This window comes from Thioalkalivibrio versutus (genome assembly GCF_001999325.1).
Taxonomy (GTDB): domain Bacteria; phylum Pseudomonadota; class Gammaproteobacteria; order Ectothiorhodospirales; family Ectothiorhodospiraceae; genus Thioalkalivibrio; species Thioalkalivibrio versutus.
Genome location: NZ_MVAR01000019.1, coordinates 54519 through 95932, shown reverse-complemented (window position 1 = coordinate 95932; position 41414 = coordinate 54519). Strand labels below are relative to the sequence as shown.

General features: G+C 66.0%; 42 protein-coding genes (1 of these 42 only partly in view). 23 read left to right on the top strand and 19 right to left on the bottom strand.

What is annotated here, in order from left to right; all coding sequences use genetic code 11:
• Positions 1 to 81: 81 nt before the first annotated feature.
• The 10 genes from B0684_RS07860 to dnaA form a co-directional block, all read right to left on the bottom strand.
• On the bottom strand, positions 82 to 1110 hold the full coding sequence (locus B0684_RS07860) for a CDP-6-deoxy-delta-3,4-glucoseen reductase (RefSeq protein ID WP_018168808.1): 1029 nt from the start codon (positions 1108 to 1110) through the stop codon (positions 82 to 84).
• A gap of 90 nt (positions 1111 to 1200) precedes the next feature.
• Entirely contained in the window at positions 1201 to 2187 is a 987-nt protein-coding gene (locus B0684_RS07855; protein WP_018168807.1) for an alpha/beta fold hydrolase, read from the bottom strand.
• Positions 2188 to 2190: 3 nt separating this feature from the next.
• Positions 2191 to 3654, bottom strand: a complete 1464-nt coding sequence (gene ubiD, locus B0684_RS07850; protein WP_018175928.1) for a 4-hydroxy-3-polyprenylbenzoate decarboxylase — start codon at positions 3652 to 3654, stop codon at positions 2191 to 2193.
• A gap of 45 nt (positions 3655 to 3699) precedes the next feature.
• Entirely contained in the window at positions 3700 to 4467 is a 768-nt protein-coding gene (gene xth / locus B0684_RS07845) for an exodeoxyribonuclease III (protein ID WP_018168805.1), read from the bottom strand.
• Positions 4464 to 6515 carry a M3 family metallopeptidase gene (locus tag B0684_RS07840; RefSeq protein WP_018175927.1) on the bottom strand — a complete coding sequence of 684 codons (2052 nt, stop codon included), beginning with the start codon at positions 6513 to 6515 and terminating at the stop codon, positions 4464 to 4466. The genes xth and B0684_RS07840 overlap by 4 nt, the downstream gene beginning before the upstream one ends.
• Before the next feature lie 93 nt (positions 6516 to 6608).
• Positions 6609 to 7127 (bottom strand): hypothetical protein, encoded by a 519-nt coding sequence (locus tag B0684_RS07835; protein ID WP_018168803.1) that lies wholly within the window; start codon positions 7125 to 7127, stop codon positions 6609 to 6611.
• Positions 7128 to 7166: 39 nt separating this feature from the next.
• Positions 7167 to 9596, bottom strand: coding sequence for a DNA topoisomerase (ATP-hydrolyzing) subunit B (gene gyrB, locus B0684_RS07830; RefSeq protein WP_018168802.1), 2430 nt, complete (start codon positions 9594 to 9596; stop codon positions 7167 to 7169).
• 115 nt (positions 9597 to 9711) lie between these two features.
• A complete protein-coding gene (recF, locus tag B0684_RS07825) occupies positions 9712 to 10794 on the bottom strand; it encodes a DNA replication/repair protein RecF (RefSeq protein ID WP_026312995.1) in 1083 nt (360 codons plus the stop codon).
• A 13-nt stretch (positions 10795 to 10807) separates the two neighbouring features.
• Positions 10808 to 11911 carry a DNA polymerase III subunit beta gene (dnaN, locus tag B0684_RS07820; protein ID WP_018175925.1) on the bottom strand — a complete coding sequence of 368 codons (1104 nt, stop codon included), beginning with the start codon at positions 11909 to 11911 and terminating at the stop codon, positions 10808 to 10810.
• A gap of 242 nt (positions 11912 to 12153) precedes the next feature.
• Positions 12154 to 13527: a chromosomal replication initiator protein DnaA gene (dnaA, locus tag B0684_RS07815; protein ID WP_018168799.1), complete on the bottom strand. Its 1374-nt coding sequence runs from the start codon at positions 13525 to 13527 to the stop codon at positions 12154 to 12156.
• A 155-nt stretch (positions 13528 to 13682) separates the two neighbouring features.
• Here dnaA and rpmH point away from each other — a divergent pair, with 155 nt between their 5' ends.
• From rpmH to B0684_RS07710, 21 genes are all read left to right on the top strand, one after another.
• Positions 13683 to 13817: a 50S ribosomal protein L34 gene (rpmH, locus tag B0684_RS07810; RefSeq protein WP_018141118.1), complete on the top strand. Its 135-nt coding sequence runs from the start codon at positions 13683 to 13685 to the stop codon at positions 13815 to 13817.
• 22 nt (positions 13818 to 13839) lie between these two features.
• Positions 13840 to 14193 (top strand): ribonuclease P protein component, encoded by a 354-nt coding sequence (gene rnpA / locus B0684_RS07805; RefSeq protein WP_026312994.1) that lies wholly within the window; start codon positions 13840 to 13842, stop codon positions 14191 to 14193.
• Complete coding sequence (yidD, locus tag B0684_RS07800) at positions 14190 to 14447, top strand: membrane protein insertion efficiency factor YidD (protein WP_047251849.1); 258 nt, start codon at positions 14190 to 14192, stop codon at positions 14445 to 14447. Before rnpA ends, yidD begins: the two co-directional genes overlap by 4 nt.
• Before the next feature lie 8 nt (positions 14448 to 14455).
• A complete protein-coding gene (gene yidC, locus B0684_RS07795; RefSeq protein ID WP_038084433.1) occupies positions 14456 to 16156 on the top strand; it encodes a membrane protein insertase YidC in 1701 nt (566 codons plus the stop codon).
• A gap of 6 nt (positions 16157 to 16162) precedes the next feature.
• The gene (gene mnmE / locus B0684_RS07790; RefSeq protein WP_018175923.1) at positions 16163 to 17479 is read left to right on the top strand and encodes a tRNA uridine-5-carboxymethylaminomethyl(34) synthesis GTPase MnmE; all 1317 of its coding nucleotides are present in this window, start codon (positions 16163 to 16165) and stop codon (positions 17477 to 17479) included.
• Positions 17480 to 17786: 307 nt separating this feature from the next.
• Positions 17787 to 19661, top strand: a complete 1875-nt coding sequence (gene mnmG, locus B0684_RS07785) for a tRNA uridine-5-carboxymethylaminomethyl(34) synthesis enzyme MnmG (protein WP_018175922.1) — start codon at positions 17787 to 17789, stop codon at positions 19659 to 19661.
• Positions 19651 to 20280, top strand: a complete 630-nt coding sequence (gene rsmG, locus B0684_RS07780) for a 16S rRNA (guanine(527)-N(7))-methyltransferase RsmG (protein WP_018175921.1) — start codon at positions 19651 to 19653, stop codon at positions 20278 to 20280. The genes mnmG and rsmG overlap by 11 nt, the downstream gene beginning before the upstream one ends.
• The gene (locus B0684_RS07775) at positions 20277 to 21032 is read left to right on the top strand and encodes a ParA family protein (RefSeq protein ID WP_018168793.1); all 756 of its coding nucleotides are present in this window, start codon (positions 20277 to 20279) and stop codon (positions 21030 to 21032) included. The genes rsmG and B0684_RS07775 overlap by 4 nt, the downstream gene beginning before the upstream one ends.
• Before the next feature lie 47 nt (positions 21033 to 21079).
• Positions 21080 to 21922 (top strand): ParB/RepB/Spo0J family partition protein, encoded by an 843-nt coding sequence (locus tag B0684_RS07770; RefSeq protein WP_018168792.1) that lies wholly within the window; start codon positions 21080 to 21082, stop codon positions 21920 to 21922.
• Positions 21923 to 22031: 109 nt separating this feature from the next.
• Positions 22032 to 22418, top strand: a complete 387-nt coding sequence (locus B0684_RS07765; RefSeq protein WP_018144955.1) for an ATP synthase subunit I — start codon at positions 22032 to 22034, stop codon at positions 22416 to 22418.
• A 31-nt stretch (positions 22419 to 22449) separates the two neighbouring features.
• A complete protein-coding gene (atpB, locus tag B0684_RS07760; RefSeq protein ID WP_026287973.1) occupies positions 22450 to 23292 on the top strand; it encodes a F0F1 ATP synthase subunit A in 843 nt (280 codons plus the stop codon).
• A 53-nt stretch (positions 23293 to 23345) separates the two neighbouring features.
• A complete protein-coding gene (gene atpE / locus B0684_RS07755) occupies positions 23346 to 23582 on the top strand; it encodes a F0F1 ATP synthase subunit C (protein WP_012983953.1) in 237 nt (78 codons plus the stop codon).
• A gap of 54 nt (positions 23583 to 23636) precedes the next feature.
• Complete coding sequence (locus B0684_RS07750; RefSeq protein WP_018144953.1) at positions 23637 to 24107, top strand: F0F1 ATP synthase subunit B; 471 nt, start codon at positions 23637 to 23639, stop codon at positions 24105 to 24107.
• A 9-nt stretch (positions 24108 to 24116) separates the two neighbouring features.
• Complete coding sequence (locus tag B0684_RS07745; RefSeq protein ID WP_077277005.1) at positions 24117 to 24653, top strand: F0F1 ATP synthase subunit delta; 537 nt, start codon at positions 24117 to 24119, stop codon at positions 24651 to 24653.
• A gap of 13 nt (positions 24654 to 24666) precedes the next feature.
• Complete coding sequence (gene atpA, locus B0684_RS07740) at positions 24667 to 26208, top strand: F0F1 ATP synthase subunit alpha (RefSeq protein ID WP_018168790.1); 1542 nt, start codon at positions 24667 to 24669, stop codon at positions 26206 to 26208.
• A 12-nt stretch (positions 26209 to 26220) separates the two neighbouring features.
• Positions 26221 to 27081, top strand: a complete 861-nt coding sequence (atpG, locus tag B0684_RS07735) for a F0F1 ATP synthase subunit gamma (protein ID WP_018168789.1) — start codon at positions 26221 to 26223, stop codon at positions 27079 to 27081.
• A 58-nt stretch (positions 27082 to 27139) separates the two neighbouring features.
• A complete protein-coding gene (atpD, locus tag B0684_RS07730) occupies positions 27140 to 28516 on the top strand; it encodes a F0F1 ATP synthase subunit beta (protein WP_018144949.1) in 1377 nt (458 codons plus the stop codon).
• A gap of 13 nt (positions 28517 to 28529) precedes the next feature.
• The gene (locus B0684_RS07725) at positions 28530 to 28949 is read left to right on the top strand and encodes a F0F1 ATP synthase subunit epsilon (protein ID WP_018144948.1); all 420 of its coding nucleotides are present in this window, start codon (positions 28530 to 28532) and stop codon (positions 28947 to 28949) included.
• Positions 28950 to 29076: 127 nt separating this feature from the next.
• Positions 29077 to 30411 (top strand): bifunctional UDP-N-acetylglucosamine diphosphorylase/glucosamine-1-phosphate N-acetyltransferase GlmU, encoded by a 1335-nt coding sequence (glmU, locus tag B0684_RS07720; protein WP_018175920.1) that lies wholly within the window; start codon positions 29077 to 29079, stop codon positions 30409 to 30411.
• A gap of 3 nt (positions 30412 to 30414) precedes the next feature.
• Positions 30415 to 32265: a glutamine--fructose-6-phosphate transaminase (isomerizing) gene (glmS, locus tag B0684_RS07715; RefSeq protein ID WP_018168787.1), complete on the top strand. Its 1851-nt coding sequence runs from the start codon at positions 30415 to 30417 to the stop codon at positions 32263 to 32265.
• A gap of 103 nt (positions 32266 to 32368) precedes the next feature.
• Positions 32369 to 32665, top strand: a complete 297-nt coding sequence (locus B0684_RS07710; protein WP_018144945.1) for a hypothetical protein — start codon at positions 32369 to 32371, stop codon at positions 32663 to 32665.
• A gap of 306 nt (positions 32666 to 32971) precedes the next feature.
• Here B0684_RS07710 and dtd read toward each other — a convergent pair whose 3' ends face one another.
• The 3 genes from dtd to B0684_RS07695 all read right to left on the bottom strand — a co-directional run bounded on the left by dtd (position 32972) and on the right by B0684_RS07695 (position 34798).
• Complete coding sequence (dtd, locus tag B0684_RS07705) at positions 32972 to 33418, bottom strand: D-aminoacyl-tRNA deacylase (RefSeq protein ID WP_018144944.1); 447 nt, start codon at positions 33416 to 33418, stop codon at positions 32972 to 32974.
• Positions 33415 to 34401, bottom strand: a complete 987-nt coding sequence (gene pip, locus B0684_RS07700; protein WP_018175919.1) for a prolyl aminopeptidase — start codon at positions 34399 to 34401, stop codon at positions 33415 to 33417. The genes dtd and pip overlap by 4 nt, the downstream gene beginning before the upstream one ends.
• A gap of 88 nt (positions 34402 to 34489) precedes the next feature.
• A complete protein-coding gene (locus B0684_RS07695) occupies positions 34490 to 34798 on the bottom strand; it encodes a hypothetical protein (RefSeq protein ID WP_018175918.1) in 309 nt (102 codons plus the stop codon).
• 229 nt (positions 34799 to 35027) lie between these two features.
• On the opposite strand from B0684_RS07695, the gene B0684_RS07690 reads away from it, so the two are divergent.
• Together B0684_RS07690 and B0684_RS07685 are read left to right on the top strand one after the other, a co-directional pair.
• Positions 35028 to 35840: a tRNA 2-thiocytidine(32) synthetase TtcA gene (locus tag B0684_RS07690; protein WP_018175917.1), complete on the top strand. Its 813-nt coding sequence runs from the start codon at positions 35028 to 35030 to the stop codon at positions 35838 to 35840.
• Complete coding sequence (locus B0684_RS07685; protein ID WP_018175916.1) at positions 35815 to 36726, top strand: lysophospholipid acyltransferase family protein; 912 nt, start codon at positions 35815 to 35817, stop codon at positions 36724 to 36726. Before B0684_RS07690 ends, B0684_RS07685 begins: the two co-directional genes overlap by 26 nt.
• A gap of 51 nt (positions 36727 to 36777) precedes the next feature.
• On the opposite strand, the gene hslU is transcribed toward B0684_RS07685, so the two are convergent.
• The 6 genes from hslU to B0684_RS07655 all read right to left on the bottom strand — a co-directional run.
• Positions 36778 to 38112, bottom strand: a complete 1335-nt coding sequence (gene hslU, locus B0684_RS07680; RefSeq protein ID WP_018168782.1) for an ATP-dependent protease ATPase subunit HslU — start codon at positions 38110 to 38112, stop codon at positions 36778 to 36780.
• A gap of 41 nt (positions 38113 to 38153) precedes the next feature.
• Positions 38154 to 38696, bottom strand: a complete 543-nt coding sequence (gene hslV, locus B0684_RS07675; protein ID WP_018168781.1) for an ATP-dependent protease subunit HslV — start codon at positions 38694 to 38696, stop codon at positions 38154 to 38156.
• A gap of 93 nt (positions 38697 to 38789) precedes the next feature.
• The gene (gene xerC, locus B0684_RS07670) at positions 38790 to 39713 is read right to left on the bottom strand and encodes a tyrosine recombinase XerC (protein WP_018168780.1); all 924 of its coding nucleotides are present in this window, start codon (positions 39711 to 39713) and stop codon (positions 38790 to 38792) included.
• A complete protein-coding gene (locus B0684_RS07665) occupies positions 39685 to 40422 on the bottom strand; it encodes a DUF484 family protein (protein ID WP_018144936.1) in 738 nt (245 codons plus the stop codon). The genes xerC and B0684_RS07665 overlap by 29 nt, the downstream gene beginning before the upstream one ends.
• On the bottom strand, positions 40419 to 41255 hold the full coding sequence (gene dapF / locus B0684_RS07660; protein ID WP_018175914.1) for a diaminopimelate epimerase: 837 nt from the start codon (positions 41253 to 41255) through the stop codon (positions 40419 to 40421). Before dapF ends, B0684_RS07665 begins: the two co-directional genes overlap by 4 nt.
• On the bottom strand, positions 41255 to 41414 hold the 3' portion of the coding sequence (locus B0684_RS07655; RefSeq protein ID WP_018168778.1) for a class I SAM-dependent methyltransferase. It continues 515 nt past the right edge of the window; 160 of the gene's 675 nt are visible here — the last part of the coding sequence; its start codon lies beyond the right edge, outside the window; the stop codon is at positions 41255 to 41257. Before B0684_RS07655 ends, dapF begins: the two co-directional genes overlap by 1 nt.

The following is a 41414-nucleotide window of genomic DNA, read 5'->3' as shown; positions in this document are numbered from 1 at the left end:
GTGTCCTCCGTGCCCTCTGTGGTGCAATCCGCCCTACTTCGTGCGCTTCGCGGTGAACAAACAACGTGGGCGCCGGCGCTGTTACTCGGCCGGGGTGGCCGGTTCGAAGCTGTCGTAGTACAGCTGCTCCGGCGGCAGACCGGCCGCTTGGAAGGCCTCGCGCGCGGCGTGGATCATCGCCGGTGGCCCGGCCATGTAGACATCAAAGCCGGACAGGTCCGGGTACTCCGACAGCACCGCATCGTGAGGCCAGCCGCTGACGGCCGCAAAGCCGGCGGCGGTCTCGGCCGGCGTATCCGACAGCACCGGCGTGAAACGGAACTGTCCGGCGTGCTCGGCGGTCATCTGCTGCAGCCAGTCCGGGGCATAGATGCCATCGGCGCCGCGGGCGCCCCAGAACAGGTGGTGCGGTCGATCCAGTCCCTCGGCGGCCAGATGGTCCAGCATGCCTTTCAACGGACCAAAACCGGTGCCCCCTCCAACGAACAGGCGCGGGCGCGGGGATTCCTCGTCGACGAAAAAGCTGCCCAGCGGCCCCTCGATACGCAGCAGCGCCTTGGGCTTGAGCTCCTCGAACACCATGGTGGAGAAACGCCCGCCCGGCATGTGCCGAACATGCAGGGACAGCTGGGCATCGTCGTGCGGTGCGTTGGCCAAGGAGTAGCTGCGGCGCTCACCCCCCTTGAGCAGGATGTCCAGATACTGCCCGGCGAGAAACTGGAGGCGCTCGGCGGCCGGGAGCTGCAGACGCAGCTCCATCACGTCGTCGGCCAGGCGGTTCAGGGCCGCCACGCGACACGGCAGGGTCTTGACCACGATGTCCCTGGCCGCGCCGATCTCTTTCACCTCGATCTCGAGGTCGTCCACCGGGACCGCCTGGCAGAACAAGGCCATGCCGTCGGCCAGTTCCGCCTCGCTGATGCCCGGTGGCTTGTTTGGCCCGTGATCGACCTCGCCCTGCAGCACCCGCCCCTTGCAGGAGCCACAGGCGCCATTGCGGCAGCCGTAGGGAAAGGCGAAGCCCTGGCGCAGGCCGGCTTCGAGGACGGTCTCGTCGTCTTCGACCTCGAATACATGGCCACTGGGCTGAATGGTGACATCGAACGCCATCGGAAACCCTCGGTCGCGGAAAGGCCGTTATTCTCGCCGCTGCCGCCCCGAACGCAAGCAACCGCAGTCCGACCGGGTCGGCGGCCTCGGCTACGGGTCGTGGCGGGGGTTGGGAGCCAATACCGCAGGCGAGCCCGCCGGATCGGTCGTAACCCGCTGCATCCAGTCGACTAGGCGGGTGGCCGTGGTCTGCCAGTCGGGGGCGTGCAGAATGAGATGCGGCCAGTCAGCGTCGGTCCAGACCTCGGCCTGGCCCTGTGGATGGGCACGGGCGGCCATGTAGACCGACTCGCGCTGGATCGTCCCGTCCTGCTCGCCCCACAGGTACACCACCGGGGCTGTGACGTGGCCGATATGATCCGTAGCGTACTGGGCCAGCCAGACCACGCCGGCATAGGTATCCATGCGCACGCGGCGAATGATGCGCGGATCCGTGGAGAAGCGTTCGACCGCGGCGGGCGCGAGGCTGTCGGAGTAGTCGGGGTCGATGGTCAGCGTGAGCCCGCCGGCGAGGACCTCGCTGGTACGCACGGCGGCATCCCAGAAACCCCGAGCGGGGATCCCGCCACGCAGGCCCGGGGCAATGGCCATAACCCCGGCGACCTCCAGTTCCGGATGAGTGGCGAGGCTCGCTAGCGCGGCGGATCCGCCCATACTCTCGCCCAGCAGGAAAACCGGTCGCCCGGGGTACTCCGCTTGCACCGCGCGGACCATTGTAGCCACGTCGCTGATCAGGGGTTCGGCACCCGGCCAGCGGCCGTGCGGCTCGCTCGTGCCATGGCCGCGCTGATCCAGCGCCTGGACACTGTAGCCGCGATCGGCCAGCCAGGGGCCCAGGGCTTCATAGGCACCGGCGTGATCGCGGAAGCTGTGCAGGGCGATCACCACGGCGACGGGTTCTGCGGCCGACCAGCGGCGGACGCGATCGGGGGCAATCGCTGCGTGCGCAGGGGCTTCCTTCACTGGGGTCCCCGCCGCGCGCACGGTTTCACGCTCCGGGGCGGCCGCACAGGCGGTCAAGGCCAGCAGCAGTACAGCCAGGAGCCCGACCGCGCCCGGGATTCGGCGGCGCGTCACGCCTCATATCCCCAGTTCATCCCAGATCTCGTCCACGCGGCGCTTGACCGCCTCGTCCATGGCGATCGGCCGGCCCCACTCGCGATCGGTCTCGCCCGGCCATTTGGAGGTCGCGTCCATGCCCATCTTCGAGCCCAGTCCGGAGACTGGGGAAGCGAAATCGAGATAGTCGATCGGGGTGTTTTCCACCAGGGTGGTGTCGCGGGCCGGGTCCATGCGGGTGGTGATGGCCCAGATCACGTCTTTCCAGTCGCGGGTATCCACGTCGTCGTCGACCACGATCACGAACTTGGTATACATGAACTGACGCAGGAAGGACCACACCCCCATCATCACGCGCTTGGCGTGCCCCGGATACTGCTTGCGCATGGAGACGACGGCCAGACGGTAGGAACAACCCTCGGGCGGCAGGTAGAAGTCCACGATCTCCGGGAACTGCTTCTGCAGGATGGGAATGAACACCTCGTTCAGGGCCACCCCGAGCACGGCGGGCTCGTCCGGCGGGCGCCCGGTGTAGGTGGAATGGTAGATCGGCTGATCGCGATGGGTGATGCGGTCGATGGTGAAGACCGGGAAGTCGTCCACCTCGTTGTAGTAACCCGTGTGGTCCCCGAACGGGCCTTCCGGCGCAGTATCCCCCGGGTGGATGTGCCCCTCGAGCACGAACTCGGCGGAGGCCGGGACCTCCAGGCCGGAACCGATGCAGCGGGTGACCTCGGTTCGACTGCCACGCAGCAGCCCGGCGAAGGCATATTCGGACAGGGTGTCCGGCACCGGGGTCACTGCGCCGAGGATGGTGGCCGGATCGGCACCCAGGGCGACCGCGATGGGAAACGGCTCGCCGGGGTGGGCCTGGCACCAGTCGCGAAAATCGAGGGCCCCGCCGCGATGGGACAGCCAGCGCATGATCACGCGATTGCGCCCAATCACCTGCTGGCGATAGATCCCGAGGTTCTGACGCGACTTCTCCGGGCCACGGGTGACCACCAGGCCCCAGGTAATCAGGGGGCCGGCGTCTTCCGGCCAGCAGGTCTGGACCGGGAGTTGGTCGAGATCAACCGCATCGCCTTCTATTACATGGCGCTGACAGGGCGCCCCGCGGATCTTCTTGGGCGCCATGTCCAGCACCTTGCGAAAGATCGGCAGCTGTTCCCAGGCCGCCTTGAGCCCCTTGGGCGGATCCGGCTGCTTCAGGAAGGCAAGCAGGCGCCCGACCTCGCGCAGGGCTTCGACAGAGTCCTCGCCCATGCCCATGGCCACCCGCTCCGGAGTACCAAACAGGTTGGCGAGCACCGGGATGTCGGAGCCGGTAGGGTTTTCGAACAACAGGGCCGGGCCGCCGGCGCGCAGGACGCGGTCGGCGATCTCGGTCATCTCCAGGTTCGGGTCCACCTCGCGGGTGATGCGGCGCAGCTCGCCGCGCTGTTCGAGGCCATCAATGAAATCGCGCAGATCCTTGTACTTCACGGGGTCTCCCTCGGGAATTGCCGGTTGGTGCGACCCGGGCCACGGTTAGGCGGAGAATTCCGCCCAGACCGGGGCATGGTCGGACGGACGCTCCCAGGCACGCGGTTCGCGGTCGATGCCCGCGGCCTGCAGACGGGCCTGCAAGGGAGCGCTGGCGAGGACCAGGTCGATGCGCAGACCCCGATTGCGACGGAAGGACGCAGCTCGATAATCGAACCAGGAATACTCCTCCGCGGGCTGCTCGAAGGCGCGGAAGGTATCCGTGAGGCCGAGATCGGTAAGCGCGGCCAGGGCCTCGCGTTCCGGCGTGGAGCAAAGGATGCGCTCGTGCCAGGCCTCGGGGTCGTGCACGTCGCGATCATCCGGGGCGATGTTGAAGTCACCGAGGACCACGAGATTCGGGTGCTGCGCAATCTCGTCGGCCAGCCAGGCGTGCAGCCGCGCCAGCCAGTCCAGCTTGTAGGCGTATTTCTCGGTACCGACGTTCTCGCCGTTCACTACATACAGGTTGACCACGCGAACCTCGCCGATGGTGGCGGCGAGGATACGGCGCTGGGCGTCCTCGAGCCCGGCCGGGTCGGTGACCACGTCGGTGGCCTCGGTGCGGGAGATGATGGCCACGCCGTTGTAGGTCTTCTGCCCGGAGAACACGACCTGATAGCCCGCATCACGGATGGCCGCGGCCGGAAAGTTCTCGTCGGTCAGCTTGGTCTCCTGCAGGGCCAGGACGTCGGTCCGCGAGCTCCCCAGCCAATCGAGGACCTGCGGCAGACGCACCTTGAGCGAATTGACGTTCCAGCTGGCGATCTTCACGCGGCTTTCTCCTCCAGGCCGCTATGACGCAACAGGGCGTCGATCTGCGGATCGCGCCCGCGGAAGGCACGGAAGGAATCCGCGGCCGGGCGCGAGGCTCCGGCCTCGAGAATCTCGCGCAGGTAGGCCGCCCCCACTTCGGACGAAAACAGACCTTCCTCTTCGAAGCGCCCGAATGCGTCAGCCGACAGGACCTCGGCCCACTTGTAGCTGTAGTACCCCGCGGCATAGCCGCCAGCGAAGATGTGGCCGAAGCCGTGGGCGAAGCGATTGAACGCCGGCGGATGGACCACCGCGATCTCCTGACGCACGGTCTCCAGGAGCCGCTGGATGTCCGCGGCCTGCGCAGGGGCGGGCCCGGCATGCAAGCGCATGTCGAAGAGGGAGAACTCGACCTGGCGCAATAGCTGTAACGCCGCGTGGAAATGGCGCGTCCCCTGCAGGCGCTGGAACAGGTCCTCGGGCATCGCCTCGCCGGTCTCGTGGTGGCGCGCGAACAGATCCAGCGCCTCGCGTTCCCAGCACCAGTTCTCCATGAACTGGCTGGGCAGTTCGACCGCATCCCATTCCACGCCGTTGATGCCGGCGATGTCGGGTTCGTCCACCCGGGTCAGCATGTGATGCAGGCCGTGACCGAACTCATGGAACAGCGTAATCACTTCGTCATGAGTGAAAAGGGCCGCCTTGCCGTCCACCGGCGGGGTGGAGTTGCAGGTCATGTAGGCGACCGGCAGCTGGGCGCGGTCCTCGGAGATGAAACGGTTGCGGCAGACATCCATCCAGGCGCCGCCGCGCTTGTTCTTGCGGGCGTAGAGATCGAAGTAAAAGCCAGCGCGTTCGGTGCCATTCGCGTCAAAGATGCGATAAAACCGGACGTCGTCGTGCCAGGTCTCGATGCTGTCGTCGGGCTCGAAGCGGACCTGGAACAGACGCTGGACCAGGCCGAACAAGCCGCTGACCGCGCGGTCAGCGGGGAAGTAGGGCTTCAACATCTCCTGGCTGAGACCCAGGCGCCGCTCGCGCATCTTCTCGGCCGCGAAGGCCATGTCCCAGGCCTCCAGGGTTCCGAGGTCGAGCTCGTCGCGGGCAAAGGCGCGCAACTCGTCCAGGTCGCGCTGGGCCTGGGGGCGCGCGCGGTGCGCCAGATCCTGGAGGAAGCCTTCGACCTGCTCGGCGCTATCGGCCATCTTGGTCGCGAGCGAGCGCTCGGCGTAGTGGCGAAAGCCCGTTAGATGCGCCTTCTCCTCCCGCAACTGGAGGATCTCGACCATGATCTCGCTGTTGTCGTGATTGCCGGCGCCGGGCCCGAGGTCAGACGCACGCGTCGTGAAGGCCTCGTAGACACGGTAACGCAGGTCGCGATCCTCGGCGTGGGTCATGACTGCGAGGTAACTGGGGATATCCAGGGTCACGACAAAGCCCGTCTGGTCGTGATCGCGAGCGTTCTGCGCGAGCATGGCCCGATCGGACTCGGAGATGCCGGCGAGCGCGGCCGCATCATCGGTCTGCCAGGTCCAGGCCTGAGTGGCGTCCAGCACGTTCTCTTCGAAACGTGCAGTCAGCTCCGAAAGGCGGGCGTTGATGGCGCGCAGGCGTTCGCGCTCGGCCTCGGGGAGATTGACGCCGCTCAGATGGAAATCACGCAGCATGTCATCCAGCACCTTGCGCCGCTGGGGCGAAAGCTGCGCGTACTCTTCACTGTCTGCCAGGCGACGGACCGCCCGGTACAGGCCCTGATGCTGCGAGACCCAACTGCCGTAATCCGACAACAGGGGAAGGCTGGCGTTGTATGCCTCGCGAATCTCGGGACCGTTCATGACCGCATTGAGGTGACCCACCGGAGACCAGACGGCATCCAGGCGCGTGTCCAGCGCCTGCAACGGCTGGATCAGCGTGGCCCAGGTTGGTTGATCCCCGGCGGCCGCGACCAGCCGATCAATCTCCGCGCGATTCTCCACCAGGACGGTTTCCACCGCGGGCAGGACATGTTGGGGCTCGATGGCACGAAAGGCGGGCAGCCGGTCGGTCTGCAGCAAGGGGTTGGACACGGTATCTCCAGGGGTCGGGCCAGCAGTGGATTATGCCATTCGGACAGAAAGCCCGGCAGGGTGTTCCCGGCAACGGGGTCGTCGGGGCGAAGCTTACGGGCTCGGCGGGCGAACGGGGTGAAAGACGGCATGGCCAGCGAGGCGGGCGAGGAGTCCGTAGGCCCACTGGCAGCGCAGCCCGGCATAGGCATCCACAGCAGCATTGTAGCGGCCGAGGGCCTCCGTAATTGCTTGGTCCAGTGCCGCTACGCGAGGGGGCAGTCGATCGGGCGAAACCGACAAATTGTTATATTTATCAAGGATTTGTGTTCGTATATGGTCCCATTCGGCGCGGATGGCGCGTTCGCCCCGGGCCAGACCAGGAAGATCACCGCAGCGTCGCGCTCGCTCCTGTTCCTGGACCAGCTGTTGGAGCGCCCGCAGGTCCAGGGGCGGATCAGCCCGGGTCGCGGAACAAGCCCGCTCCAGCAGGCCATTGCGCTGGGTGAGCAGGGTATCGAGTCGATCCCAGGCCGCGACGACGCGGCGTTCATGGACCGCAAGATGGGTGTACAGGCGAAACGCGACCAGCGCCAGAATCACCAGGACCAGGAGTGCGGCCAGGACCTGCATGGTGCCGGCGGGATTCGTCGTACCGTGGCAGCGAGTACGTCAGATATCGACGTTCTCGGCACTGAGGGCTCGCGACTCGATAAATTCGCGACGCGGCTCGACCTGATCGCCCATCAGGGTGGTGAAGATTTCGTCGGCACGGATGGCATCTTCGACCCGGACCTGGAGCAGGCGGCGGGATTCGGGGTTCATCGTGGTGTCCCAAAGCTGGTCGGGATTCATCTCGCCTAGGCCCTTGTAGCGCTGGGTTGCCAGCCCGCGGCGGCCCTCCTGCAGGAGCCATTCCATGGCTTCGGAAAAGCCCTCGATCACGTGGACGCGTTCCCCGCGCTTCATGTACGCACCTTCGTCGAGAAGGGCGTTAAGACGGGCGGACAGGTCGAGTACTGCCTGAAAATCACGCGATGCCAGGGTGTCATCGGTGATGTACTGCGACAGGGCGGCGCCGTGTTCGATGCGGTCCAGGCTCAGCTGTGCCGTGCCTTCATGCTGGGTCACCGGCCCCAGGCTGTAGCGGGTTGCACCCGCCTTGTCGCTGGATAGATTCTCCAGGATGCGGGCAAACCACGCCTGAACCGCAGCGTTAGTCACGCTTCGGGGCTCGGGGATCGCATCAGCCTCGAGCATCGCCCAAAGGATGCGCGAGTCGTACATCCGGCCCAGGCGCTGCACGGCGCGCGCGGCCTTTTGATAGCCCTTCACCAGGTCCTCGAAGGCCTCGCCGGTAATCGGAGGTGCATCCGGGCTGGGATAGAGCGCGGCGCCGTCCAGTGCGAGGGAGATCACGATCTCGCCCATTTCGGCCTCGTCGCGCACGTACTGCTCGCGCTTGCCACGCTTGATCTTGTACAGCGGCGGCTGCGCGATATATACGTGGCCGCGCTCGATCAGTTCCGGCATCTGGCGGAAGAAGAAGGTCAGAAGCAGGGTACGGATATGGGAGCCGTCCACGTCCGCGTCAGTCATGATGATAATGCGGTGATAACGCAGCTTGTCCGGATCGTACTCTTCCTTGCCAATACCGCAGCCCAGCGCCGTGATGAGCGTGCCCACCTCGGCTGAACCCAGCATACGGTCAAAGCGCGCGCGCTCGACATTCAGGATCTTGCCCTTGAGCGGCAGGATCGCCTGGAAATGGCGGTCACGACCCTGCTTGGCCGAACCGCCGGCGGAGTCACCCTCGACCAGGTAGAGCTCGGACTGAGCCGGGTCCTTCTCCTGACAGTCGGCCAGCTTGCCCGGCAGACCGGCAATATCCAGCGCTCCCTTGCGGCGGGTGACCTCACGCGCCTTGCGGGCGGCCTCGCGCGCTCGCGCGGCATCCAGCACCTTCTCGGTGATGGCCTTGGCTTCCTGCGGGTGTTCCAGCAGGAAATTGTTGAGGGCGTCCGACAGCACGCTTTCAACGATCGGCTTGACCTCGGAGGAAACCAGCTTGTCCTTGGTCTGCGACGAGAACTTGGGGTCCGGCACCTTGACCGAGAGCACGGCCGTGAGGCCTTCGCGCATGTCGTCGCCCGCCGTGGCGACCTTGGCCTTCTTGATCAGGCCCTCGTTCTCCAGGTACTGATTGATCGTGCGCGTCAGCGCGGCGCGAAAGCCCGCCATGTGCGAGCCACCGTCGCGCTGCGGAATGTTGTTGGTGTAGCAGAAGATGTTCTCCTGGTAGGAGTCATTCCACTGCAGGGCAATTTCGACTGCGTAGTCCTCGCGCATCTGGTCGGCGTAGACGACCGTGGGATGCAGCGCGGTTTTCTTCTGGTTCAGGTGTTCGACGAAGGCACGGATACCGCCTTCGAAGACAAAGGTCTCCTCGCGGTTGTCCCGGTGGTCGCGCAGCGTGATGCGCACGCCCGAGTTGAGGAACGACAGCTCCCGCAGGCGCTTGGCGAGGATCTCGTAGTGAAAATTGATGTCGGTGAAGATGGTCGGGCTGGGGCGAAACCAGATCTTCGTTCCGTTGCGCTCCGTGGTGCCGGTCACCGCCAGCGGCGCATCCGGGACGCCGAGGTGATAGATCTGTTCGTGGCGCTGACCATCCCGGTGGATCTCCAGGCGGAGCTCTTCCGACAGGGCATTCACCACCGAGACACCCACGCCGTGCAGGCCGCCGGAGACCTTGTAGGAGTTGTTGTCGAACTTCCCGCCTGCATGCAGGACAGTGAGGATGACCTCTGCGGCCGACATACCCTCTTCTTCGTGGATATCCACGGGAATGCCGCGACCGTTGTCCGTGACGGAGACCGCATTGTCCTCGTGGATCGTGACCTCAATACTGTCGCAGTGACCTGCCAGCGCCTCGTCGATCGAGTTATCGACCACCTCGAAGACCATGTGGTGCAGGCCTGTGCCGTCATCGGTGTCACCGATGTACATGCCCGGTCGCTTGCGAACGGCATCCAGGCCCTTGAGGACGCGGATCTGAGAGGAATCGTAGACGGAGGGATCTTGGGCTTCAGTTTCGGACATTCGGGTCAGTCATCCGGCCAGTTGCAGACACGCCAGTATAGCGCAAAGGCGGGGGGCACCGGTGAGGTCACGTACTGGGGTCCAGGAGGGCGACGAGACCCAAGGCCCGGGCGCATCAGGCTGGGGGTTCGGGGGTTACGCGACCATGTTTCACGTGGAACAATTGCCCTGCGGTATCCCCTGCCAGCCCAGGGATATCATCCCCCACAGCGGTCACCAGGATCTGCCAGCCCGACGCACACAACCCGGACATCAACCCCTCCACTGCCTCGCGATCCAGCTCCGACACTACATCGTCCAGCAACATCACCGGCGCCCGCCCGGTCTCGGCCTCGAGCATCCATGCCTGCCCGCCCACGAGAGCCGTAACCAATCGCTTTTGTTCGCCCCGGGAGGCCTCGGCGGCGAGACGACCCGATAGCCGCAAATCAATGTCGGCCCGCTGCGGCCCCGCCTGCGCGAAGCCCCGTTCTTCGTCGCCCTCCCGACTACGCTCCAGCGCCTCGCTCAGGCTCCTTTCCCGGTCCCAGCCCATCCGCGGATTCAAGTTCAAATCGGCTAACCGCTCGCCGAATCCGAACTGCCGGGCGGCCTCCATAGTCGCCGCCTGCCAGGACTCCACGTAACGACGCCGCGCGTCACTGATCGCCTCGCCGAATTCCAGCCAGGGTCGCTCAAACTCGCGAGCCCCCGCGCGGTCCCCCACGCGCAAGGCGGCATTACGTTGGTCATGGGCCCGCTTCCAGCGCTGCCACTGGCCCCGGTACCCCGGGATCGCATGGAAGCACCCCCAGTCCAGCAAGCGCCTGCGCTCTTCCGGTCCACCCGTCAACAATTCGAAGGAGCCCGCATGCAGCGTACGCGCCGGCAACCACTCGGCCACCGCCGCGTGGCCTTCCATCCAGCGGCCATCAAGCCGCGACCGGCGAGTACCATCCCAGCTAATCCCCAGCCGATGGGAGCCCCCGGCCGGATCCTTCACCACTGCCCCAATCCACAACCCTTCGGCTCCGCTCCGCCCAACACGACGTAATTGCTGAGTACGGAACGAGCGCCCAGCCGCGAGGATATGCACTGCTTCGAGAATGGAGGTTTTCCCTGCACCATTCGGCCCGACCAGCCGGTTGATTCCCGGCCCCAACGTCAAGGCCTGTTCCTCAAGGTTGCGGACCCCCTGCCACCACAGCGACTCCAGCACGCAGACCCCGGAACTACAGGCGCATCGGCATCACCACGTAGCGCGCCCCGCCCGGTGGTTCCGCCTGAATCAGGATCGACGAGTTCCCGTCACGCAGCCCGATGCGAACCTGCTCGGTCTCCAGGACATTCAGCACGTCCGCCAGGTACCCAAGGTTGAACCCGATCTCCATTGGCCCCCCGTCGTACTCCGCCTCGACCGACTCCTGGGCCTCTTCACGATCGGCGTTGTGGGTCATCACCTGGCAACCGTTCTTCCCCAGGGCCATGCGTACGCCGCGATACTTGTCACTCGCCACAATCGCCACCCGGCCCAACGCCTGTTTCAGAACTTCCCGGTCGACCCGCAACGTGGAGGGAAGATCCGAGGGGATGACCCGTTCGTAGTCCGGGAAGCGCCCCTCGATCACCTTGCTGCGCAGGACCGCTTTGCCCAGTTCGAATACGACCTGGTCTTCCCCGAAGCCGATCCGGACCGTCGATTCGTCGTCGGCCAGATTTCGTCGCAACTCCGCCACGGCCTTGCGCGGGACAATGCGTTCAACCCGGCCCTCGACCGGGTGCTCGAGTTCCACCTCGGCCAGCGCCAAGCGATGCCCGTCCGTCGCGACCGCCCGCAGACTGGTCCCGCTGGCTACCAAGAGCAAACCCTGGAGGTAGTAACGCACGTCCTGCTGCGCCATCGAAAACATCGTCGCTTCCAGCAGACGTCGCAGCCGGTTCTGGGGTACATCGAGCACGACCTCCGACCCTCGCGCCTCCCAGTCGGGGAAGTCCGCGCCGGGCAGGGTCGCCAGGCTGAAGCGCGAACCGGCGAATCCCACGGTCATGCGTTCGCCTTCCACCCGAGCCCGAATCTCGCTGTCCCCTGGGGCCGCCTTCACGACGTCCAACAGCTTGCGCACCGATACGGTGACATCGCATTCGCCCGGGATGGTGCCTTCCGCACCTGCCTGCCAGGCGAGTTCGAGATCGGTGGTATCCATCCGGATCGCGCCGTTGTCATCCGGTCGCAGACGCACATTTCCGAGGATCGGCATCGTCAATCGTTTTTCGGCCGCGCCCACAATCCGTTGCAGCGCTTCGGTCATCGTCTCGCGATTGAAAGACAGTTCCATGGCGATGTCCTGTATCTAGTGTTTAGATATTTAAATAGTAGTAATAAGGGGCACGTCGACCTGTGCAGGAAACCCAGATTTCTTTTTAAATTCAGTTATTTGTCGACACTTTTTGGCTCTCGCGAACCTCTGTGAAGCCTGTTCCCAACCTGTGGACAGTTTCGCGGTCCGCGTTTTCCACCTTTCCATACCGCAGTTGCACCCAGCTTATCCACAGCTTTGCCGACCATTGGACAGCCACTTCAGCTACTGAGAGTCCGCAGAAGATTCGAGTAGTCCTCGTCCAGGCTGGCGTCCGCCTCGCGGAGTTCGGCGACCTTCCGGCAGGCATGGATTACCGTGGTGTGATCGCGACCGCCGAAGGCCTGTCCGATCTCCGGTAGGCTGTGCTGGGTCAGTTCCTTTGCCAGGGCCATCGCGATCTGCCGCGGACGGGCAATCGATCGGCTGCGCCGGCTCGACAGCAGATCGGCCACCTTCACGCGATAGTAGTCCGCGACCGTCTTCTGGATATTCTCCAGTGTAATCAGTTTGTTCTGTACCGCGAGAAGGTCGCGCAGAGCGTCCTTGGCAAACTCGACGGTGATCGGTTTCCCGGTAAAGTGCGCGTTGGCGATCACCCGCCGCAGCGAGCCTTCCAGTTCGCGGATGTTGGAACGGATCCGCTTGCCCATGAAGAATGCGACCTCGGACGGGAGCTCGATCCCCGCCTGCTCCGCCTTGCGCTGGAGGATGGCCACCCGGGTCTCCAGTTCTGGCGGCTCGATCGCGATCGTCAGCCCCCAGCCGAAGCGTGACTTCAGGCGTTCCTCCAGCCCCTCGACCTCTTTCGGGTAGCGATCCGAGGTCAGGATGATCTGCTGCTGGCCCTCCAGCAGCGCGTTGAAGGTGTGGAAGAACTCCTCCTGGGAACGCTCCTTGCCGGCAAAGAACTGAATGTCGTCGATCAGCAGTGCGTCGGCGGAGCGGTAGTGCTGCTTGAACTCGTCGATCGCGTTGTGCTGCAGCGCCTTGATCATGTCCGCCACGAAGCGCTCGGAGTGCAGATAGATGATCCGCCCTTCGGGGTGCCGGGCCAGGATGCTGTGCCCGATGGCATGCATCAAGTGGGTCTTGCCGAGCCCGACCCCGCCATAGATGAACAACGGGTTGTAGGCCACCCCGGGGTTTTCCGCGACCTGGAGGCTGGCTGCGCGCGCGAGCTGGTTCGACTTGCCCTCGACGAAGCTGTCGAAGGTGAAGGCCGGGTTCAGGTTACTCACGGGCCCTTGGGGGCGTGGCGCAGTGCTGGCGCTCTTGTCTGCAGCACCGCGTTCGTGGCGGGACTCGCGACCACTGGGGGTCGGCGGGACCGGAATCTGCGCACCGCCAATCCCGAGTCGCACGCGGCGCCCGTCCTGCTCGCCCACCGGCTGCAGCTCGCCCACGGTCTGCTCGATCGATTCCAGCAGGTGATCGCGCACGTGCTCGAACACAAACTGGTTCGGCGCGAGCAGTCGCAGCCCGCCTTCGGACTCTTCGGCATGAAGCGGCCGCAGCCAGGTGTTGAGTTGCTGTTCGCTGACCTTCCCCTGCAGGCGATCCAGACAGGCTGTCCACAGGGCATTGGCTGACACGCGTTCGTCTCCGGGGCGACGGGGGAATTGGAAGCCACCGAGTCTACGCCGATGGGGGTACCCGGTGCCAGCGACTTGCCGACCCTCGAGATTGACTTTGCGTCCGGATGGCGCTAGTTTTCACCGCCCTTTAACCAAGCGTCACGGGAACTCTCATGAAGCGCACTTTTCAACCCAGCCGGCTCGTTCGCGCCCGCACGCATGGCTTCCGGGCCCGCATGGCCACCCGTGGTGGTCGCAAGGTCCTGAACGCCCGTCGCGCCAAGGGCCGCAAGCGCCTTTGCCCGTAGTCCGGGCGGCGCGCCGGCTCCCGTGACCGCGGCGCCAGCTAGCGAGACCTTTCCGCGCCGCGTCCGTCTGTTGACCGGTGCGGATTATCAGCGCGTCTTCAAGGACGCCCGGCGCCAGCGCGGTCGCGATCTGACCCTGCTCTATCGCCCTTCGGAATCTGGCGAGGCACGCCTGGGCCTTGCGATTGGCAAGCGGCATGTCCGCCAGGCATCGGACCGCAACCGGATCAAGCGCATCGTGCGCGAGGCCTTCCGCCGGCGGCGGGCCCACCTGCCACCGGTCGACATGATCGTGCTGGCCCGAGGCGGCGCGGCGACCATGGACCGCCGCGCCCTGCGCGCCGAGATCGACAGCCTGCTGGAACGTCTGCAATGACTCTGCCACGCAAGATTGCCCTGTTGCCCGTCCGGGCCTACCAGTACGGCATCTCGCCGTTCATGGCGCCCCATTGTCGGCATTACCCGACGTGCTCGGCCTATACCGTCGAGGCGGTCGAGACTCACGGGGTCCTGCGGGGCTTTTGGCTCGGTTTGCGCCGCATCCTGCGCTGCCATCCCTGGTCGCCCGGTGGCTATGACCCGGTCCCGCACCCGCGTTCCGATACTCCCAGCACTCGACCCTCAAAGTAGTCGCGCTCATGGATAACCTTCGCCCCCTTTTGTGGCTGACCCTGGCCTTTGTCCTGTTCCTGATGTGGCAGGCCTGGAACCAGGATTACGGCAGCACATCCCAGCCGGACACCGCCGCCGAGCGCGCCGCGGAGGACCCCGATGCCCGTCCGGAGGACGTGCCGGATGCGCCGCAATTCGAGTCGGAACCGGACACGCGGGCGGCAGACGCCCCGCAAGTGAGCACCCTGCAGGAGCCGGACCGTCAGCAGATCACCGTGCGTACCGATACCCACGAGATCCTGATTGACACCCGCGGGGGCACGCTGCTGCGCGCCGACCTGCTGCAGTATCCACGGGACCTGCAGGACGATCCGCTGGTGCCGGTCCGCCTGTTCGACCATCGCGTGCGCGGCTATGTCGCCCAGAGTGGTCTGACCCACGACCGGGTGAACGACCAGTCGATGGAGGGGCGCGCACCGTCGCACCACGCCAATTTCCAGGTCGACCAGGACCGCTTCGAGCTCGCCGACGGGCAGGAACAGCTCGAGGTCCCGCTGCGCTGGGTCTCCGACGATGGCGAAATCGAGGTCACCAAGACCTACACCTTTACCCGTGGCTCGCATCTGATCGAGCTGGACTACGAGGTCCACAACCGGTCCGATTCCACCTGGAGCGGTCGCCAGTACCGACAGCTCCGCCACGGGCCGACGCCGGATCGGGAGTCCTGGTGGCTGTACACCTTTACCGGAGCGGCCTATTTCGATGGCAGCTACCAACGCGAAAGCTTCGAATCGTTCCGCGACGACCCCATTCAGGCACGCATCCAGGGCGGCTGGATCGCGATGATTCAGCACTACTTCGTTTCCACCTGGGTCCCGGGTGAGGACGAGGTCAATGCGCTGTACGCCCGTGCCGTGCCCAGCGATCTGGGTGACGAGTATCTGATTGGCCTGCACTCCGAATCGCGCCAGATCGCAGCGGGGAGCAGCGGCGAGTTCTCCACCCGCTTGTGGGTCGGACCCAAGCTCCAGGCAGAGCTCTCCGAGATCGCCCAGGGCCTGGAGCTTACGGCCGACTACGGGATCTTCACGTTCCTGTCCAAGCCGTTGTTCTGGCTGCTGGACAAGATCCACGCCTTCGTGGGCAATTGGGGTTGGTCGATCGTCATCCTGACCATCCTGATCAAGCTGGCCTTCTTCAAGCTCTCCGCCACCAGCTACCGTTCCATGGCGCGCATGCGCAAGGTCGCGCCCAAGCTGCAGGCACTGAAGGAACGCTACAAGGACGACAAGCAGCGCATGAACCAGGCGCTGATGGACCTGTACAAGAAGGAGAAGATCAACCCGCTGGGTGGCTGTCTCCCGATCCTGGTGCAAATCCCGGTGTTCATCGCCCTGTACTGGGTGCTGCTGGAGAGTGTCGAACTGCGCCAGGCGCCCTGGTGGCTGTGGGTGCAGGATCTGTCCTCGCGCGATCCGTACTTCATTCTGCCGATCCTGATGGGCGTGTCGATGTTCGTGCAGTACAAGCTGAACCCGCCGCCGATGGACCCGGTGCAGCAGAAGATCTTCATGGCGCTGCCGTTCGTGTTCACCGTGTTCTTCGCCTTCTTCCCGGCGGGTCTGGTGCTGTACTGGTTCACCAACAACCTGTTCTCCATCGCCCAGCAGTGGTACATCACGCGCAAGATCGAGAGCGGCGAGGACCCGGACAAGCAGAAGAGCTGACGCTCCGTGACCGTGACGGACACCATCGTCGCGGTCGCCACCCCGCCGGGGGTGGGCGGTATCGGTGTGGTCCGTCTGTCGGGTCCGCAGGCCCTGCCCATCGCCCAGCGCCTGACCCGACGCGCGCAGCTCCTTCCACGCCACGCCCACTACGGCAGCTTCATTGATCCGGCGACTGGCGAGCCGCTGGACGACGGTCTGATCCTGTCCTTCCCGGGCCCGCACTCCTACACCGGCGAGGACGTGATCGAGTTGCAGGGCCACGGCAGCCCGGTCTTGCTGGAGGCGATCGTCGCCGCCGCGGTGGATCTCGGCGCGCGTCGTGCCCGACCGGGGGAGTTCACCGAGCAGGCCTTCCTCAACGGCCGACTCGACCTGGCGCAGGCGGAGGCGGTGGCCGATCTGATCCACGCCCAGACCGAGCAGGCCGCCAGGCTTGCGCGATCCAGCCTGGACGGCGCCCTGGCGACCGAACTCGAACCGGTCTCGCGCGCGATCCGCGACCTGCGTGTGGTCATCGAGGCGGAGATCGACTTCGGCGAGACCGATCTCGAGTCGGAGGCTGCCGCCGATATCGCACGCCGTGCCGACACCCTCCACACGACCATCCGCGAACTCCTCGAACGACTGCGTCCGGCGCGTTACTTTGCCCAGGGCTTGCGCCTGGCCCTGGTCGGCGCCCCGAATGTCGGCAAGTCCAGCTTGATGAACCGTTTGGCCGAGAGCGAGGTCGCGATTGTCACCGATCGCCCCGGGACCACTCGCGACGTCCTGCGTTCGCCGATTGCGATCCACGGGATACCGGTCGAACTGATCGACACCGCCGGGCTGCACGCGAGTGAGGATCCGGTGGAGAAGATCGGCATGGAGCGGGCGCGGGAGGCGGCCACCGGGGCTGACTTGATCCTGGAGCTGCGCGATCTCACGCGTCCGGATGCGGCCCCCGACTTGGCGGCCCCGGCGGAAATCCCGCGACTGACCGTCTGGAACAAGATGGACTGCGTCGCCGACTCCACCCGAGCGGACCACGGGCTCAGGATCTCTGCACGGACCGGGGCAGGAGTCGACGCGCTCAAACAGGCGATCGTCGAGCGCCTGGGCGTGAGCGAGGGTGGCCAGCAACGCTTCAGCGTGCGCGCGCGCCATCTGGACGGCCTGCGTACGACGGCCACGCATCTCGCCGCGATCGACGCCGCCGCGCCCCCGGACTTGATCGCCGAAGAGCTGCGTCTGGCCGAGCGCGCCCTGGACGCTCTCCTCGGTCGCCAGGACCACGAGGCCCTGCTGGGCGAGATCTTCGCCGGCTTCTGCATCGGCAAGTAGTCCCCGTCATTGCGAGGCCCCGAAAGGGGCCGCGGCAATCGCCCGCCGCGACCACCGGATTTCGCGGCCCGACGTCATGCCAGCTTCCGGAGATTGCTTCGCTTTGCTCGCAATGACGGGGGGCGCTGGAAGCGGCCTCTGCTGCCCATCACGGCCGAAGCCGCCGCGGCACGCCCGGAAAACCATTTGGCCCGGGGGCCGCTTCGCGCTCGCGTAACTCCCTGCTAGAATTCCGATTTTCGTGCCCGGACCATAAGCGGCGCGAATTGCACTCACAGGCCGGACCGTCGGCCGGGATAGCAGGACCATGGCGAACTCCTTTGATGTCATCGTGATTGGCGGCGGGCACGCCGGCACCGAGGCTGCCTTGGCCGCGGCGCGCGGCGGTGCGCGCACACTGCTGCTGACCCACAACATCGAGACCATCGGCCAGATGAGCTGCAACCCGGCCATCGGCGGGATCGGCAAGGGCCACCTGGTCAAGGAGATCGATGCCCTGGGGGGCGTCATGGGCCGCGCAGCGGACGCCGCCGGCATCCATTTCCGCATCCTCAATCGACGCAAGGGCCCGGCCGTGCGCGCGACCCGCGCCCAGTCGGACCGGCAGCTCTACCGCCAGGCCATCCGCCAGTTCGTCGAGGCCGAGCCGAACCTGCAGATCTTTCAGCAGCCGGTGGCCGATATCACCCTGGACGGCGACCGGGTCACCGGCGTGGTCACCGAGGGCGGCATTGCATTCGACGCCCGCGCCGTGGTGCTGACCGTGGGTACCTTCCTCAATGGCCAGATGCACACCGGGCTCACCCAGCAGCCCGGCGGGCGCGCGGGCGATCCGCCGAGCACCCGCCTGGCGGCGCGCCTGCGCGAGATGGCCTTTGCCGTCGGGCGGCTCAAGACCGGCACGCCGCCGCGCATCGACGGGCGCAGCGTGGATTTCTCGCGGCTCGAGCCGCAGCCGGGCGATGACCCGCGCCCGGTCTTTTCCTTCATCGGCTCGACCGACGACCACCCGGCCCAGCGCCCCTGCCATATCGCGCGCACCAGCGAGAAGACCCACGACCTGATCCGGGCGAACCTCGACCAGGCGCCGATGTACTCCGGCCAGATCGACAGCACCGGCCCGCGCTATTGCCCCTCGATCGAGGACAAGGTGGTGCGCTTTGCCGACAAGACCAGTCACCAGGTCTTTGTCGAGCCGGAAGGCCTCACCACCCACGAGCTGTACCCCAACGGGATCTCCACCTCGTTGCCGTATGCGATCCAGGTCCCCCTGGTGCAGAGCATTGCCGGCTTCGAGAACGCGCGCATCACACGCCCCGGCTACGCGATCGAATACGACTACTTCGATCCCCGCGGCCTGCGCCCGACGCTGGCCACGCGCGAGCTCGGAAACCTGTTCTTTGCCGGCCAGATCAACGGCACCACCGGCTACGAGGAGGCCGCTGCCCAGGGTCTGGTCGCCGGGCTCAATGCCGCGCGGCTGGTGCAGGACGCCGCGCCGTGGATCCCGCAGCGCTCCGAGGCCTACATCGGTGTGCTGATCGACGACCTGGTGACCCGCGGCACCCAGGAGCCCTACCGCATGTTCACCTCGCGCGCCGAGTACCGGCTGTTGCTGCGCGAGGACAATGCCGATCTGCGCCTGACCCCGGTCGGGCGCGAGTACGGGCTGGTCGACGACGCCCGCTGGACGCGCTTCGAGACCCGTGCCGCGGCCATCGGGACCGAGATGACCCGACTCGGACAAACCCGCCCGGACCGCGACCAGCGAACCCGCCCGGCCCTGATCGACTTGCTGGGCAAGGCGCCGGATCCGGATGCCACGCTGCTCGACCTGCTGCGCCGCCCCGAGGCCGATTACGATGGCTTGATGCATGCGCTGCCCGACCTGGATGTCGGCTGCACGCCCGACGTGCGCGAGCAGGCGGAGATCCAGGCCAAGTACGCCGGCTACATCGAGCGTCAGCAGGCCGAGATCGACCGCCAGGCGAAGGCCGAGCAGACCGCCCTCCCGGACAGCCTCGACTATGCCCGGGTCCACGGGCTGTCGAACGAGATCCGGCAGAAGCTGGCGGAATTCCGCCCCCATACCCTGGCCCAGGCGCAGCGCATCCCGGGCGTGACCCCGGCCGCGCTGTCGGCGTTGGCCGTGCACCTGAAGCAGCGCGCCAGTGGCGAGTAACGACTGGCGCGCGGCCCTGGCCGCCGTGGCCGGGGACTGGGCGCTGGACCCACCGGCCATCGAGGCCCTGGCGATTTATTTGGAACAGCTCGGGCGCTGGAACCGCGTGCACAACCTGACCGCGGTGCGTGACCCCGCGCAGTGGATTCGCCGGCATATCCTCGACAGCCTGACGTTGCGCCCGTATCTTCACGGGGACCGGGTGCTGGATGTCGGGACCGGCGCCGGGCTGCCTGGTTTCGTGCTCGCGGCCACCGAGCGCGAACGCGAATTCTGCCTGCTCGACAGCGCGGCCAAGCGCATCCGCTTCCTGCGGAACGTGATCGGACTCGCCCGGCTGTCCGGGGTCGAGGCCGTGCATGTACGGATCGAGGATTTCCAGCCCTCCGCGCCCTATACCACGGTGCTGGCGCGGGCGTTCAAGGCCCCGGCCGACATGGTCTCGCGGGTCGCGCCACAGGTGGCCGACGGGGGCCGCGTGCTGGCCATGCTGGGTCAGCGCTCGGTCGTCGCCGAACCGCTCCCGGCCCCGTGGTCGTACCGAAGCGTGGACCCGGTTACCATTCCCGGCGAGACCGCCGAGCGGCACATCGCCATTATCGAGAGAGCCGACCCGTGACCGATACGCTGGCCATCACCAATCAGAAGGGCGGAGTGGGCAAGACCACTACCTGCGTGAACCTTGCCGCCTCGCTCGCCCGCCTGGGCAAGCGCGTGCTGGTGGTGGACATGGACCCGCAGGGCAACGCGACCACCGGTTCGGGCGTCGACAAGCACGCCGATGACCCAACCTCCTGCGAGGTCCTGCTGGGCCAGGCCACGGTGGCCGAGGCCGCCCACCGAGTGGAGGCCGGCTATGACCTGGTCCCGGCCAACGGCGACCTGACCGTGGCCGAGGTGCGGCTGATGGAGGCCGAGCGCCGTGAATACCGGTTGCAGGAGGCGCTGGCACCGGCCCGGGCAAACTACGACCACATCCTGGTCGATTGCCCGCCGTCGCTGAACCTTTTGACCGTCAACGGCCTGGTCGCGGCCGATGGTGTGGTGATCCCGATGCAGTGCGAGTACTACGCACTGGAGGGGTTGACCGCCCTGATGCGCACCATCGAGAGCATCCAGCGCGGTCCCAACCCCAAGCTGCGTATCTCGGGCCTGCTGCGCACGATGTTCGATCCACGCAATCGTCTTTCCGGGGATGTCTCGGCACAGCTCACCGGCCACTTCGGCGATCGCGTGTTCCGAACCGTGATCCCGCGCAACATCCGCCTGGCCGAGGCACCCAGTTTTGGCCAGCCGGCCTTGTTGTATGATGCCTCCTCGCGCGGGGCCGTGGCGTACCTGGCCCTGGCCGGCGAGATGTTGCGGCGCTGAACGCCGCCTGTTACCCCCTTACCGACTGCCTGCAGGAACGATCAACCATGGCGAAACGAGGACTGGGCCGAGGCCTGGATGCCCTGCTCTCCGGCGCCCAGGCCGGTGGTGACGACAGCGACAGTTTGGAGCAGCTCCCGATCGAGCAGATCCGGCGTGGCAAGTATCAGCCCCGGGTCCACATGGCGGAGGCGGCGCTGGCCGAGCTGGCAGACTCGATCCGAGCCCAGGGCATCGTGCAGCCGGTCGTCGTGCGGCGCCTGGACGAGGGCTATGAGCTGATCGCCGGCGAGCGCCGCTGGCGTGCCGCCCAGATCGCGGGCCTGGAGACCGTCCCGGCGGTGGTCCGCGACATCCCCGATCAGGCCGCCGCGGCGATGGCACTGATCGAGAACATCCAGCGCGAGGATCTGAACCCGCTGGAAGAGGCGCAGGCCATCCGCCGCCTGATCGGCGAATTCGAGATGACTCACCAGGCCGCGGCCGACGCGGTCGGCCGCTCGCGCACTGCGGTCACCAACCTGCTGCGCCTGCTGGAACTCCACGACACGGTGAAGGACCACGTCAACGAGGGGCGCCTGGAGATGGGCCACGCCCGCTGCCTGCTGGCGGTGCCCCTGGACGACCAGCCCGGGGTGGCCGCGACCGTGGTCAAGCGCGGGCTCTCGGTGCGCGCGACCGAGCAGCTGGTCAAGAAGATCCTCGCCGCGACCCCGGAGCCGAAGAAGGATGCCGGACCCTCGCCCGAGGTGCGGCAACTGGAGAGCCGTCTCTCCGACCAGCTGGGCGCCGCGGTCCAGGTTCGCTACAACCGCCAGGGCAAAGGCCGTCTGGTCATCGAATACAACAGCCTCGACGAGCTCGATGGCATCCTCGCCCACATCCAGTAACTCTCTGAGCGGCCTGGCCGATGGCCCCGAATGCCGTTTGACGCAGTAGAAGGGCGCTCTTATACTACGCGCACTTTTTGGGAGAGGGGTGGGTGTGCCCATCCGCTGAATGACACCGCGACGCTTCAGACACGCCTTACAATCGCTAGGTCTGCAGCTCGCCTTAACGCTGATACTGTCGGGCCTGCTTCTGGCCCTGTTCCCCCCGATCGTGGCGATCTCGGCTGCGGTGGGCGGCATCACCGCGACGCTCGGCAACGCCGTGGCCGCGGTTGTTGTGTTTCGGGCCTACCGTTCCGATCAGGTGGGCTCGCTGACCGCCCGCATGATGGGCGCCCAGATGGGACGACTGGCAATCATCGCGGTGGCATTCGGGGTGGCGTTCGCTTACCTGGACGAGCCGGACTTACTGGCGTTGTTCGGCATCTTCCTCCTGGTGCACCTGGCCCCCTTGTGGTGGCTGCACCGGGTTTCTGATCAAGCAATGACGAGATAACTGCATGGCTTCAGAAAGCGGACTGCCCACGATGGAAGAGCACATTGCTCACCATCTGACGAATCTTACCTTCGGACTCCACCCCGAGAAGGGGATGAGCTTCGCCACCACCAGCACCGAAGCCGCCGAAATGGGCTTCTGGGCGATCCACGTCGACTCCATGCTGTGGTCGATCGCACTCGGGCTGCTGTTCATCCTCACGTTCCGTGCCGCGGCCAAGAAGGTCACCGCCGGCGTCCCGGGCGGCTGGCAGAATTTCGTCGAAATGATGATGGACTTTGTGAACGACAACGTCCGTGGCTCGTTCAAGCACAAGAACGACATGGTCGCGCCGCTCGCGCTGACCATCTTCGTCTGGATATTCCTGCTCAACCTGATGGACCTCGTGCCGGTCGACCTGATCCCGCACATCGCCTATCTGCTGGGTATCCCGTACTTCAAGATCGTGCCGACTACGGATATCAACGTGACCGCGGGCCTGGCGCTCGGTGTGTTCATCCTGATCATCTACTACTCGCTCAAGATCAAGGGCCCGGTGGGTTTCATCAAGGAACTGACGGGCATCCCGTTCCAGACCAACATCGTGTACATCAAGCCGTTTTTCTGGGTGATCAACTTCGTCCTGGAGTTTATCAACCTGCTGGCCAAGCCGGCCTCGCTCGCCCTGCGACTGTTCGGCAACCTGTACGCCGCGGAGATGATCTTCATCCTGATCGGTGTCATGTACTCTGCGGGCCTGATCCTGGGTCTGGCCGGTGGTGTGCTGCACGTGGGCTGGGCGATCTTCCACATCCTCGTGGTGCCGCTGCAGGCCTTCATCTTCATGGTGCTGACCGTCGTCTACATCGACATGGCGTACAGCGAAGACCACTGATTTCGACTTCCCTACTCAACTGACTGTTTCAACACTCGACTGGAGATACAAAAATGGAAATGGCTAACGCTCTGATCGTCCTGGCTGGCTCGCTGCTTCTGGGTCTGGCCGCTGTCGGCGCCGCCATCGGCGTGGGTACCCTCGGTGGTCGCTTCCTGGAAGGCGCCGCGCGTCAGCCGGAACTGATCCCGATGCTGCGCACCCAGTTCTTCATCGTGATGGGTCTGACCGACGCCGTGCCGATGATCGGCGTGGGTATCGGCCTGTACGTCCTGTTCGCCCTGGGTTAATAAGGCTGAGCGAGTCCCGAGGTCCCCTCCACTCGTCCAACCTGAGGTAGCAGGATGAATATCAATCTGACCATCATTGGCCAGCTGCTCGCGTTCAGCGTCTTCGTGTGGTTCACGATGCGCTACGTCTGGCCGCCCATGTCCGCCGCCCTGGAAGAACGTCGCAAGAAAATTGCCGACGGCCTGGCAGCCGCGGAACGTGGCGAGAAAGAGCAGGAGCTCGCCCAGGAGCGTGCGACCGAGGTCCTCAAGGAGGCCAAGCAGCAGGCCAACGAGATCGTGGCCTCTGCGCAGAAGCGCGCCAACGACGTGGTTGAGGAAAGCAAGTCCACGGCCCACGAAGAAGGCGAACGCATCAAGCAGGCGGCGCACGCCGAGATCGAGCAGGAGATCAACCGCGCGAAGGAAGAGCTGCGCAAGCAGGTCTCCGAGCTGGCGGTTGCCGGTGCCGAGCAGATCCTGGCCAAGGAAATCGACGCCAAGGCGCACGGCGATCTGCTCAAGAAGCTCTCGGCCAAGCTGTAAGGAGACGTTATGTCAGACCTGATTTCGGTCGCCCGACCCTACGCTCGCGCAGCTTTCGAGCGGGCCCGCGAGGCCAAGGATCTCGCCGGCTGGGCCGAGCAGCTCGAATTGCTGGCGGCGATCGCCCGCGATTCGCAGATGCACAGTCTCCTCTCCAACCCGCGGGTCCCGCGGCCGGACCGGGCACAGCTCGTGCTCGACGTGGCCGGTGACAAGGTGGGGCCCGAGGCGGGGAACCTCGTTCGCCTGCTGGCCGAAAACGGCCGGCTGCCCGCCCCCCCCGCCGTGAGCGATGCCTTTGCCGAATTGAAGGCCGCGGCCGAGCACCGCGTCCATGCCGACGTGATTGCCTTTCGCAAGCTCACCCAGGCGCAGGAGAAAGAGATCCACGACGCCCTGGCCCAGGGCCTGGGCTGCGAAGTCGATCTCGAGCATTCGGTCGACAGCGCCCTTCTTGGAGGGGCCATCATCCGCGCCGGCGACCTGGTAATCGACGGCTCCGTGCGAGGCCAGCTGAACCGCCTGGCTGCCAATTTGAGTCGCTAAGAGGATATTTAACATGCAACTGAATCCCTCCGAGATCAGTGATCTGATCAAACAGCGCATCGAGAAATTCGATGCCTCGTCCGAGGCCTCCAACGAGGGCACCGTGGTCAGCGTGACCGACGGTATCGCCCGCGTCCACGGTCTCGGTGACGTCATGCAGGGCGAGATGCTCGAGTTCCCGGGCGACACCTTCGGTATGGCGCTTAACCTTGAACGCGACTCTGTGGGCGTCGTGATCCTGGGCGACTACAAGCACATCTCCGAGGGCCAGACGGTCAAGTGCACCGGCCGCATCCTCGAAGTGCCGGTTGGCGAGGCGCTGCTGGGTCGGGTAGTCGATTCCCTGGGTCGTCCGATCGACGGCAAGGGCCCGATCGAAAGCGACATCACCAGCCCGATCGAAAAGATCGCGCCCGGTGTTATCGAGCGGAAGTCGGTCGACCAGCCGCTGCAGTCCGGTATCAAGGCGATCGACGCCATGGTCCCGGTCGGTCGCGGCCAGCGCGAGCTGATCATCGGCGACCGCCAGACCGGCAAGACCGCCGTCGCGATCGATGCGATCATTAACCAGAAGGACTCCGGCGTTAAGTGCGTCTACGTCGCGGTTGGCCAGAAGGCCTCCTCGGTCGCCTCCGTGGTGTCCAAGCTGGAAGAAGCGGGCGCGATGCAGAACACCATCATCGTGGCCGCCAATGCGTCGGAGTCGGCGGCGATGCAGTTCATCGCCCCGTACGCCGGCTGCGCGATGGGCGAATACTTCCGCGATCGCGGCGAAGACGCGCTGATCGTCTACGATGACCTCACCAAACAGGCCTGGGCCTACCGTCAGGTCTCCCTGCTCCTGCGTCGTCCGCCGGGTCGTGAGGCCTACCCGGGTGATGTCTTCTACCTGCATTCGCGTCTGCTGGAGCGTGCCTCGCGTGTGAACGCCGAGTACGTTGAAGAGAAGACCAACGGTGAAGTGAAGGGCAAGACCGGTTCTCTGACCGCGTTGCCGATCATCGAGACCCAGGCGGGTGACGTCTCCGCGTTCGTTCCGACCAACGTGATCTCGATCACCGACGGTCAGATCTTCCTCGAGACCGATCTGTTTAACTCCGGTATTCGCCCGGCGATCAACGCCGGTCTGTCGGTGTCCCGAGTCGGTGGTGCCGCCCAGACCAAGATCATCAAGAAGCTGGGTGGCGGCGTGCGTCTGGCGCTGGCGCAATATCGTGAGCTGGCGGCGTTCTCGCAGTTTGCCTCCGATCTGGACGAACTGACCCGCAAGCAGCTGGATCGCGGTAAGCGCGTGACCGAGCTGATGAAGCAGGGTCAGTACCAGCCGATGTCCATCGGCGAGATGGCCTTTTCGCTGTACGCCGCGAACGAGGGCTTCCTCGACGACGTCGAGGCCGACAAGATCGTGAGCTTCGAGAAGGAACTGATCGCCTACGCGCGTTCCTCCCAGAAGGAGCTCCTGGACGAAATCAACAGCACTGGCGACTACAACGACTCCATTCAGGAAAAGCTGAAAAGCGCCCTGGAAGAGTTCAAGGCCAAGCACAGCTGGTAACGGGAGCACGCAATGGCGGGCACTAAGGAGATCCGGACGCAGATCAAGAGTATCAAGAATACTCAGAAGATCACCAAGGCGATGGAAATGGTCGCCGCGTCCAAGATGCGCAAGGCCCAGGACCGCATGCAGGAGTCCCGGCCTTACGCACAGAAGATCCACGACGTGATCGGTCACGTCGCGATGGCGAATGCGGAGTACAAGCATCCGTTCATGGTGGAACGCGAGGTCAAGCGCGTCGCGCTGATCATCGTGTCGACCGACCGTGGTCTTTGCGGCGGGTTGAACACCAACCTGTTCAAGAAGGCCGTGATCGAGATGCGTCGCTACCGCGACGAGGGCGTCGAGGTCGATCTGTGCGTGATCGGGAGCAAGGCGCTGCAGTTCTTCAAGCGCCTGGGCGGCAACATCGTGGCCGAGTCCAAGGATCTCGGGGACCGTCCGCACATCAATGACCTGATCGGTTCGATCAAGGTCGTGCTGGACAACTTCCGCGACGGCAAGGTCGATCGCGTGGTGCTGCTCGAGAACAAGTTCGTCAACACCATGACGCAGCAGGCCCAGGCCACGCAGTTGCTGCCGACGGCGCCTAGCCGCGACGAATCGCTCAAGCACCACTGGGATTACATCTACGAGCCCGACACGCATCCGGTGATGGATACGCTGCTCGAGCGCTATGTCGAGTCCCTGATCTATCAGGCGGTGGTCGAGAACGTGGCCTGCGAGATGGCCGCACGGATGGTCGCGATGAAGTCGGCCTCCGACAACGCCGGCACGATGATCAAGGACCTGCAGCTCGTCTACAACAAGGCGCGCCAGGCTGCGATCACCCAGGAGATCTCCGAGATCGTCGGCGGCGCGGCTGCGGTCTAGCGCCCACCGGCACGAATCGGTCGACTCGGCACGAATTACGACTTACGAGGATGAACAAATGAGTTCTGGAAAGATTGTCGAAATCATCGGCGCCGTCGTGGACGTGGAATTCCCCCACGGCGAAGTGCCCAAGATCTACGACGCGCTGACCCTGGAAAACGGTCTGACCCTGGAAGTCCAGCAGCAGTTGGGCGACGGCGTGGTACGTACCATTGCCATGGGCACGACCGAGGGCGTGAAGCGTCAGACCGCGGTTACCGCCACGGGCAAGCCGATCTCCGTGCCGGTCGGCAAGGGGACCCTGGGTCGGGTGATGGATGTCCTCGGTCGTCCGGTGGACAACGCCGGTGATGTGGAGGCCCAGGAGACCTGGTCGATCCACCGCGCCGCCCCGACCTTTGACGAGCAGGCGGGCTCGACCGAGCTGCTGGAAACTGGCATCAAGGTCATTGACCTGCTGTGCCCCTTCGCGAAGGGCGGCAAGGTCGGCCTGTTTGGTGGGGCCGGCGTGGGCAAGACCGTTAACATGATGGAGCTGATCCGTAATATCGCGATCGAGCACTCCGGTTATTCGGTGTTTGCGGGTGTCGGGGAGCGTACTCGTGAGGGCAACGACTTCTACCACGAGATGAAGGACTCCAACGTCCTCGACAAGGTGGCCCTGGTCTATGGCCAGATGAACGAGCCGCCGGGTAACCGTCTGCGCGTAGCGCTGACCGGTCTGACCATGGCCGAGTTCTTCCGTGACGAAGGCCGTGACGTGCTGATGTTCATTGACAACATCTACCGTTACACCCTGGCCGGTACCGAGGTCTCGGCGCTGCTGGGTCGTATGCCCTCCGCGGTGGGCTACCAGCCGACCCTGGCGGAAGAGATGGGTGTGCTGCAGGAGCGAATCACCTCGACCAAGAAAGGCTCGATCACTTCCATCCAGGCCGTCTACGTGCCGGCGGATGACTTGACCGACCCGTCCCCCGCCACCACCTTCGCGCACCTGGATGCCACGGTCGTGCTGTCGCGCCAGATCGCCGAGCTGGGCATCTACCCGGCAGTGGACCCGCTGGACTCGACCTCGCGTCAGCTGGACCCGCAGATCATCGGACAGGAACACTACGACACCGCGCGCGCCGTGCAGGGTACCCTGCAGCGCTACAAGGAGCTGAAGGACATCATCGCGATCCTCGGCATGGACGAGTTGTCTGAAGATGACAAGCTGGCTGTGGCCCGTGCGCGAAAGATCCAGCGCTACCTGTCGCAGCCGTTCTTCGTTGCGGAAGTCTTCACCGGAGCCCCGGGTAAGTACGTCTCCCTGAAGGACACCATCCGGGCGTTCAAGGCCATCGTGGACGGCGAGTACGATCATCTGCCGGAGCAGGCCTTCTACATGGTCGGCACGATCGAAGAAGCTGTCGAGAAGGCCGAGAAGCTCGGCTAAGGAGCAAGGCGTTATGCCCATGAATATGCATGTGGATGTGGTCAGTGCGGAGGAGTCGATCTACTCCGGTACGGCCCTGATGATCGCCGCACCCGCCGAAGGGGGCGAGGTCGGCGTGTATGCCGGGCATACGCAGATGCTCGCCCGGCTGAATCCGGGTGAACTGCGCATCCTGGAAAAGGAAGGCGCGGAGCCGCAGCCGGTGTTCGTGTCCGGCGGCATCCTCGAGGTGCAGCCGTACCATGTGACCGTTCTGGCGGACACTGCGGTGCGCGCGAAGGATCTTGACGAGGCCGAGGCCATCGAGGCGAAGAAGCGTGCGGAGGAGGCGCTGGCCAACTCCAAGGCCGATTTCGACTACGCCAAGGCCCAGGCCGAGCTGGTCGAGGCGGCGGCGCGCCTGCAGATGATCCAGAAGCTGCGCCGGAAATAATCCGGCAAACTGCGACGGATGACTTACGCTAAGGGCCAACCATCTCGGTTGGCCCTTTATCATTGTACCCATGCCTGAATCCAAGCCCCTTCATATCGCGGTACTTGCAGCCGGCAAGGGGACGCGCATGCGTTCGCGCCGTCCGAAAGTCCTGCAAGCCCTTGCCGGCCGTCCCCTGCTGGCCCATGTCCTGGAAAGAGTTGCGGCGCTGGACGCCGCCGCCTGCCACGTGGTGGTAGGTCACGAGCAGGAGCGGGTGCGGGCGGCGTTCGCCGACTCCCCGCAAGCCTTGACCTGGGTCGACCAGGGGGAGCCTCGCGGGACCGGCCACGCGGTGTTTCGAGCCCTTGAAGCCATCCCGGACGCGGCACGTGTACTGGTGACCTATGGCGATGTGCCGCGCATTCCGATTCCCGACCTGGTGGCCTGTGCGGACGGCGATGGTGTCACGGTGCTGGCCGCCCGGGTCGTCGACCCGAGCGGCTATGGGCGCTTGATTCTGGATTCGTCGGGGCAACTTGAGCGGATCGTCGAGGACAAGGAGGCCAGTGCACGTGAACGTGCCGTGGACCTGATCAATACGGGTGTCCTTGCCGCCCCCGCGGGTGAGCTGCGCCGATGGCTGGCCGCCTGTGAACCACGGGTGACCGGACCACGCGAGTGGTACCTTACCGATGTCGTGGCGGCAGCGCGCGCCGACGGATGTGCCGTGGAGGTGGTGGAAAGCAGCGATTCCGCGGCAGTCCTCGGGGTGAACGACCGCGAGCAACTGGCAGTTCAGGAACGGCTGTACCAGGCGGCGCTTGGTGCAGGGTTGATGCGCGACGGTCTGGGCCTTGCCGACCCCGCGCGCCTGGATGTGCGCGGTGTTCTCACCTTCGGGCGCGACTGCCAGATCGATGTGAACGTCGTGATCGAGGGCACGGTGACGCTCTCGGACGATGTTTATATTGGACCCGGTTGCGTGCTGCGGGACTGCGACATCGGTTCCGGCACGCAGATCGCGGCGCATAGTGTCCTCGAGGGGGTGCGGGTTCATGCCGATGCGCGGATTGGACCGTTCGCCCGCCTGCGGCCCGGCACCGAACTGGGGACCGGGGCGCGCGTCGGCAACTTCGTCGAGATCAAGAATTCCACCCTGGGTGCCGGGGCCAAGGCGAACCACCTGACCTACGTCGGCGACGCCCAGATTGGCGCTGGCGCCAATCTGGGCGCGGGCACCATTACGTGCAACTATGACGGCGCCAACAAGCATCGCACCGAGATCGGCGAGCGCGCCTTTATCGGCTCCAATACGGCCTTGGTGGCTCCGATACGCATCGGGGACGACGCGACCGTGGGCGCAGGGTCAACCCTGTCCGACGACGTCGAGGCGGGCGCTCTCGCGCTGACTCGCGCCCGAGCCCGCACGATTCGCGACTGGCCGCGCCCGAAAAAGAGCGGTAACGACAAGGAGAAGTAATCGATGTGCGGTCTGGTTGCAGGCATTGGCGAACGAAACCTGGTCCCCGTTCTGGTCGAGGGTCTGCATCGCCTGGAATACCGGGGGTATGACTCCGCTGGCGTGGCCGTGGTCAACGACTGTGGCCTCTCGGACCTGCGTGCCATCGGCAAGGTTGCGGCCCTGGAGCAACGGATCGACGCCGCTGGGCTGGAGGGGCCGGTGGGCATCGCTCACACCCGCTGGGCGACGCACGGGGCTCCCACCGAAGAGAATGCCCATCCCCACCGTTCGCGCGACGGCCGCGTGGCCATCGTGCACAACGGCATCATCGAGAATCACGGCGACCTGCGTTCCCGGCTCGACGCCGCCGGCTGGCCCTGCGTATCCGCGACTGACAGCGAGGTGATCGCCCATCGTCTCGAGCAGGCCCTGGCACTGGGTTCGTCGCCGCTGGATGCGATGCGCAGCGCCTGTGCCGAGCTTCAAGGTGCCTACGCGATCGCGGCGGTCTTTGCGGACTTCCCCGACGAATTGATTGTTGCCCGCTCCGGGAGCCCGGTCCTGCTGGGCCTGGGCATTGGCGAGACCTTCGCCGCTTCCGACGTGCAGGCGCTGCTTCCGGTCACCCAGCGTTTCGTCGACCTGGAAGATGGAGACATTGCCCGGCTCACGCGCGACGGAGTCGAGATCCACGACGCCGCCGGAGAACGGGTTGAGCGCGGTATCCGCGAGAGTCGCTGCCAGGCGAGCATCGCGGACCGGGGCGAGTACCGCCATTTCATGCTCAAGGAGATCTACGAGCAACCCCACGCCCTGGAAGAAACCCTGTCGGGGCGCCTGGGCGAAGCCGGCATCCTCGAGAACATCCTCGGACCGGGCAGCGACGAGCGCTTGGCCGATGTCGCCGCCGTGCAGATCGTTGCCTGCGGAACGAGTTATCACGCCGGCATGGTCGCGGCCCACTGGATCGAGGAGCACCTGGGTCTTCCGGCCCGAGTCGAAGTCGCCAGTGAATATCGCTACCGGCGCCACGTCCTCGCCCCGGGCACCCTGCTGGTGGTGATCTCGCAGTCCGGCGAGACCGCCGATACCCTGGCGGTCCTACGTCAGTCCCAGGACGAGCCGTTCCTGGCGCGGCTGGCGATCTGCAACGTGCCCGAGAGCACGATGGCACGGGCGGCCGACCTGGTCCTGATGACCCATGCCGGACCCGAGATCGGCGTCGCATCCACCAAGGCGTTTACCACCCAACTGGCGGCTCTGGCCATCCTGGTCCTGCTGCTGGGTCAGGTCGCCAGCGCCGCCCGTATGCCCGCCGCCGCGCGGGCCGATGCGGTCGCGGCCCTGCGCAGTCTCCCCGATCAGGTGGCCCGTATCCTCGCGCTCGACACGCCTATTGCGCGGATCGCCGAGGGTCTTCTGGAGCGCCAGCATGCGCTGTTTCTCGGGCGTGGGGCCTATTTCCCGATTGCCCTGGAAGGCGCGCTGAAGCTGAAGGAAATCTCCTATATCCACGCCGAGGCCTACCCCTCCGGCGAGCTGAAACACGGTCCGTTGGCACTCGTGGATACCGAGATGCCGGTCGTGGCCGTCGCCCCGGACGATGCCCAGCTGGAGAAACTTTCCAGCAACCTGCAGGAGGTACGGGCCCGGGGCGGGCAGCTGATCGTCATTGGCGAATCCAACGCCGCGCGCGCGCTGGAACCCGAGGACACCTGGGTCGGTCTCCCGCAGAACGAGGCCCTCAGTCCCTGGCTGGCTCCGGTTCTGTTCACGGTCCCGCTTCAGTTGCTGGCTTACCATACGGCCGTGCTGAAGGGCACCGATGTGGATCAGCCGCGCAACCTCGCCAAATCGGTGACCGTGGAATAGTGTGCGGCGCCCCAACCGTTCATTCCATCAGGAGACGCTTGTATTCGTGCCCCGGGTTCGCTAGATTTTGGTGCGCTTGAATAACCTGTCACAGGAGCACCTTATGGATCAGCAAGAGCTCAACAACCGCTGCGTCACCCTGTTCCAGTCCCCGCGAATCCAGACCAAGCTGTGGAACCCCCGCATGTTCTGGGAAGTCGGCCGCAAGCTGAACACGAACCCGGACGAACTGACAGAGCCGAAGGTCGACCTGTGCGAGCTGGAAGTCATGCTCTCCGCCGCAGCCTACGAGCCGTCGAAATGCGCCGACAACCTGAACCAGCGCGAGGCCGGCCGCGCCGACTTCATCCGTCGCGCGGTCCAGTCCGGCCAGCGTCCGTTCCTGCGCCGCGCGGCCTGATCCACGCCCGGATCATCGCCCGCCAGGACCCGGCCTCGCGCCGGGTCTTTTCGTTTGGGGTCGCGACACCTGCTTGTTCGTCACCGAGGACACGGGGCAGACAGACATCCACTGAGGTGCACGTCATGGCAGTGGCAATGCCGGGCAATCAAATGACCGGCAAGTAGCGGTGCATCCGGCCCCGGCCAGTTCCGTGGGTCGGTCCCAAATAGAGGGTCAGGCCATGTGCGTCACCCTGGCCTTTGTCCGTGTCCTTTGTGCTTCGCCCGTCTTGAGCCTCATCGTGGGTGTCCACGAGATCGTCCCTTACTGGCCCCTGGCCTCCAGCCAGAAGGTCACCGGGCCGTCGTTGGTCAGACTGACCTGCATGTCCGCCCCGAAACGCCCGCTGGCCACGGGTTCATGGCGTTGGCCTGCCCGCCGTACCAGCCAATCGAACAGCGCTGCGCCATGCTCGGGGCTCGCCGATCCGGAAAAGCTCGGTCGCATCCCCTTGCGCGTATCGGCTGCCAGGGTGAACTGGGGCACCAGCAGCAGCCCGCCACCGGTCTCGCCCAGGCTCCGGTTCATTCGGCCCGCCGAGTCCGCGAATACCCGGTAGCCCAATAGCCGGTCGAGCATCCGTTCCGCGCTCGCCTCGGTATCGTTCGGCTCCACGGCCACCAGAGCCACCAGGCCGCTCCCGATCGCCCCGACGTCCTCCCCGTCGATGGTGACCCGCGCCGCGCTTGCGCGCTGGATCAGTGCGATCACGCCTGCCCCCGTCCAGTGCCGGGCTCGATGTGCCCGGACAGTTCCCCTGCCAGTCGGTCCGTGGCTGCGACCAGTCGGCGCACGATGCCCGGCTCCGCCGCCGAGTGGCCGGCGTCCGGTACGACCTCCAGTTGCGCCTGTGGCCAGGCCTGGTGCAGGGCCACCGCCTGATTCACCGGACACACCACGTCGTAGCGGCCGTGCACAATGGTGCCGGGAATCCCCTGCAGCCGGCCGGCATCGCGCAGCAGCTGGTCGGGTTCCAGGAACGTCTCGTGAACGAAGTAGTGGCACTCCAGCCGGGCCAGGCTCACGGCCACATCCGGCGCCTCGAAGTGCGCGATCACGTCGTGGTTCGGGATCAGACAGGAGGTGCGCCCTTCCCAGCTCGACCAGGCGCGGGCCGCGGCCTCGCGCACTGCACGGTCGTTGGCGGTCAGCCGCCGGTAGTAGGCACCTACCATGTCCGCCCGCTCGCCATCCGGGATCTGTGCCTCGTAGTCGGCCCAGGCCTCAGGAAACAACCGGTCCGCGCCCGACTGGTAAAACCATTGGATATCCTGCGGGCGGCACAGGAAGATCCCCCGTAGCACCAGGCCCAGGACCCGCTCCGGGTGTTTCTGGGCATACGCCAGCCCGAGGGTCGAGCCCCAGGACCCGCCAAATACCACCCAGCGCTCGATTCCCAGGTGCTCGCGCAGGCGCTCGATGTCCGCGACCGCGTGCCAGGTCGTGTTCGCCTCGAGGCTTGCGTGCGGGGTCGAGCGTCCGCAGCCGCGCTGGTCGAACAACACGATGCGGTAGCGTTCCGGATCGTAGAAGCGGCGGTGCCAGCTTTCGCAACCCGAGCCGGGCCCGCCATGCAGAAACACGACGGGTATCCCCTCCGGATTGCCGCATTCCTCGAAGTACAGCTCGTGGCCGTCGCCAACCTGCAGGCGCCCCATACCGTGGGGCTCGATCTCGGGATACAGCGCGTCCATGGAAGCCCTCCGGGCAAAACCCCGAGTGTCGCCAAAACGCAGCGTGGGCGAAACCCTACGGGCTCTTCCCGCAACCGCCGATCCGGCCCTACTCCGGGTCCTCGATTACCCGCCCGCGATAGACACGCCGCTGCGCAGGCCGGTGTTCTACCTGCGCCCCGTCTTCTGGTTGCGTCTTCGCGGGTGCGGGTGTTCGCAGATATCCCGTTCCCTCCAGCTGACTGCGCAGGGTCAGCGCCGCCGCTTCGACCATGCTCGACTGCGAGCGCGCAGCGTAATCAAGGATGGCCTCCATGAAGTCCGGGTCGCTGACCGACAGCCGTGCTACCGCGGGGAATTCGGCGCGCAGGTTTCGCCGAAGTTCGGCGGCCAGGCTGAGGCTCTTGCGGTCGTGCATCGGGTTCCCCGGGTGGACGTAGGTTTCTCCGTCTTCATGCAAGCGGGGTGCCACGGCGAGACGCCCGCCATTCGCCGCCCCGGTGCCCCCAGGTCGCAACCCCTGCCCTGTGCGAGAGCGACGGGTGTTCATCTCTGGTGCACGGGAGGCGCGGTGTGCACCGAAATCCTGCGCCACCATTGCGGGTTGGGCTTGCGTGCAGCCGACCGCCGGCCTATGTTGCGGGCCCATGGAGACACCCGCCGTTCCCGCCTCGATCCGCCGCCTCGCCGGGCGCGCCATCGCCGACTTCGACATGGTCCGCGAGGGCGACCGCATCCTGGTGGGCCTGTCCGGTGGCAAGGATTCGCTGACCCTGCTGTGGCTGCTGCACAACCTCGCTCGGCGGGCCCCGGTGCACTTCGAGGTGGGGGCGGTCACGATCAACCCCGAGATCGAGGGATTCGAGCCGCAGCGGCTGATGGATTACCTGGGCAGCTACGGCATCCCCTATCACTTCGTGTCCGAGCCCATCGCCGAGCTGGCCGATGCGCACATGGACAACGACTCGTTCTGCTCCTTCTGCTCGCGCATGAAGCGCGGCCTGATGTATCGCACGGCGCGCGAACACGGCTACAACGTACTGGCGCTGGGCCAGCACCTCGATGATCTCGCGGAGAGCTTCATGATGAGCGCCTTCCATGGCGGCCAGCTGCGCACCATGAAGGCCCACTACGCGATCGACGCCGGCGACCTGCGGGTCATTCGCCCGCTGGTCTACGTGCGTGAACGCCAGACCCGCGACTTTGCCGACGCCGCGGGGCTCCCGGTGATCCTCGACAACTGCCCCGCCTGCTTCGCCATGCCCACCCAGCGCGAGCATATGAAACAGCTGCTGGCGCAGGAGGAGGCGCAGCACCCCGGATTGTTCCGCAACCTGCGCACCACCCTCAAGCCCCTGATGACCGAGGGTGGCATTCCTCCGCGCGATCCACCGCCGAGCGCGTCCGCAACCACCGAATCCGCAGTGTCCGAACATGGCCCGACGTCGGCATCTGCGTGATCGCCTGATCGGGGTGGGCCTGCGCCTGCTGGCGCGCCTCCCGCTGCGCGTGAACCACGCCCTGGGCGGCGCGGTCGGGGCGCTGGTGTGGTACCTGCCCACCCGCGCGGCCCGTATCACCCACATCAATCTGGCGCTGTGCTTTCCGGAAAAGGACCCGGCGTGGCGGCGGCGGGTGGGGCGGCGCTCCCTGATGGCGATGGGCCGGGCCCTGACCGAGTCCCCCTGGCTGTGGCAGTCGCCTCCGGAGAGCCTCGAGACCCTGGCCGTCCAGCCGCCGCAGTACGCGCGCCTGCGCGAGCGCTCCGCCGGTCGGGCGTTGTTCCTGTGCGCCCCGCATCTCGGTTCCTGGGAATTCGCCGGACTGCATGCCGCTTGCCACGGGCCGATGGCCACGCTGTACAGCCCGTTCAAGACCCCGGAGGTGGACCGCTGGGTGCGCGAGGCCCGTGCCTCCACCGGGGCCGAGCTGGCCCCGGCCGATCGCAGTGGCCTGCGCATCCTGCAACAGGCCCGCGACCGCGGCGAGATCATCGGCATCCTGCCGGACCAGAGCCCCAAGGGCGCCTCGGGCCAGCACGCCTCGTTTTTCGGGCGTCCGGCCCTGACCATGACCCTGCTCCCGCGCCTGCTGCGCGGGCGCGCGGATCACGTGGTATTCCTGTTTGCCGAGCGTCTGCCCGGGGGCCGGGGCTATCGCTATCACGAGGTCGTGGCCGGCCCGGAGGTGGCCGATCGCGATTTTGCCCGGGCGGCCGCGGCGATCAACCGCCACGTGGAGACCCTGGTCCGGCGCTGTCCCGAGCAGTACAACTGGGCCTACAAGCGCTTCAACCCACCGCCCGCGGGCTGGCCCGATCCCTATCGCCGGGGGGCGCCCGAGTAACCTCCCGCGCGGTAGCTCTCCGCGCATGGCCGGCCCGCTGGACGGGTCGCGTCAGAGGATGTAGCGGGACAGGTCCTCGTCTTCCGCCAGGTCGCCGAGGCGTTCGTCGACGAAGGCGCGATCCACGATCACCGGGCCTTCGACATCCGGGGCGCGGTAGGCGACGTCCTGCAGAAGGCGCTCCAGCACGGTATGCAGACGGCGGGCGCCGATATTCTCGGTGCGTGCGTTCACGTCAAAGGCGATTTCGGCCAGACGGCGCACGCCCTCTTCCTCGAAGCGCAGCTCCACGCCCTCGGTCTTCATCAGCGCGGTGTACTGCTCGGTCAGCGAGGCGGTGGGCTCGGTCAGGATGCGCACGAAGGCATCGGCCGACAGGGCGTCCAGCTCCACACGGATGGGCAGCCGGCCCTGCAGCTCCGGCACCAGGTCGGACGGCTTGGACAGGTGGAAGGCGCCGGAGGCGATGAACAGGATGTGGTCGGTGCGCACCATGCCCAGCTTGGTGGAGACGGTGGTGCCCTCGATCAGCGGCAGCAGGTCGCGCTGCACGCCCTCGCGGGAGACCTCGCCACCACCGGTCTTCTCGCTGCCCTTGGCGACCTTGTCGATCTCGTCGAGGAACACGATGCCGCTTTGTTCCACGCGTTCGATCGCCTTCAGCTTCAGTTCTTCTTCATTGACCAGGCGCGCGGCCTCTTCCTCGATCAGCAGCTTGCGCGCCTCGGCGATCTTCAGCCGCCGCGAGCGGGTCTTCTGCCCGCCGAGATTCTGGAACATCGACTGCAGCTGGCTGGCCATCTCTTCCATGCCCGGGGGCGTCATGATCTCCACGCCCTGCGGGTTCTGCGAGACCTCGATGTCGATCTCGCGTTCGTCCATGTCCCCCTCGCGCAGGCGCTTGCGCAGCTTCTGGCGGGTCTCGCTGTTGGCGTGGTCCGGCTCGGACTCGGTGAAGCCGGCATTGCGCGGGCTTGGCAGCAGGGCATCCAGGATGCGCTCCTCGGCGGCGTCCTCGGCCTTCAGGCGGTTTTCCTTGATCGCCTCGTCGCGCAGCTGCTTCACCGCGGCCTCGGCAAGATCGCGGATGATCGACTCGACATCGCGCCCGACATAACCGACTTCGGTGAACTTGGTCGCCTCGATCTTGATGAACGGGGCGTGGGCCAGTTTCGCCAGACGCCGGGCGATCTCGGTCTTGCCCACACCGGTCGGGCCGATCATCAGGATGTTCTTGGGTGTGACCTCCGGTTGCAGCTCCGGCGGCAGCTGGCGGCGGCGCCAGCGGTTGCGCAGGGCAACGGCGACGGAGCGCTTGGCGTCGTCCTGGCCGATGATGTAGCGGTCCAGTTCCTGGACGATCTCGCGGGGGGTCATGTCGGTCATGGCAAATGGGCCTTGGTCGAATCGCTTGGCGCCGGGTCGCGTTACTCCGCGTCCAGGCTCTCCAGGGTGATGTTGTGATTGGTGTACACGCAGATATCGGCAGCGATGTTCAGGGACTTCTCCACGATATCGCGGGCTGGCAGATCCGTGTTCTGCAGCAGGGCCTGGGCGGAGGCCTGGGCGTAGGGGCCGCCGGACCCGATTGCGATCAGTGCATGCTCGGGCTCGATCACGTCGCCATTGCCGGAGATCACGAAGGAGTTCTCGCGGTCGGAGACCGCCAGCAATGCCTCCAGCTTGCGCAGGGCGCGGTCGGTACGCCAGTCCTTGGCCAGCTCGACGGCGGCGCGGGTAATGTTGCCGGAGTGTTTCTCCAGCATCCCTTCGAAGCGTTCGAACAGGGTGAAGGCATCGGCGGTGCCGCCGGCAAAACCGGCGAGGATGCGATCATGGTAGACGCGGCGCACCTTGCGCGCGTTGCCCTTCATCACGGTGTTGCCAAGGGAAACCTGGCCGTCGCCCCCGAGGGTGACGGCGCCGCCCTTGCGGACGCATACGATGGTGGTGCCGCGAAACTGTTCCACGGATCTCTCCTGTTACGGCTGAGTGTCATGGGGCACGGTGTTGGGTTGCGGCGGCCCGGGATCGTTCACCTGGTGGGTGGGATCCTCGCCGAATCAGTCTCTCCGGCGGGCCCGCGGATGGGCGGCATCATACACCTGTGCCAGGTGCTGATAGTCGAGATGGGTATAGATCTGGGTGGTTTCAAGGTTGGCGTGGCCGAGAAGTTCCTGGATCGCCCGCAGATCGCCACTCGACTCCAGCAGGTGACTGGCGAAGGCATGGCGCAGACGGTGCGGGTGCAGGCGCACATCCAGCCCGGCGCGACGGCCGGCCTCGGCGACCCGGCGTTGCACCGCGCGGTTGCCGAGGCGCTGGCCTCGGCGGCTGACGAACACGGCGCGCTCGTCCGCTGTGGCCCAGTCGCCCCGGCATTTCAGCCAAGTGCGCAGCGCATCGCGTGCCACACGCCCCACCGGGACGCTGCGCTCGCGCCGGCCCTTGCCGAGCACGCGCACCAGCCCGGAATCCAGGTCAAGGTCGGTCAGATCCAGTCCGGTCAGTTCCGACAGGCGCAGCCCGGACGAATACAGCAGCTCCAGCATCGCCTGGTCGCGTGCCGCCAGGTTGGGTTCGATGCCCTCCGCCGGGGTCAGCGCCCGCTGGGTCTGGTCGACATCGAGATCGCGCGGCAGGGGGCGCCCGGCACGCGGGCCGCGCATGCCGGCGGCCGGATTGGCCGGCATGCGCCGCTGTTCGACCTGATAGGCGAAGAAGCCGCGCACGGCGGACAGGAAGCGCTGGATCGAGCGCGGGTGGCGGCCCTGGCGGGCCAGCTGTCCGGCGATGCGCCGCATGTCGGCTGCCTTGAGGGCATCCCAGGGGCCGTTATGCAGCCCGCGCAGGCGGGCCAGGTCGCGCCGATAGGCCTGTACGGTATGCGGCGAATGGCCGCGAATATCGCTCAAATGGGCCAGAAAGGCCGCGATATCCGCATCCTGCTCGGGTGCGTCAGGCAGCGGCGTGGGCCCGCTCGACATGGCAGCGGATCGATTCGGCCAGCAGGTCGCCGATGTGGGTGACGAAGTACGTGCCCATGTCGGGCTCGAAGCGGTCCGCGGATTCGCTGGCCAGGCCAAGTACCCCGATATGGTCGGATTCATTGCCCAACGGCATCAGGATGGCCGAACCGATCTCCTCGGCGTCATCGAACAGCACGTCCAGCATCTCGGCCGGGACGCGACCGCATTGGGCCTTGCCGCGGCTGAACAGCGGGTCGAAGGTGGCCAGCTCGCTGGTGGTCAGCGCATGCAGGTCGTCGACCTCGCGGTGGGCCAGGCGGATGCTGACGCGTTCCGCGCCCAGCTCGTTGCGCAGGGCGTCCTGGGTCAGCGCCAGCACGGCGTCCAGGTTCTCGGCGCGCATCAGGGTCTTGGCCAGTTCGTGCAGGTGCTGGCCCATGCGCTCGTTGTCGCGGGCACGCTCGACCAGCTCGCCCATGTGCTGTTCCATGGCGCGGTGCTTCTCGCGCAGCAGGGCGACCTGGCGTTCCAGCAGGGACACCGCGCCACCGGTCGGGTGCGGCAGGCGCAGTATGTCCAGCAGCGGCAGGTGGTCCTGGAAGAAGTCGGGATGCTCGCGCAGGTAGGCCTCGACGTCGGCCGCGCTGATCGTGCGGTCTTCCGGAGCCCGGGTCTTGGGGGTCTTGGTTTTTGCCGCAGAGGCGTTGGAGGATTGCTGCCCAGTCATAGATCGATCCAGCCGTTGAATACCGTGGTGGCCGGCCCGGTCAGCCAAACCGGAGCCTCGGCCTGTCCGGTCCAGCTTAGCACAAGGGTCCCGCCCGGCAGGGTCACTTCGAGGTTGTCGTCGACCAGTCCGCGGCGTCGCAATACGGCCATCGCGGCGGCCGCGCCGCTGCCACAGGCGAGTGTCTCGCCGACCCCGCGTTCGAACACCCGCAGGTCGACATGTCCGCGGTCGCGCAGTGCGGCGAACCCGACATTGACGCGGCGCGGGAAGCTTGCGTGGCGTTCGATGATCGGGCCGATCTCGTGGACCGGTGCGCTGGCCACGTCGTCGACCAGGATCACCGCATGCGGGTTGCCCATGGAGACCGCGCCCAGGGTGATCGAGTGGCCCTGCACATCCAGCGTGTAGGCATCGGCCTCGGCCTCGGCGAGCAGCGGGATGCGCGCCGGTGCGAACTCCGGCCGCCCCATATCCACGCGCACCTGCTCGTCGTCCTCGACATGCAGCACGATGCGCCCGCCGAGGGTCTCGACCGGGATCTCGCGGGCCTCGGTCAGGCCCTGCTCGCGGACGAAGCGGGCGAAGCAGCGCGCGCCGTTGCCGCACTGCTCCACCTCGGAGCCATCGGCATTGAAGATGCGGTAGCGGAACAGCGCCTGCGCCGGATCGCCCGGTGGCTCCACCAGCAGGATCTGATCGCAGCCGATGCCGAAGTGGCGATCGGCCAGGTGACGCAGCGTTGGCTCGTCGAGCCGCACGTTCTGACGTATGCCGTCGATGACCACGAAGTCATTGCCCAGGCCGTGCATCTTGGTGAAGTCCAGGCGCATCAGGCGGTCTCCGGCAGGTGGCCGACAATGGTCATGTGGCGATCCGAGGTGATGGTCACCGTGAAGCCCTCGATCCCGGCCGCTGCCAGCTGTTCGCGTACCTCGTCGGGCGTGAAGGCGGCATGCAGGGAGTGCTCGAAGTCGTGGCGCAGCACCGGC

What these genes read in the sequence shown, in the direction of transcription:
- B0684_RS07725 (WP_018144948.1), top strand. Translation starts at nt 28,530, where the DNA reads ATGCCCATGAATATGCATGTGGATGTGGTCAGTGCGGAGGAGTCGATC.
- B0684_RS07835 (WP_018168803.1), bottom strand. Translation starts at nt 7,127, where the DNA reads ATGCAGGTCCTGGCCGCACTCCTGGTCCTGGTGATTCTGGCGCTGGTC.
- B0684_RS07690 (WP_018175917.1), top strand. Translation starts at nt 35,028, where the DNA reads ATGGAGACACCCGCCGTTCCCGCCTCGATCCGCCGCCTCGCCGGGCGC.
- dapF (WP_018175914.1), bottom strand. Translation starts at nt 41,255, where the DNA reads ATGCGCCTGGACTTCACCAAGATGCACGGCCTGGGCAATGACTTCGTG.
- B0684_RS07710 (WP_018144945.1), top strand. Translation starts at nt 32,369, where the DNA reads ATGGATCAGCAAGAGCTCAACAACCGCTGCGTCACCCTGTTCCAGTCC.
- rpmH (WP_018141118.1), top strand. Translation starts at nt 13,683, where the DNA reads ATGAAGCGCACTTTTCAACCCAGCCGGCTCGTTCGCGCCCGCACGCAT.
- xerC (WP_018168780.1), bottom strand. Translation starts at nt 39,713, where the DNA reads ATGTCGAGCGGGCCCACGCCGCTGCCTGACGCACCCGAGCAGGATGCG.
- yidC (WP_038084433.1), top strand. Translation starts at nt 14,456, where the DNA reads ATGGATAACCTTCGCCCCCTTTTGTGGCTGACCCTGGCCTTTGTCCTG.
- B0684_RS07665 (WP_018144936.1), bottom strand. Translation starts at nt 40,422, where the DNA reads ATGACTGGGCAGCAATCCTCCAACGCCTCTGCGGCAAAAACCAAGACC.
- glmU (WP_018175920.1), top strand. Translation starts at nt 29,077, where the DNA reads ATGCGTTCGCGCCGTCCGAAAGTCCTGCAAGCCCTTGCCGGCCGTCCC.
- atpB (WP_026287973.1), top strand. Translation starts at nt 22,450, where the DNA reads ATGGAAGAGCACATTGCTCACCATCTGACGAATCTTACCTTCGGACTC.
- B0684_RS07750 (WP_018144953.1), top strand. Translation starts at nt 23,637, where the DNA reads ATGAATATCAATCTGACCATCATTGGCCAGCTGCTCGCGTTCAGCGTC.
- atpA (WP_018168790.1), top strand. Translation starts at nt 24,667, where the DNA reads ATGCAACTGAATCCCTCCGAGATCAGTGATCTGATCAAACAGCGCATC.
- glmS (WP_018168787.1), top strand. Translation starts at nt 30,415, where the DNA reads ATGTGCGGTCTGGTTGCAGGCATTGGCGAACGAAACCTGGTCCCCGTT.
- mnmG (WP_018175922.1), top strand. Translation starts at nt 17,787, where the DNA reads ATGGCGAACTCCTTTGATGTCATCGTGATTGGCGGCGGGCACGCCGGC.
- atpD (WP_018144949.1), top strand. Translation starts at nt 27,140, where the DNA reads ATGAGTTCTGGAAAGATTGTCGAAATCATCGGCGCCGTCGTGGACGTG.
- dnaN (WP_018175925.1), bottom strand. Translation starts at nt 11,911, where the DNA reads ATGGAACTGTCTTTCAATCGCGAGACGATGACCGAAGCGCTGCAACGG.
- atpG (WP_018168789.1), top strand. Translation starts at nt 26,221, where the DNA reads ATGGCGGGCACTAAGGAGATCCGGACGCAGATCAAGAGTATCAAGAAT.
- yidD (WP_047251849.1), top strand. Translation starts at nt 14,190, where the DNA reads ATGACTCTGCCACGCAAGATTGCCCTGTTGCCCGTCCGGGCCTACCAG.
- pip (WP_018175919.1), bottom strand. Translation starts at nt 34,401, where the DNA reads ATGGACGCGCTGTATCCCGAGATCGAGCCCCACGGTATGGGGCGCCTG.
- B0684_RS07695 (WP_018175918.1), bottom strand. Translation starts at nt 34,798, where the DNA reads ATGCACGACCGCAAGAGCCTCAGCCTGGCCGCCGAACTTCGGCGAAAC.
- B0684_RS07685 (WP_018175916.1), top strand. Translation starts at nt 35,815, where the DNA reads ATGGCCCGACGTCGGCATCTGCGTGATCGCCTGATCGGGGTGGGCCTG.
- B0684_RS07770 (WP_018168792.1), top strand. Translation starts at nt 21,080, where the DNA reads ATGGCGAAACGAGGACTGGGCCGAGGCCTGGATGCCCTGCTCTCCGGC.
- B0684_RS07765 (WP_018144955.1), top strand. Translation starts at nt 22,032, where the DNA reads ATGACACCGCGACGCTTCAGACACGCCTTACAATCGCTAGGTCTGCAG.
- B0684_RS07860 (WP_018168808.1), bottom strand. Translation starts at nt 1,110, where the DNA reads ATGGCGTTCGATGTCACCATTCAGCCCAGTGGCCATGTATTCGAGGTC.
- hslU (WP_018168782.1), bottom strand. Translation starts at nt 38,112, where the DNA reads ATGACCGACATGACCCCCCGCGAGATCGTCCAGGAACTGGACCGCTAC.
- B0684_RS07745 (WP_077277005.1), top strand. Translation starts at nt 24,117, where the DNA reads ATGTCAGACCTGATTTCGGTCGCCCGACCCTACGCTCGCGCAGCTTTC.
- atpE (WP_012983953.1), top strand. Translation starts at nt 23,346, where the DNA reads ATGGAAATGGCTAACGCTCTGATCGTCCTGGCTGGCTCGCTGCTTCTG.
- gyrB (WP_018168802.1), bottom strand. Translation starts at nt 9,596, where the DNA reads ATGTCCGAAACTGAAGCCCAAGATCCCTCCGTCTACGATTCCTCTCAG.